Annotated in this window: 53 protein-coding genes (2 of these 53 cut by a window edge); 7 read left to right on the forward strand and 46 right to left on the reverse strand. The window is 48.8% G+C overall.

The window, feature by feature from the left end:
* From C3F13_16165 to C3F13_16245, 17 genes are all read right to left on the reverse strand, one after another.
* Positions 1–153 carry the start of an acyl-CoA dehydrogenase gene (locus tag C3F13_16165; GenBank protein ID PWB50485.1) on the reverse strand. 984 nt of this gene lie to the left of the window's left edge, so 153 of the gene's 1,137 nt are visible here — the first part of the coding sequence; its start codon is at positions 151–153; its stop codon lies off the left edge, out of view.
* Between the two features lie 69 nt (positions 154–222).
* Positions 223–1,422 (reverse strand): acetyl-CoA C-acyltransferase, encoded by a 1,200-nt coding sequence (locus C3F13_16170; protein ID PWB50486.1) that lies wholly within the window; start codon positions 1,420–1,422, stop codon positions 223–225.
* A 78-nt stretch (positions 1,423–1,500) separates the two neighbouring features.
* Positions 1,501–2,694, reverse strand: a complete 1,194-nt coding sequence (locus tag C3F13_16175; GenBank protein ID PWB50487.1) for a serine hydrolase — start codon at positions 2,692–2,694, stop codon at positions 1,501–1,503.
* Positions 2,695–2,712: 18 nt separating this feature from the next.
* Positions 2,713–3,432: a Fe-S protein gene (locus C3F13_16180; protein ID PWB50488.1), complete on the reverse strand. Its 720-nt coding sequence runs from the start codon at positions 3,430–3,432 to the stop codon at positions 2,713–2,715.
* A 21-nt stretch (positions 3,433–3,453) separates the two neighbouring features.
* Positions 3,454–3,897, reverse strand: a complete 444-nt coding sequence (locus C3F13_16185; GenBank protein ID PWB50489.1) for a hypothetical protein — start codon at positions 3,895–3,897, stop codon at positions 3,454–3,456.
* Positions 3,890–5,212 (reverse strand): hypothetical protein, encoded by a 1,323-nt coding sequence (locus tag C3F13_16190; protein PWB50490.1) that lies wholly within the window; start codon positions 5,210–5,212, stop codon positions 3,890–3,892. Before C3F13_16190 ends, C3F13_16185 begins: the two co-directional genes overlap by 8 nt.
* A 13-nt stretch (positions 5,213–5,225) precedes the next feature.
* Positions 5,226–6,287 carry an alpha/beta hydrolase gene (locus C3F13_16195; GenBank protein PWB50491.1) on the reverse strand — a complete coding sequence of 354 codons (1,062 nt, stop codon included), beginning with the start codon at positions 6,285–6,287 and terminating at the stop codon, positions 5,226–5,228.
* A gap of 30 nt (positions 6,288–6,317) precedes the next feature.
* A complete protein-coding gene (locus tag C3F13_16200; GenBank protein ID PWB50492.1) occupies positions 6,318–7,346 on the reverse strand; it encodes a hypothetical protein in 1,029 nt (342 codons plus the stop codon).
* 15 nt (positions 7,347–7,361) lie between these two features.
* The gene (locus C3F13_16205) at positions 7,362–8,120 is read right to left on the reverse strand and encodes a 3-oxoacyl-ACP reductase (protein ID PWB50493.1); all 759 of its coding nucleotides are present in this window, start codon (positions 8,118–8,120) and stop codon (positions 7,362–7,364) included.
* Positions 8,117–9,676, reverse strand: a complete 1,560-nt coding sequence (locus tag C3F13_16210) for a long-chain fatty acid--CoA ligase (protein PWB50494.1) — start codon at positions 9,674–9,676, stop codon at positions 8,117–8,119. The genes C3F13_16205 and C3F13_16210 overlap by 4 nt, the downstream gene beginning before the upstream one ends.
* Before the next feature lie 22 nt (positions 9,677–9,698).
* Positions 9,699–11,159: a 4-hydroxyphenylacetate 3-hydroxylase gene (locus C3F13_16215; GenBank protein ID PWB50495.1), complete on the reverse strand. Its 1,461-nt coding sequence runs from the start codon at positions 11,157–11,159 to the stop codon at positions 9,699–9,701.
* 33 nt (positions 11,160–11,192) lie between these two features.
* Positions 11,193–12,251 carry an oligopeptide ABC transporter ATP-binding protein gene (locus tag C3F13_16220; GenBank protein PWB50496.1) on the reverse strand — a complete coding sequence of 353 codons (1,059 nt, stop codon included), beginning with the start codon at positions 12,249–12,251 and terminating at the stop codon, positions 11,193–11,195.
* Positions 12,244–13,230 carry a dipeptide/oligopeptide/nickel ABC transporter ATP-binding protein gene (locus C3F13_16225; GenBank protein ID PWB50497.1) on the reverse strand — a complete coding sequence of 329 codons (987 nt, stop codon included), beginning with the start codon at positions 13,228–13,230 and terminating at the stop codon, positions 12,244–12,246. Before C3F13_16225 ends, C3F13_16220 begins: the two co-directional genes overlap by 8 nt.
* Positions 13,227–15,359 (reverse strand): hypothetical protein, encoded by a 2,133-nt coding sequence (locus C3F13_16230; protein PWB50498.1) that lies wholly within the window; start codon positions 15,357–15,359, stop codon positions 13,227–13,229. Before C3F13_16230 ends, C3F13_16225 begins: the two co-directional genes overlap by 4 nt.
* A 64-nt stretch (positions 15,360–15,423) precedes the next feature.
* The gene (locus tag C3F13_16235) at positions 15,424–17,145 is read right to left on the reverse strand and encodes a hypothetical protein (GenBank protein ID PWB50499.1); all 1,722 of its coding nucleotides are present in this window, start codon (positions 17,143–17,145) and stop codon (positions 15,424–15,426) included.
* A 125-nt stretch (positions 17,146–17,270) separates the two neighbouring features.
* Entirely contained in the window at positions 17,271–17,855 is a 585-nt protein-coding gene (locus C3F13_16240) for a hypothetical protein (protein PWB50500.1), read from the reverse strand.
* Between the two features lie 385 nt (positions 17,856–18,240).
* Positions 18,241–18,726 carry a hypothetical protein gene (locus tag C3F13_16245; protein PWB50501.1) on the reverse strand — a complete coding sequence of 162 codons (486 nt, stop codon included), beginning with the start codon at positions 18,724–18,726 and terminating at the stop codon, positions 18,241–18,243.
* Between the two features lie 528 nt (positions 18,727–19,254).
* On the opposite strand from C3F13_16245, the gene C3F13_16250 reads away from it, so the two are divergent.
* Positions 19,255–20,388, forward strand: a complete 1,134-nt coding sequence (locus C3F13_16250; protein PWB50502.1) for a mandelate racemase/muconate lactonizing enzyme family protein — start codon at positions 19,255–19,257, stop codon at positions 20,386–20,388.
* Positions 20,389–21,348: 960 nt separating this feature from the next.
* Here C3F13_16250 and C3F13_16255 read toward each other — a convergent pair.
* Together C3F13_16255 and C3F13_16260 are read right to left on the reverse strand one after the other, a co-directional pair.
* Positions 21,349–23,010: a hypothetical protein gene (locus C3F13_16255; protein PWB50503.1), complete on the reverse strand. Its 1,662-nt coding sequence runs from the start codon at positions 23,008–23,010 to the stop codon at positions 21,349–21,351.
* Between the two features lie 104 nt (positions 23,011–23,114).
* A complete protein-coding gene (locus C3F13_16260) occupies positions 23,115–23,315 on the reverse strand; it encodes a hypothetical protein (GenBank protein ID PWB50504.1) in 201 nt (66 codons plus the stop codon).
* Between the two features lie 234 nt (positions 23,316–23,549).
* On the opposite strand from C3F13_16260, the gene C3F13_16265 reads away from it, so the two are divergent.
* The gene (locus tag C3F13_16265; protein PWB50505.1) at positions 23,550–24,149 is read left to right on the forward strand and encodes an RNA polymerase subunit sigma-24; all 600 of its coding nucleotides are present in this window, start codon (positions 23,550–23,552) and stop codon (positions 24,147–24,149) included.
* Positions 24,142–26,415 (forward strand): hypothetical protein, encoded by a 2,274-nt coding sequence (locus C3F13_16270; GenBank protein ID PWB50506.1) that lies wholly within the window; start codon positions 24,142–24,144, stop codon positions 26,413–26,415. The genes C3F13_16265 and C3F13_16270 overlap by 8 nt, the downstream gene beginning before the upstream one ends.
* A gap of 237 nt (positions 26,416–26,652) precedes the next feature.
* Here C3F13_16270 and C3F13_16275 read toward each other — a convergent pair whose 3' ends face one another.
* The 22 genes from C3F13_16275 to C3F13_16380 form a co-directional block, all read right to left on the reverse strand.
* Complete coding sequence (locus tag C3F13_16275; GenBank protein PWB50507.1) at positions 26,653–27,816, reverse strand: hypothetical protein; 1,164 nt, start codon at positions 27,814–27,816, stop codon at positions 26,653–26,655.
* 76 nt (positions 27,817–27,892) lie between these two features.
* On the reverse strand, positions 27,893–28,354 hold the full coding sequence (locus tag C3F13_16280; protein PWB50508.1) for a hypothetical protein: 462 nt from the start codon (positions 28,352–28,354) through the stop codon (positions 27,893–27,895).
* Positions 28,355–28,375: 21 nt separating this feature from the next.
* On the reverse strand, positions 28,376–28,801 hold the full coding sequence (locus C3F13_16285) for a hypothetical protein (GenBank protein ID PWB50509.1): 426 nt from the start codon (positions 28,799–28,801) through the stop codon (positions 28,376–28,378).
* A 10-nt stretch (positions 28,802–28,811) separates the two neighbouring features.
* The gene (locus C3F13_16290) at positions 28,812–29,051 is read right to left on the reverse strand and encodes a hypothetical protein (GenBank protein PWB50510.1); all 240 of its coding nucleotides are present in this window, start codon (positions 29,049–29,051) and stop codon (positions 28,812–28,814) included.
* Positions 29,052–29,053: 2 nt separating this feature from the next.
* Entirely contained in the window at positions 29,054–29,395 is a 342-nt protein-coding gene (locus tag C3F13_16295) for a hypothetical protein (protein ID PWB50511.1), read from the reverse strand.
* A gap of 63 nt (positions 29,396–29,458) precedes the next feature.
* Positions 29,459–29,878 (reverse strand): single-stranded DNA-binding protein, encoded by a 420-nt coding sequence (locus C3F13_16300; protein PWB50512.1) that lies wholly within the window; start codon positions 29,876–29,878, stop codon positions 29,459–29,461.
* Between the two features lie 30 nt (positions 29,879–29,908).
* On the reverse strand, positions 29,909–31,036 hold the full coding sequence (locus C3F13_16305) for a hypothetical protein (protein PWB50513.1): 1,128 nt from the start codon (positions 31,034–31,036) through the stop codon (positions 29,909–29,911).
* Positions 31,037–31,573: 537 nt separating this feature from the next.
* On the reverse strand, positions 31,574–31,966 hold the full coding sequence (locus C3F13_16310; protein PWB50514.1) for a hypothetical protein: 393 nt from the start codon (positions 31,964–31,966) through the stop codon (positions 31,574–31,576).
* 371 nt (positions 31,967–32,337) lie between these two features.
* Complete coding sequence (locus tag C3F13_16315; GenBank protein PWB50515.1) at positions 32,338–33,360, reverse strand: hypothetical protein; 1,023 nt, start codon at positions 33,358–33,360, stop codon at positions 32,338–32,340.
* 60 nt (positions 33,361–33,420) lie between these two features.
* A complete protein-coding gene (locus C3F13_16320) occupies positions 33,421–34,215 on the reverse strand; it encodes a hypothetical protein (protein ID PWB50516.1) in 795 nt (264 codons plus the stop codon).
* Positions 34,216–34,425: 210 nt separating this feature from the next.
* The gene (locus C3F13_16325; protein ID PWB50517.1) at positions 34,426–36,048 is read right to left on the reverse strand and encodes a hypothetical protein; all 1,623 of its coding nucleotides are present in this window, start codon (positions 36,046–36,048) and stop codon (positions 34,426–34,428) included.
* A 273-nt stretch (positions 36,049–36,321) separates the two neighbouring features.
* Complete coding sequence (locus tag C3F13_16330; protein PWB50518.1) at positions 36,322–36,759, reverse strand: hypothetical protein; 438 nt, start codon at positions 36,757–36,759, stop codon at positions 36,322–36,324.
* A complete protein-coding gene (locus C3F13_16335) occupies positions 36,759–37,157 on the reverse strand; it encodes a hypothetical protein (protein ID PWB50519.1) in 399 nt (132 codons plus the stop codon). Before C3F13_16335 ends, C3F13_16330 begins: the two co-directional genes overlap by 1 nt.
* A gap of 245 nt (positions 37,158–37,402) precedes the next feature.
* Positions 37,403–37,939, reverse strand: a complete 537-nt coding sequence (locus tag C3F13_16340; GenBank protein PWB50520.1) for a hypothetical protein — start codon at positions 37,937–37,939, stop codon at positions 37,403–37,405.
* On the reverse strand, positions 37,909–39,102 hold the full coding sequence (locus tag C3F13_16345; protein ID PWB50521.1) for a hypothetical protein: 1,194 nt from the start codon (positions 39,100–39,102) through the stop codon (positions 37,909–37,911). The genes C3F13_16340 and C3F13_16345 overlap by 31 nt, the downstream gene beginning before the upstream one ends.
* Complete coding sequence (locus C3F13_16350) at positions 39,102–39,662, reverse strand: hypothetical protein (GenBank protein ID PWB50522.1); 561 nt, start codon at positions 39,660–39,662, stop codon at positions 39,102–39,104. Before C3F13_16350 ends, C3F13_16345 begins: the two co-directional genes overlap by 1 nt.
* 160 nt (positions 39,663–39,822) lie before the next feature.
* Complete coding sequence (locus C3F13_16355; GenBank protein ID PWB50523.1) at positions 39,823–40,680, reverse strand: hypothetical protein; 858 nt, start codon at positions 40,678–40,680, stop codon at positions 39,823–39,825.
* Positions 40,677–41,561, reverse strand: coding sequence for a hypothetical protein (locus tag C3F13_16360; protein PWB50524.1), 885 nt, complete (start codon positions 41,559–41,561; stop codon positions 40,677–40,679). The genes C3F13_16355 and C3F13_16360 overlap by 4 nt, the downstream gene beginning before the upstream one ends.
* A 15-nt stretch (positions 41,562–41,576) precedes the next feature.
* Positions 41,577–42,917: a CpaF family protein gene (locus C3F13_16365; GenBank protein ID PWB50525.1), complete on the reverse strand. Its 1,341-nt coding sequence runs from the start codon at positions 42,915–42,917 to the stop codon at positions 41,577–41,579.
* Between the two features lie 10 nt (positions 42,918–42,927).
* Positions 42,928–44,235, reverse strand: coding sequence for a hypothetical protein (locus C3F13_16370; GenBank protein PWB50526.1), 1,308 nt, complete (start codon positions 44,233–44,235; stop codon positions 42,928–42,930).
* The gene (locus C3F13_16375; GenBank protein PWB50527.1) at positions 44,236–45,135 is read right to left on the reverse strand and encodes a hypothetical protein; all 900 of its coding nucleotides are present in this window, start codon (positions 45,133–45,135) and stop codon (positions 44,236–44,238) included.
* Positions 45,136–45,160: 25 nt separating this feature from the next.
* On the reverse strand, positions 45,161–48,613 hold the full coding sequence (locus C3F13_16380; protein PWB50528.1) for a hypothetical protein: 3,453 nt from the start codon (positions 48,611–48,613) through the stop codon (positions 45,161–45,163).
* A 1,132-nt stretch (positions 48,614–49,745) separates the two neighbouring features.
* Here C3F13_16380 and C3F13_16385 point away from each other — a divergent pair.
* The 4 genes from C3F13_16385 (at position 49,746) to C3F13_16400 (ending at position 53,653) form a co-directional block, all read left to right on the forward strand.
* On the forward strand, positions 49,746–50,678 hold the full coding sequence (locus tag C3F13_16385) for an ABC transporter ATP-binding protein (GenBank protein ID PWB50529.1): 933 nt from the start codon (positions 49,746–49,748) through the stop codon (positions 50,676–50,678).
* Positions 50,675–51,556: an ABC transporter ATP-binding protein gene (locus C3F13_16390; protein ID PWB50530.1), complete on the forward strand. Its 882-nt coding sequence runs from the start codon at positions 50,675–50,677 to the stop codon at positions 51,554–51,556. Before C3F13_16385 ends, C3F13_16390 begins: the two co-directional genes overlap by 4 nt.
* A 12-nt stretch (positions 51,557–51,568) precedes the next feature.
* Positions 51,569–52,930, forward strand: coding sequence for a hypothetical protein (locus C3F13_16395; GenBank protein ID PWB50531.1), 1,362 nt, complete (start codon positions 51,569–51,571; stop codon positions 52,928–52,930).
* 87 nt (positions 52,931–53,017) lie between these two features.
* The gene (locus C3F13_16400; protein ID PWB50532.1) at positions 53,018–53,653 is read left to right on the forward strand and encodes a TetR family transcriptional regulator; all 636 of its coding nucleotides are present in this window, start codon (positions 53,018–53,020) and stop codon (positions 53,651–53,653) included.
* A 253-nt stretch (positions 53,654–53,906) separates the two neighbouring features.
* Here C3F13_16400 and C3F13_16405 read toward each other — a convergent pair whose 3' ends face one another.
* From C3F13_16405 to C3F13_16425, 5 genes are all read right to left on the reverse strand, one after another.
* Entirely contained in the window at positions 53,907–54,566 is a 660-nt protein-coding gene (locus C3F13_16405; GenBank protein PWB50533.1) for a cobalamin-binding protein, read from the reverse strand.
* Positions 54,529–55,722, reverse strand: coding sequence for a hypothetical protein (locus C3F13_16410; GenBank protein PWB50534.1), 1,194 nt, complete (start codon positions 55,720–55,722; stop codon positions 54,529–54,531). The genes C3F13_16405 and C3F13_16410 overlap by 38 nt, the downstream gene beginning before the upstream one ends.
* Before the next feature lie 641 nt (positions 55,723–56,363).
* Positions 56,364–56,588: a hypothetical protein gene (locus C3F13_16415; protein PWB50535.1), complete on the reverse strand. Its 225-nt coding sequence runs from the start codon at positions 56,586–56,588 to the stop codon at positions 56,364–56,366.
* 180 nt (positions 56,589–56,768) lie between these two features.
* A complete protein-coding gene (locus C3F13_16420; GenBank protein PWB50536.1) occupies positions 56,769–57,458 on the reverse strand; it encodes a hypothetical protein in 690 nt (229 codons plus the stop codon).
* On the reverse strand, positions 57,455–57,671 hold the final stretch of the coding sequence (locus tag C3F13_16425) for a hypothetical protein (GenBank protein ID PWB50537.1). Its footprint extends 1,139 nt past the window's final position; the window shows 217 of its 1,356 coding nt (coding positions 1,140–1,356); its start codon lies off the right edge, out of view — the gene reads right to left on this strand; the stop codon is at positions 57,455–57,457. Before C3F13_16425 ends, C3F13_16420 begins: the two co-directional genes overlap by 4 nt.

The raw sequence follows: 57,671 nt of genomic DNA on the forward strand, positions 1-57,671 counted from the left end.
CATCTCACCCTTGCCAAGAGCCTTAATAACCGGTTCCCAATTTCGACCCGTTTCCTCCATCTTGGCAACATGGGGGGCAATTTCGATCTCGGCGAACTCACGGGCGGCTTTCCGAAATAAATTTTGTTCCTCGGAAAAAGTGAAGTCAATCATTTTTACCTCCAATAGAATGTTTATGATGTTCTTACATGTTCAAGAATTCGTACTTATATAAACTGTATTTTATAAACCTACAGTTTTGACAATCAATGCACAACCCTGGCCACCTTCTGCGCACAGGGTAGCTAATCCATATCTACCTGATACACCTTCCTGCTTACGATGTCTCATCTCATGCACCAGGGTCACTACGATCCGGCAGCCAGATGAGCCGACTGGATGACCTAAGGCGATTGCACCACCATTGACGTTGACCTTAGCCCAATCCCAACCAAGCACCGCGCCTACCGATAGAACCTGCCCGGCGAAAGCTTCGTTGACTTCAATCAAGTCCATGTCATCGAGCTTCAACCCAGCTTTTCTCAAAGCCCTGGGAACTGCATATGCAGGAGCAATTCCCATGCGATGCGGCTCAACGCCAGCATAATCGTAAGCGACAATTTCTGCCATTGGAACATAACCCAGCTTTTCAGCCTTCTCAGCACTCATGATCAGCATCGCGCTGGCTCCATCTGAGATACTGCAGGCATTGGCGGGAGTGACCGTCCCATTATCTTTGAAGCTGGCTGGAGCTAGGCTAGCTTTTTCTATTGTCAATCCGGGATTTATCGTCTCATCCTGGTTGAGAATGATCTTTCCCTCTTTCTTCTTGAAGATTTCAACAGGAATCACCTCATCGTTAAAACGCCCATTACTGTGAGCCTGGAATGCCTTCTTATGGCTGTTTACGGCGAATTCATCCTGTTGTAGGCGGGTGAGGTTGAATTCCTCGACCAAGTTTTCAGCCGTGCGACCCATGATCTGCTCGCAATTGGGATCGGTCAATCCTTCCCATAAAGCATCTGTAAATTGTGCATGGCGAAGCTTCAATCCCCAACGAGCACCTCTCACGAGATAAGGAATATTACTCATCGACTCGACCCCACCCACCAGGTATACCTCTCCATCCCCTGTCTGGATACTACGATAAGCCTGGATGATTGTATCCATACCTGATACGCAGTTACGGGCAACCGTATAAGCAGGGAGATCAATCGGTAGACCTGATTTCAAAGCAGCGACACGGGCAATATTGGGGGCATCGCTCGATTGGAAAACACAACCAAAAATAATCTCATCGATAGTTGTTGGGTCAAGTTTAGTACGTTCCAATATACCCTTGACGACAAATTGGAGCAACGCTACTGCATCGTAATCTCGAAACATACCCCCTAGATTTCCCACAGGGGTTCGGACAGCATCAACAATGACAACTTCTTTCATGGTATGCATCTCCTCAATCTTTTATTATCAATAATCTGCAATTCCTGAAATACTTATATTAGAATCCTTTTTTCTGTCCTAGCCATCGATCATGGCTTGATACACAGCCGTTCGGAAGTCATTGGTCACTTGGTAAGTCCCGCTGGGGATATATTGCATCATCAGGATGCCTACCAGCTGCTCTCTTGGATCAACCCAGAAATGCGTATTCGCCCAGCCTCCCCAGCCATGCAACCCGACCGAGCCCATCATACCTGACTGGGCGACGTCCATCATCACACTATACCCCAGGCCAAAGCCCATACCAGGCATAGGAGTTATCCCCATGACAATGGGTAACAATGCTGCGTGCAAATGGTTGCAGGTCATGTACTCCACTATCTTGGTGCCCAACAGACGCACCCCTTCCAGCTCCCCTTTATTCAAAACGCATTGGGCAAAGCGGTAATAATCTGCCAAGGTTGACACCATGCCTGAACCACCCAGGTACAGCTTGGTCTTGAAATAATCTCCGCCGATAGCCTCATCGAGGACTGCCAAATCGCTCTCTTTCCCCTTCCCGTATAATGTCGACAACCGCTTGACTTTACTAGATGTCACCAAAAAAGCCGTATCTTTCATTCCCAGCGGTTTACACACCTTATCATTTATGAAATCAGGCAATGGAGAACCCGAAATGATTTCAATCAACCGACCAATAACATCCGTAGCCATGCTGTAAAGCCATTTAGACCCTGGTTGAAAAGCCAGGGGTAGTTCAGCTATGCGCAATACCATTTCTTCCAGGGTGATCGTTGGATCAAAAAGATTGGCCTGGTCATACAGCTTATCCACCGGCAATCTCGTGTCTGCATACCCTCCATAACTGAGCCCGGCGGTGTGATCCAACAAATCATGTATCAGAATTTCACGGTCCAGATCCAATAGACGGCCTGCCTCCCCAAGCACCTTGCATTTTTTAAACTGAGGGATATATTTACTTAGTGGATCTTCCAAGCGTACTAACCCGCGTTCGAAAAGCATCATGAGGGCAGTGCTGGTAATCGGCTTGGTCATCGAATAGATCCGGAAAATCGTGTCAATGCTTATGGGGATCTTACTGGCAATATCCTGGTAGCCACACTTATCGAAATACACTATGTTACCCTTGCGTGCTACCAGGGTGACGAAGCCGGCAATTTTCCCCTCATCCACATAACGTTGCATGAATTCAGTAATGCGGGTTAACCTCTCGCCAGAAAAACCCATTTGTTCAGGATTGGCAAGCTTCATCGAGATCCTTATCCTTTCTCATTTTCCTACCGGGCAGGCAAGCTCACAAGCACGGCAGTAACGCACATGATCTGTGCTCGGGTCGCCTGGTAAAGGCCTGACATTGGCCTCATCTTTTTTCATCTGGAGCTCGCAATACTTGCGTTCATAAAAGCCACTTCTGAACGCATTTTGTGGGCAGGCACGGTAACAAGGCTTGTCACAAGTCAAACACGGGTCAAAATCAAGCGGACTGGTCGCTTCAAGCTCAATTTCAAGGAACATAGCCCGCAGGCGAACCCTGGGACCGTATTCCCGGGAGATCAATAGATTATTCTTGCCGATAATTCCAATTCCGGCCAGTGAAGAAGCATCCTTGAGGAAAATCCCGCCTTCCTCGATCTTATATGGTAGCGAAATGGAATTGATCCCTAGCTCGTCTTTAAACCAGGCCTTTTGTTTTTTCTGGATCCTGATCAATGCCCGGTTTCCTGGGGTTCCACCCGGCTTCGGGTCCCACCAATCTAGCTCAGGTTCGCTTTTCTTATGCAGCAGGCCGAAAACCAGGATCGATCTGGCCCCTTCCGGCCATTCGGGATAACTCGTGAAATAGGAATAATAAGGATTTTGGGCGTATTTTAAATACGAAGGCGATTTCTTTAGGTCATCCACACGGGCGATGCCTGCCAGGCTCGCTCCAAACTCTTCAACTTGCTGGAGCATCTGCTCTCTGATAATTATTGATTTATTGATTGCCATGCATGTTCCTTCCTGGTCTCTTCAACCTACGATCACCCGACCATCCTCGAGAATAGCAAGCTGGTCTCCAGATTGCACAGTCTGTAAAAATTCATCACCCAATTGATCAATGGTTACAATCCGACTTCCTGCCCATAGATCAGCGATGATCAAGCCGCCTGCGGCGAGTGGATCGATGACCTGGGAGAACAATACAGCTATGGGAGCGACCCCCAGCCTAGCGGTGCGCTGCCAGACTGCCCCAGCCGAAGTAGACCCTGTTGTCTTTGGAATGCATAGGATCTTCCCGTCCAGTCGCCTCCCAAATAGCTCCAGGTTCCCAGAATCAGCACAAACCGCAGATCGTGCACCCTCGCGAAGGCAATCATAGAAACTTGCATAAGCGTTAAATCCCATACGGCCGACCAACGCCTCCCCCTGCAACATGCCGGATATAACGGCCCTGCCCTTGAAAGTTCTATCCACTTTGCCGCACTCCTGGAATTTCGCCGTTTACTATAACCCTGACAAGCTCTTCATCTGGAAAGTACCTGGCAGAGGTATAAGCCCTGAGCTTGTTAGAGTTGGTGATTACAGGTCTTCCGGTATAAAGACCGGTTTCAAAGACAGTTTCACAGCAGGTGGAGCTGAATTTTACTCCAGCCATTAAGATCCGCTGATAAGCCGCCTGATTTGCCTGGAATATTTCGATTACCTGTGGGGCCGCACACATAAGGGTATCCACCGCCAAATGATCTCTTCTCTGGCTCGCTAACCCCTTCTCAATTTGATCTGCCCACCAATAGATCTGTCTCAAGCTGAGGTGGGGGCAACCGATGTAACACTTTTCCGGTTTTGCATGTGGATCGGCCCATAAGATTGGGAAGGAGCGCACCAACCGTTCAAGCGTGGAATCATTAATGACATAGGTTTTGTAATTGTCAGGTAGTAAGCCTCGACCCTGCTCAATCGCTTCGGGTGTGATTTTCTCCGCATGATAAAGGCTCACTGCGCTATAGGTAGCCAGCATAGCCCCCATTTCCTGGAGGTAATCAGTGGTTATTTCATCCATTTCCGTTGAAAGAAAACGATCCAACCCAATCAGGTATGGGACGCCGGATAAAACCTTTAATCCGATTGCGCTCCCCAGCAGCTGGGGGTTCGGTAAACGCTGTGTTTCGATCTCAATCAACCAGTCAGCTCGTCGGCCTTCATCAGTCAGCAGACCTGCCAGGGGCGTTTTTCCAACAATATTCTGCAGCAGATCTATGATCGCCCCATTGCGGTTCGTTCGAGCACCCAATACAGAATTAGCATAGATGGCACAGGCTGATTCTGACCATGCCAGGATCATCCCTTTCTTGGGAATGTTGCTGACCTCGGGTAAATATGGGTAACACGAGTAGGCATCCCTATCTCGTAGTCCCAATCTCAGCATCAGGGTGTCGTAATGTTCCTGCCCCGATAATAATTCCAGGATGGCGTCCTCAATCTTCGGATCAAGGTCTAAATTCTCAAAATCCAATGGCGATCGCGGATCCAGGGTAAATGGATACTTTGTCTTCACACCGGCTGCTACAAGCTCTTCAAGCATTTCAACGGGTGGCGCAATACCGGCAATACACCAGGGAATCACCAGATGGCCTGGACCATTGATGTCGACCAGGCGTTCTGCCTGGAGTGCCTCTGCATACCTCACCACGGTTTCCATGACCTTCTGCATGGTGGCGCCTTGCACGCCTTGCAGAATTCCTAGCTCATCCTGCGATAGCCTGACATGGAGCTGGTCGAGGTCAATCATCCAAAATTCCTTTTCACACAATGCTCTTCAGGTATTGGTGGAAGGCTGCATTGAAATCGTTCGGCTTTTCCAGGAAGGGTATATGGGCTGCATCCTGAATGACGACTTCTTGATAAGACCCACCAGCAGCTTGATATTTTTCAAGCACGGCTCTAATCTGGTCGATCATCGGTTGGGGAGGATAAACCTCATCTCCCGGCCAGCCTGGAATATAGCCCAGCTTTCCCAGGTATCCCACATCCGATAGCGACTGATTCGATATGACCTGATCCCGCTCTCCACGGATCCAAATCAATGGGATCTTGATCCGCCCATCATAGATCTGGTTAACATCGCCCAGGTATTTGGGTGAAGTGGCATTTTGAGCGCCCCACACACCCGGTGCTATAAACGGCCAGTTGGGTGAAGAAACGAAATCTCCAGGGATGTCTTTATCGCCCAGGTGCACATTGAGGACTGAATCCAGTAGTTCTTCTTCTCTGGGTGGGATAAAACCAGGACTGAAGAGTGTACGCATACTCGCACGTGGTGAAGATGGGCTATCTAGACTGCGATCTTTTGCTCCAGCCCGTTTGATGAGTTCCATATTGCTGGTGCCACCTCCAGTGCCAGCATGATCAGCATAACAGGGAGTGCCAATTTCATCTTTCGTTCCGCTGAAGCCAAATGGGGAGCCGGGGCTCACCAGGGTAATGGATGAAATGCGCTGGGGATGATCCACCATGAGTTGCCAGACGATGAAACCACCCAGTGAACAGCCTACAATGTGGGCTTGATCAATTCCAAGATAATCAAGTAAAGCTATGGCATCATCCACCCAATCCCTAACACCCCGCGTGGCATCAATCTTCTTTTGCAGGTCTGCCTCACCATAACCCCGCTGATCTGGGGCAATGCTCCAAAATCCGGACGGAAGCGCCAGTATGGTCTGCTCCCACCAGGTAGCACAGGACCAGTTCCCGTGCAGGAACAAAACCGGAGCGCCTTTCCCTTGCCGGCTGAATAACACCCGGGTGGTGATCCTGTTTGTGGTAATGGTTTTTGCTTGAATACCTTCTAGAGTTGGAATGTTCATATTTTTTCTCCTTTTTTCTCCCAGATTAGTTTAAGAAGCTCCCCATTTTACACAGGCAGCTCCCCACACATAGCCCACCCCGGCTGCCACGATAATCATTAAATCCCCATCCTTCAACTTACCTTGTTTCTGCCCCTCAATGATGTTGATGATGCTATCTTGCTCGCCTGAATGGCCGTAAGTGTCATTGTAGACTCCTTGCGCCTCGGTCAATCCAAGCAGCAGGAGCATCTCTTTGTAGGAAGAAGGCTTAACCAAGATCATATTGAGAAAATCCAGGTCGCTGCGATTATATCCACTCTTTCTCAAGGCCTGATCGATGCAGTACAACCAGTTTTTCATGGAAACCTGGTTGAGACGCTCCTTCATCTTTTCCATGTCAAATACTTCGATCTTGAAAAGCCCTTTGGCTACTGCTTCATCCGTGGGGTGTTGCAGGGTCCCGCTGGCTGGCACGACAATATTCCTGCTCAGGCAGCCATCAGTCATCAAGTGGCTGCCCAGAATGTGATTGGATGGCCAATCCCTCTTGATCAGCATTGCACCAGCACCAGCCCCCAGGTTGAAGGCGAAGCTGGTGCGCGTATTTTTCAAGTTGACGAAATCTCCCGCCCGGTAACCACCCGCAATCAGAACGGTGTTAATATCCGGATCAGAATACATCATATTCTTGGCCAGCTTGAGAGCGCTGATGGTTGTGCAACAACGCATGTGGATATCCATCGCCCAGGCTTTTTTCGCTCCAATCTGGTATGCCAGGTCGATCCCCGCTGTCCAATTTATGTATTCTTTCCACTCCTCGGTCGTGCACAGCACCAGGTCAATCTCGTCTAGAGAAATATCGGTCTTTGATAAGCAATCCCTGGTTGCCCAGACGGCCATCTGGTTGGGCTGTTCCTCGGGTTCAGCCATGCGTTTTTCAGTAATGCCGAATTTCTCGCGGATCACCGATTCCTCAATTCCGCTCTCGTCTGCAATATCAGCAGCAGTGACAATATGATTGGGCAGATACATGCCCACACTGACAATTCCAGCTGAGAATCGGTTTTTCGCTGACATCCTAATCACCTTGCCCTAAGTACCGACCACCAGGCCACCATCCACTCTCAAGACTGCTCCAGTGATAAAGCTAGCCTCATCCGATGCCAGGAAAACATACGCATTGGCAACCTCGGAAGGCAGCCCGAAACGCCCCAGCGGCTGGTGCTTCCTAAATTCTGCCAGGATATTTTCAGGCATGCTTTGCAACATATCAGTCATAATCGATCCTGGTGCTATTGCATTAACCCGGATGCTATACCGGCCTAATTCGCGTGCCCAAACTTTGGTCATACCCACCACGCCGGCTTTGGAAGCTACATAATTGGTCTGGCCGAAGTTGCCATCCAGGCCAACCACAGAAGAAGAGTTCACGATCGAACCTGACCCCTGGCGGATCATGTACGGGGCTACCGCCTGGGTGCAATTGAATACGCCTTTTAGATTGATCGCAATGACCGCGTCAAAGGCCTCCTGTGACATCTGACTGACCAGCTGACCATCTTTGAATTTTACTAATTGGCTGTCTTTGAGAATACCAGCGTTATTGATCAGGATATCGATCCTGCCTGATTTCCTGGCAGCCTCATCCACCCATGTTTGCACTGAACTCCGGTCGGAGACATCAACAATCGAGAAAGTGCAGCCCAGTTCGCTGGCTGTTGCCTCTCCCGCTGTTTCATTGATATCACAGATGAATACGCTGGCCCCCTGTTGGACAAAGGCTTTCGCAGTTGCCTTACCAATTCCAGCAGCACCACCTGTGATCAATGCCACCTTATCTTTGAGTCTCATGGTTTTTCCTCTTGCTTGTCATTTTTAGATTTAACAAGTTTTTCGACTAACAATTTTTTATCCACCTTATTGGCGCCTGTTTTAGGCAGCTGGTTGAGAAAGATGACCGACTTTGGTACTTTGTAATGCGCCAGCCGATCTTTCATCCATTTGATCAGCCCTTCATCATTTAGTGTGCTATGTGGTTGCAGCACAACCACTGCACAACCCACTTCACCCCATTTGGAATCTGGCATAGGGATGACCGCGGCTTCCAGGATGTCCGGGTGGCTATGCAGGATGTCCTCAATTTCAGCGGGATATATATTTTCACCCCCCGATTTGATCATGTTTTTCAGCCGGCCGACGATATAGTAACAATTATCCTCATCCATTCTTGCGAGATCACCCGTATGAAGCCATCCATCCTCCAAAACAGCTTCGGTGGCCATCGGGTTTTTCCAATAACCTCCGAACACATGCGGGCCGCGCACCATCAGCTCGCCCACCTGATTAGCGCCCAATAGATTCCCACTGTCATTAACTATTTTTACGTCAACATGGAACAACGGCCGTCCCACAGATCCGATCTTATTTTTTGCCACTTCATTTGGCAACCAGAAGGTATTCGGGCCTGCTTCTGTCAGTCCATACCCCTCCTTGAATTCCACACCCTTCTTCCAAAAGGCCTCATAAACCACTCTCGGACAATTGCCACCGCCAGCCATCACCAAGCGCACCCTAGAAAGGTCCAATGACTCCCAGCGCGGGTGCTGGATCATTGCCAGCAGCATGACGGGCACACCAAAGAAAAAGGTTATTCCAAGCCCTTCGATCTGGTTGAAGATTCGATCAACATCAAATCCCTTGCATAGTATGGTCGTGCCGCCTACGTACACGATCGGCTGCATCATCACATTGATCCCACCGGTGTGGAACATCGGCATGTAATGGGGTACGATATCATCTGGCCGCAACCCCCAGCTAACCACGGTATTGATTGAGTTCCAGGTCAGTGAACGGTAATTCAGGATTGCACCCTTCGGAAGACCAGTTGTCCCACCTGTATAGCAAATAATCCACGGATCCTCCCAATCCAGCTCCACAGGTTCCGGCTGGGTCTCCGGCCACCTTCCAGCTTCCTCCAGCCAGGAGATATCACCGGTTCGTTGTGGTTGGCCAAGACAAATAAGCTTGGGTTCAGGTTTAACCCTTTGCCAGATCTGCTCGACCTGTGCTGTCCACTCAGGACCATACATCAATACTTTAGGTTCAAAATCGGTAATCAGTCTCCCAATCTCACCCGCCGTAAGGCGCCAATTAATCACCTGCAAAATTGCCCCTAACTTGTTACAGGCAAAGATCGTATCCAGATATTCCATCCGGTTCAAAGAATAAATGCAGATACGATCTCCATTTCCGATCCCGAGTGCCTGCTGGAAAAAGTTCGCCATACGATTAACCCGGTGATTCCAGAGTTGATAAGTAATTTCCAGGTTTCCATGCTCAGCATCAATGAGAGCTATCTTGTCGGGTGACAACAACTCCCTTCGATATAGCCAATCACCAAAAAACATGCATCCTCCTACTTGACCATATCTACTTTTGAGGCTCTGGAACAGCTTCTTCAATGCCCATCAAGGCTTTGGCATATTCGACATATTCCTCGAAAGGTGTGTTGAAGCGCACAATCAACCTGGCACCATCCGGCGAACCCCCTCCGTGCATACAGCCAGGCACACCTCCACCAATAGTCAACCATTCTGCTAAGCGTGCACTTCTATAACGAGTTTCAGCACTGACAGGCCCAGCTTTATAATATTTTTGGAGGATTTTTCCATATCGCTCATCGGTAAAATCCTCATAGGAAGGCATGCAGCCTGTTTCTACCATCCCACCACCGATCTCCTGCGTAAGGCGCTTGGTTTCATAAGGTAAAGTCGCTACCATGACCTTGTTCGTATGGGCAGTGAGCGGGTCGGCGAAAAAGGATCCGGAAGGATGCTGGGTGCCCAGTGCACATGCGCCAACACCCAGTCCATAGGTGACCTGGTTATTGATGGACATATCGACCAGCTTATTCATAAAGGTTTTAGATGGCAGTCCATTAGCGCGTGCCACCAATACGGATGCGCCGATCATCACGTCTCCCTGTCCGGATACACACGCACCAATACAAGCCCGGTAATTAGCGGTGAAGAATTGGATAAACTTACCAGTGTACTTGGCCTCTCCACACATAAAGACCCGTTCATTGGGGACGAAAACATCGTCAAATAATAAAAGTCCTTGCGTAATCCCTGTCCTCGGAACCTCGCCTTCAGCATACTCTCCCAGATCGCGCTGGTCACTCGGACGGGTGGCTTCAATAATGGTCAAGCCCTCGATATCACGCGGTACAACGCAGCACAACGAATAATCCTTCTCGGACTCCTGGTAAGCACCGCCCGGAAGCAAAAATATTTCATTGGAGGCTGCAACCCCACAGATCATCAGCTTTGCGCCTCGAATGATAATGCCATCGCTTCGAATTTCCTTTATCCGCAGATTTACATCCGGGTCTGCTTGCTGGGAGGGTTTCAAGCTACGGTCGCCTTTTGCATCCGTGAGTGCACCCGCGACGACCAGACCATTAGCCTGGGCAGTCAGAATCCATGCTTTCAATCGTTCATGATATTGGGTGCCATATTCGGCATCCATATCCTGGGTGATTGCCCACATCACGTTTTGGGCATTCCAGCCAACACATACCCCTCCGGTACAGCTGCCCGTTCTCCGGTAGTTCTGCCGCTTCATTTTCATATTGGAGATCAGGTCGTCCGCGCTATTCATCATCGAATTCCAGCGATGGATTTTTTCACCGGTGAAAGATGACTTCGTGGTGTAGATATCGGCTAATTGGGGTTCATCTGCTGCGTCAAAATTACGGGCGTGGCTTTCGACTGTGCGTTTTGTGGCAGGATGCTGGGTAACATCGGTGATTAATTGCCCAAATTTATAGATGTTCGGCTTCAGCTTCTTGAGCGATTCCAAATATTCGTGGCGGGTTTTCAGGGTCATTTATAACTCCTCTTTACTAATTTCAGAATTTGATCATTGTGATTGAACATATAAGCACGCAACCTGATGCTCTGAAGTCACTTTAACATAATCAGGATCGACTTCCCTACAATCATTATGTGCAACCGGACAGCGAGGATGGAAACGGCATCCGGGTGGCACATTTATAGGATTTGGGACTTCACCACTCAGGATCACCCTTTCGCGTTGCCTACGCGGGTTTGGCGCAGGTAGCACAGAAACCAATGCGCGGGTATAAGGGTGTTGGGGATTTGCCAAGACTTCCTTTGTTGGCCCTAGCTCAACAATCCTTCCCAGATACATCACTGCGATTCGGTCGGTAAATATCCCTGCGGTTGCCAGATCATGGGTCGTGTAAATAATCGTGATATTCCTTTTATTGCGCAGATCCAGCAATAAAGTTAAGAATTCGGCGCGGATGGAGACATCCAACATAGACACAGGTTCATCCGCGATCAATAGCTGTGGCTCGAGCACCAGTGCTCCGGCGATGACCACTCGTTGGCGCTGCCCGCCGGAAAGCCCATCGGGATACCTGCCCCAAAAATGATCTGCCGGGGCCAAACCGCTGGATTCCAAAGAGACCCTCACACGTTCCATCCGATCACTTTCCGAAAGCGATATTCCATGGATGTCTAGGGGTTCAGCGACGATCTCAAGTATTTTCTGCCTGGGATCCAGTGATTCATAAGGGTCCTGGAAGACCATTTGAGCACGTTTTCTGAGAAGCAGGATCTGCTCACGCTTGTTCAATTTTGCCAGATCAACATTAACGGGATCATTTAAATCGCCAATCCTTCCCTGACTCCAATATGCTATATCGATTCCATCAAAGAGGATCTTTCCTTTGCTGGGTATCTGGAGACCTAATATATTCATTCCGACAGTCGTCTTCCCTGAACCAGATTCTCCCACCAGAGCTAAAATCTCTCCCTTATCTAGGGTAAAACTCACATCATCCACGGCGTGAACTACTTTTGGTGGTTTGCGAGTCATTCGCGAAACGAGAGATTGCGAGATGGGAAAATATTTATATAAATTGATTACACTCAATAGCGTAGAGTCAGGCATTTTGAATCCCGGATTGTTTCTGGTCGAATAAATGGCAGGCAATTGAATGATGCTGAGGGAATTCAACCAGCCGAGGTGGTTCCTGGCTACACAGATCCATGACCAGGTTACAGCGCGGGCTAAAACGGCAACCAGGGGGAAGATCATCCAAGCGTGGAGGAACTCCTGGAATAGAGACAAGTTCCGCAGTGAGATTGTCAATATCTGGGAAGGCTTTCAATAATCGCTGGGTATATGGGTGTTTGGCCTCGTTATAGATTATGTCACTTGAGGCGTATTCCGCCACCTTTCCGCCGTACATCACCAGTACATCATCACATAACTCAGCCACCACACCCAGGTCATGCGTGACCAGGATCAAAGCCAGATTCAGCTCACGCTGCAGTTTCTTTAGCAGCTGGGTTATCTGGGCCTGGATCATCACATCTAGAGCGGTGGTTGGCTCATCTGCGATCAATATTTTAGGATTGCACGATAAAGCCATGGCAATAATTGCCCTCTGGCGCATCCCACCACTATACTGGTGAGGATATTGCTTAGCCCGTTCAGGGGCAATTCCAACCAAACTGAGTAGTTCGCCAGTCCTTTCACGCGCTTCCCTTTTTGTTTTTACCTGTTTATGCTTCAGTAATGCCTCAACGATCTGGCTTTCAACCGTCCTCACAGGGTTGAGCGAATTCATCGCTCCCTGAAATACCATTGAAATTTCACCCCAGCGGACCTGACGCATTTGATCTTCGCTGATTTGAAGCAGATCGGTATGATTAAACAGAACCTGACCGTCAATAATCCGCCCCTCATCGGGAAGCAACCGCATCAGTGCCAGGATGATGGTCGTCTTTCCACAACCACTTTCTCCGACGATCCCAAGCGAACAACCTGCCTCAAGCTTAAAACTAACCCTTTCAACCGCATTCAGGGCGGTATCCTCTTCGGTGAGGTAACAGATGGAGAGATTCTTGACATCCAGAATAGTCATTCAGATTTTCCCATCGCGGCAAAACCCTGGGGTTCTGGCTCACTGACTTTCAGTATGGATACCATCTTACGTGGATTGAAAAGGTGGTGGGTTTTTAACCTCGGATTGAAGACTTCTTCAAGTGCAGTCCCAATCAAAACCAATGATAAACTAACCCATACAATGGCAAAACCGGGAGGCAACAGGAACCACCATGCCTGCTGGCTGATTCCCCTTGAAAAGGCAAAGTTCAGCATCATCCCCCAGCTCACTTTTGTGGGGTCCCCAAGCCCTAGAAATGCCAAGGAAGATTCAGCGATGATGGCTGTGGAAATATCCAGGATCCCTTGGGCAAGGATTAGAGGCACCACCTGTGGCAATATATGACGGACGATAATCCGAAAATCACTACCCCCGAGAGCTCTGGCACGCAGGATATATTGGCGTTCTTTGATCGAGATAACTTGTGAGCGTACCAGTCGAGCCATGTAGGTCCAATATAGTAGCCCAATCACCAGAATGATCTTATCTAATCCACGTCCCCAAAAACTGATCACCACAAGCATGAGCGGTAGTGTTGGTATAACCATCAAGAAATCCACCAGCCGCATTGAAATTGAATCGGCATTACCACCAAAATAACCGGCTATCAAACCAACTGATGCTCCAATAATTAACGACATGAATGCGGCTGAAAAACCCACTATGAGAGAGGTTCTGGATCCGTAAATAAGCTGGGATAAGACATCCTTGCCGGCATCATCCGTTCCTAACAGATGTTCTGTATCTGGTGGAGTTAGTATATCTGTTGACTTTACCCTTATTGAAGCCATTTCTGCTAATGAATAGGGAGCGATTAATGGGGTAAAAATAGCGGTAATTATCACGAATAGTAGCATCGCTACCCCTAGCATGGCCATCGGCTTTCGTTTCAGAATTTTCCAAAAGGCTTTCATGCCACCCATAGTCGCCATTGGAAGACGCCAGACTAGCTTCAAAAGAGCACTGATCCATAAAGGCGTTTTTTTTATCCAGTTTTGGAATGATTTTGGGAAATGAGCCAGGCTTCCTATCAGATCCCGTATCCAATAGTATATACGTTTGAACAAGTTCTGATTTCTCTGCGTATAAATTGGAGTTTCAAGTTTAACACGTGGGTCAAGCCAGGTATAAACCATATCCGCCAGGAAATTTGCAGTTATGACAGCGACTGCCAGGATCAGGAATGCGCCTTGCAGAACTGGATAATCTTGTTTTCCCACTGCATCAAAAATCAACCTACCAATACCCGGCCAGGAAAAGACAGTCTCAATTTGAATCGCCCCGCCAACGATTAATGCCAGGTCGAGGGCAAGCAAAGTAACCATGGGCAGCATAGCATTTTTCATTGCATGGTCGCGTAGTATCTCAATAGTAGAGAGCCCTTTAGCTTTGGCAGCCAGGATGTAATCCTCGCTCAGCACTTCCATGACACTGCTACGCATGATCATCATGTAGGCGCTCATAAATCCAATCCCTAAAGCAATGGTGGGTAATATCAGGTGTTTAGCAACATCACCCCAATATACCAATCCATCTTGCGGCTTTAAACCCACTGTGACCATCATTCCCGTCGGCAGTTGTCCGCGCGCCAGGATCACTAGAATAATTCCAAAGAAAAAAGTTGGTATCGACCAGGTGAAAAGACCCCAAACTAAAATACTAAGGTCAATCTTGGAGCCGCGTTTGTAGGAGGCAATCACCCCTAAAATGGCACCCAAAACTATCGCAAACAACTGACCAGTAAATAAAAGCACCACAGTTTTCCATAAACGGTCAACTAAAATATATTTCACTGGTAATCGGTTGGAAAAGGAGACTCCAAGATTACATTGAGCCAGGTTGCGAACATATGCAGTAAACTGGCTGTCCAATGCGCCTTTTATATCGCCCTGCATCAGCTTTTGGGTATCCAACCAAATGGGTTTATCCAGCCCGAATTGTTCCCTGATCATTCTCATGGTTTCGGGTTTCATCCTGCCAATTCCCAACAACGCCCGGGCAGGATCCCCTGGCAATATCCTGAACAGGTAGAAATTAAACACAATGACAATCAATAATGTAATAATTGCCAGACCAAATTTTCTTAATAAGTATCTACCGCGCTGCATCGAGAATTCCAGGATGAGCCTGGTCGGTCAGGGTTTTCCTGACCGACCAGCATAATGATATTTATTATTCGACTGGTTTAGCCTGAATAATTGACCATTTACCAAACAAATAGTTGGTATCGGGACTGAAACCAGTAAAGCGATCCGTGCGATACGCCGAAATCACGCTGTTATACAGCAATACAATCCAGGGTCGCTCGTTATAGATCTTTTCCTGCATCTGCTTGACGATATTGATCCGATCCTGCTTATTTAATGCCGTTCGTGAAGAGTTATAAAGTGTATCGTAATCTGCATTGCAATAGCCGGAATCATTCCAATAACCGATCTGGCCACAAGCAAATACTGTATTAAAGAAATCTGGATCCGGATCTCCACCCCATAACCAATAGGTGAGATCGTAGTCATAATCGGTAAATACCTTGGTTAATTGCGTGTTGTAATCCACAGTCTCGATATCGATCGTAATACCTGCTTGAGCAAATCCATTCTTTATGATTTCAGCTAGACGGGCACTTGAAGCCTGGTTATCGATTAAGAATCGGTATTTCAGATCAGAGCCATCCGACCATTCCCGCACGCCATCGCCATTTGTGTCTTTATACCCTGCCTCATCTAAGGTTTGATTAGCCTTGTCTATATCAAACGAGATAGTCTGAACATCACTGTTATGCCAATCTACCAATACCGGGGCAATATAAGTGGTCGCAGGAGTGTTGTAGCCCAGGAAAACAACATCATTGATTTGTTCACGATCAGTGGCATATTCCATGGCCTTGCGTACAGCCGGATCAGCCAGGCTTTTTGGCTGGGTGCCTATCTCATAGGAGTTGACAGTCAGCTCATGAATGCCCCACCCATTCCAGATGACAACCTTTGTGTTTGGAGCAGCTTGCAATGTCTCAACAGCCGTCGCTGGAACAGTTTCGATGGCATCAATTTCACCTGCCTGATAAGCATTCACCATCGCATCTTCGTTGGCATATTGCTGGAAGATCAATTTGTCAATGGCAGGGACCGTACCCCAATAGTTTTCGTTCTTCTCCAGGATAAGATATTGATCGGGAACCCACTCTACAAATTTATATGGGCCAGTACCAATCGTCGCATTTTCTTCTGTATAATTTGCCATCGAATCATGGTCGGTAATATTCCCCCACACACTCTTTGGAACAACAAATGAATATGACAATACATAATTCATATAGCTGATGGGAGTTTCTGTGGTGATTTGTAAGGTCGTAGCATCCAGAGCTTTTACTTCTTTAAATAGACCTGACCACATATAGGCGATACTGTTGAAGCCAACCTCATTCATCCAATTTAAGCTCCAGGCTATATCCCCAGCTGTGCACGGTGTTCCATCGTGGAAGGTTATCCCTGAACGGATTTTATAAGTCCAGACCAATCCAGAACTATCATTCGACCAGCTTTCGGCCAGACCTGGGATGAAAGTGCCATTGGATCCAAACTCAACAATAGAATCATATAACAAGCGGTAAACCATCCAGCCGGTTGCTTCAACTCCGAGATTGTTTCCATCCCAGATAACAGTTGTGCCAATGCGCAATTCTACAGGAGCTGCCGGGCCGGTCGTGGCTGTGGGTTGAGCAGTTGCAGTTGGTGCGCTCGTCGATGGTGGAACTGTATTGACTGGAGGGTTTGTTATGGCTGGTGCAGAGGTGGTCACCGCTGTTTTTGTGCCCCCTGCACAGGCTGCCAGAAATGATGCAATTAAAATCATCGCAACGATGATATTGATATGCTTCCAAGTTTCTTTTTTCATCCTAATTCTCCTCTTCTTGGTTCTTTTATGGAATGATAATTTTCTTTGGATCCATTTTTAGACTGTTTTTACTCAAGGCCACCTCCTTAATGTTGTACTGACCTAACTCAGCGTTATCCGTTATTTTAAATTTTCAACAATCTCATATAATCCAACAGTGATTCAATCGAACGGTCCAGCTCTGGTTTTGACTTGTTTACCCCATACAAGACCGAGATACCCAGCATGTTAGTAAATAAGAAGTTCGCCACGCTATCCTTATCAATATCCAGAGAGAATTCTCCCTTTTGAATACCTTCATCCAATAGCTCCGTGAGAAGCTCTACAAAACCGGCAAAACCTTTGTTCACTTCTTGCATTAAGTGCGGACGTTGATCATCTAGTTCAACCGAAAGGGTGATAAAAATACATCCGCCAGGGAAGTTTTCCGAGTCAATAAGATATCGATCTCGATAGTTTTTAATAATTTGGCAAATTTTTTGGGTAGGGCTGGATAGGTTCCGCACACCAAACAGGACCTTCTCACGCCAGGTTGCCTGAGCCTCAGTGAGTACTTGAAGGAAAAGATCCTCTTTGCTCGAAAAATAATTATAAAAACCGCCCTTGGATGTATGCGCAGCGGCTATGATTTCATTTACCCCCGTGTTTAAAAAACCATTTAGCGAAAATAACTTTTGCGATTCATGGATAATCGTTTCTTTAAGGGCCATTATATTTATCCTTAGAACGCGAGAGACAGACCGGTCGGTCTTGATTTATATTATCGCAAATACTCTAATCAAAATCACGTAATAAATGTCACGTTCGTATTATGATGCGAATATTACAAGCTCAAGGAACAACTGAAGGTATGCAGTTATACATCTAGACCTGTTCCCCAATATGGATGAATGGATTTGATAATTTATGACCTACAGCAGCTGAATCACCCCATGTGATTGGTATGCTTGCATAGTTAAATCTGCGAATTATTAATTTAAATTGGGCAGGTAAACTACTAACAAACGGGTTCTTGATCAACGCGAACTGCCATAATCACAATATGGATGTGTGTTCATGGCAACATGGACCCATAAGGGTGGTTTTATCTCTGCCTCAAGTAGTGGCCTTCATGACCAATGCACAATGATTTCCCGATTCGTGACACATCATTACCTTAATGAAATGCTCGACCGTCCCGTGTAAATTCCAGGGATAGAGCACATCGCCATCCCATTTTTCATCGGGCAATGAAGCCACGATTTGCCTGAGCTTGTCGTGCGCATTCTCATATTCAGTCCAAACCTGTTCCAGAGCCCAGGCTTTTCGTAATTCAGCCGCTGGCCCGTTGTAGTCGTCATATTCTGCCTCACTGAAAATACAACAATACTCATCCCCTTTTGCATACGCTAGTAGCGAATGAGCTGCTTCCATATTCCATGCCCCAAGATGACCGAGAATATCCCGCACACGCCAGGCGTATTCATCTGTGTGGATAACGCGATCAGGATCCAGATTGGAGAGCATAGCACGGGTTTCATGGTGTGTTTTATCAAGCAGGCTCAGCATTTGTTGGCGCGTTTTTTTAGCATTCGTTTGCATAAAAACCTCCAGGAATTAATTGATCCTATAGAATATTTCTTTTATATTATATAACCTGGTATATAAAATGTATGTCATCATTCGGATATATCCCCGAACCTTACGAAGTAATCCTATGGCATCCAATATTCAAACCATATAATAAGGAAGGTTTTCGCTTCCTTTTTTATGCTCTGTGATTCAATATCCGAATCCTGCGCAAGCCAATAATACGTAGTAATTTCAGAATTACGTCCGGTAATACAACTATCATATGGCTGGTGGCCACCTGCTACGCAGATCACTTTGGGAAGATCAGCCGGTAATTGATTTAATAATGGTGGTTACTCATGTATTTATGCTATTCACAACTGACACTCCACAGATAAGTGAACATCGACATCCGATTGCTAAAGCATTTCCCAATAATTAAGAAAAACTGTGCTAGACTTAAAGAAATTCCTCCGAAAATCACCTATTTTTGGAAAAAACCTAGAAAATTGTCCAGAAGTTGAGTTCTGAAAATATACAAACTCTTTGGAGTTAAGAATGAAAATCACACAGCTGGAAATTCACATCCTGCGTGCTCCGGATTATGGCCGCCCTCATTGGGTCAGCAACTTTATTGTTCCCCGGGCAAACGAGCTTTTAGTGCGGATGCGCACAGATCAGGGCATGGAGGGTTTTGGCCTGGCAACGAACTATACCCCAATGGATGCGGTGGTGAAAGCATTTCGCACTGGAATAAGCGACATGATCATCGGCCAAGATCCTCTCGCGCCAGAACAGCTATACCAACGGTTGTTCTCGCTTACCTCACAGCGGCTCGCCAGTGAAAAGAGCTGGTCGCGTGAGGCACTCGTGCGAATTTCTTCAGCTGTTGACCTTGCCGCTTGGGATATCGTTGGTAAGGTTTCTGGGTTGCCTCTTTATCGTCTGTTTGGCGGATATCGTAACCAGGTCCCGTGCTACGTGACCTGTGCATACTACCGTGATGGCAAAGATATAGTAGAGCTGCGCGATGAAATCCAAAAGCTTAAGGAACAGGGTCACATGGGTTTTAAGGGCAAGGTAGGTGGTCTTCCTTTAGCCCAAGATATTGAACGTATGGCACTAATACGAGAAATCATTGGCGATGATCGCGACTTAATGATTGATGTCAATCGCGCCTGGGATCTGGATACAGCGATCGAGGCTGCCAAGCTACTTGAACCATTACATCCGCGCTGGCTTGAAGAACCTGTTCGCTGGGTAGATGATCGGCGTGAATTGAAGCTTCTGGCCATGCGCACACGTATTCCATTGTCCGCTGGCGAGAGTGAGCTCACCAGCTATGGCTGCCGCTCCATGATAGAAGAGCAGGCGATTCGTATTTTACAATTCGATTGTACAATGATAGGTGGATTTACAGAGGGGCGGAAACTCGCGGGACTCTGTGAGCTGAACCATGTGCAGATCGCCCCACATCATGACTGTTTCATCCATGCGCAGCTTGTCGCTTCCAGCCCGGCCGGTTGTATTGTTGAATCTTTTCCTGATCCAGAGCGAGATCCGCTTCAGGCGGAACTATTCGAGAACCCACCGAATATTGCCAACGGCTGGTTGACCCTGAACGAAACACCGGGCCTTGGCCTAATTCTGTCTGAGGCCGCGGTCAGAAAATATGGTGAGCGCATTCTCTAGATGACAAACACACTCGATGAGTAAAAAGCAACCTACAGACACGGTATGATTTGAGGTTGCCTTTGCCAAGAGAAAACAAGTGCCAACCAAAACGAGACATTTTACCTGTAGCAGAGGTAGATATCAAAGCATCTGTAATACAAGGCTTGGTGTTGATCTTATAAAAAGCGAACAGAATTAACACCCATTCGTGGATTGGCGCTTAACGTCTGATGCCATAACTTATTAATTTCACTAAGTTCTAATGCTTTGCATAGCAGTCGAATCTGCTAAAAAGGTAAGCTTCAGTTGCAGAATAATCAAGAATTATTCTTCTTTGAATGCTATAGAGCTAGACCTAATGGGGTCACCATCACCTGCCTTTAGGCGGGCCACCTGCCGTGCATTACGGCGGTGCCGCTTGCTGGCGGGACTCTAACCCGCGGCCTCTCCAGGGCGGTGGATATGATGACAGAGGAAAGGGGAAAATAGCTGTCTATCGCGTCACAGATGTCACCATATCAACATAGAACTTGCTGCGCTCCTTGCTACCTGTTTCAGCATATCTGTATCAGAATTGCACCAGCCCTGTACTCACAATATTAAGCAAAGAGAGAAAATCTGCAACTCTTCACCAAAGGAAAAATGGTCACACTCTGTTCAATTTTTATTAACATGGATTGACCATGGAAAATCGGGACATTTGTCCCTATACACTCGGGACATCTGCCCATCGACTTTCGCCCATAGATAATATACAATTGCATTAATAAAAAAAATAAACCCCTCTCCGTGCGGAGAAGGGCTTCTTTCAAGCTGCGGAGAGGGTGGGTATCCTCTCAGCGGAGCGCAAAGTCAAGCGAACTTTCCGGCTCTCGATCTGTTGAACTACCGATTTCAAAGAACAGTATTTCCCACCTTGTCGTAATCTACTACTAAAATTACTTATTACATAAAAGTGTTTGTCTTTAAGCCTGATATTCATTTTACGTACTCTTCGTCCCTTGTCAAGGTATTGTGAGACATTGAAAGGGTGATTTTGACTTCTATACCTTTATGTCTTATATCTTCTCCCATGTCATAAGTATTTACTCCTATACTCTGTTCGCCGATCCAATAGCGTCGCTCATCATCAGCGCGTAATCCATCCATCAACCTGAAGAGAACCTCGAAATCTGATTTCACCTTCACCCAGATAATTCGCTTTGATCCCACATCACAGCCGACTTCCTGGATCATGGTACGCACCAGCATCTTGCGTTCTTCGCGGGTTGCCCACTCCCAGCTATCGTGCAGATTCAGCAAAGTGCGCGCCGCGCGATTGATGTCGGCTTCAGGAACACGATTAAGAAGTCCAAGTTTTTCTTTCAGAGCGTTAACTTTTTGCCAATATTGATATTCTTCTCCTTCGTAAAGACCGCGCTCGTAGTTATCCCTCATAAGCCGTAACATGCTGCGGATCTCCTTGCGCTCGTCCTCTAGGTCGGGTTCAACCTGATCGTTGGGCATTAATTTGCGGACATCCTGCTCCCAATTGGTAGTCAATTTTATGGACTGGATTAGAGCTGCGATCTGCTTATCTAATGCTTCAGCATGGATGCTTTGACCCGAGTATGGGCAGTCGTGGTAACCCCGCAGATGTGATTCCTCACGGTAGTAGGTAGGATAGTTCTTTGGGGTTTGAATGCGAAGACGCCTGCCGCAGTAAGCGCAAACTGCCAGACTCTGCAGTAGATGAACCCGGGCGGGCTTCTGAAGGGTTTTGACCTCTACACGCCGATTGGCTCGAACAGCTCGACAGCGATCCCATAATTCCTGAGTGATGATTGGTTCATGCTGGCCTTCAGAGAACTGGGGCGGCGTGGAGCGATAACTTACGCCTTTGGGGCGCACTGTCATGCCGCGGTAGCGGATTTTACCAATATAATACGGGTTACAAAGCATGTCACGCACTGAGTCCTTGTTAAAAGAGCGGCCTTTTACACTGACGTAACCACCTTCTGTCAACCAGTCAGATATCTCCATATCTGAATACAGCCCGGTGGCATAACGTTCAAACATGGCAACCACCACAGGAGCTTTTTCTAGGTCTGGAACACCTACTTTGCGGTTAGCTTTAAGCACACTGACATATCCCCATGGGACAGCGCCATTGTGATAACCTTGCAATGAGCGCTCTAGTTTACCCTTGTTCGTCTCTTTAGATAGATTATCAGAGTAAAACTCGCCCAAGGAGCTGACCAGATGAAACAACAGCTTTCCTTCAGGTGTGCTCAGATCAAAGGGTTGCTGGACAGCCTTGAAGTTGATGTCCAGGGATTGCAGCTCGTGGACAATTTCCAGCGACCATTCTAGCCGGCGTGCCAATCGATCAACTTTATGTACGTATAGCACTTTGAATTCGCCGCTCCGAGCAGCTTCCCGCATTGCGTTGATCCCTGGACGGTATTTCTTACGATACGCAGACTGGGCTGGGTCAGAGTAAACCTTGACAATTTCCACATTATCCCGCTCAGCCTGTTCCTTGATCTGGCGTAGTTGGGCGTCTAGACTGAATGAGTCGCTTTGCATCTCAGATGAAAAGCGAATGTAGGCTGCTCCAGGGAGAGGGGAAGAGTCTTCTCTTTGTTTGTATCGGTTCATATTGTTTTATCCTTTCCATCAAAGTAGTAACCTCCGAAAATAACAGAGAAAACTATCCAAAACGATTCGTGGAACTTCCCATCCCGAAACAGCCGGGATGAAATTTAACTTGTGTTGTTGGTCTTTTGCTGAGTGAGCGCCAGGTAACGCTGGTTGATGCGTGCCAGCCATTCGATCAGGCTTTGTGGGAGCTTATCTGGTAAGGTTTGCTGCTCCTTGAATGTGGTTATATCATCTCCCAGAAGGCCATCTTTTTGTGGGTCATGGTTTTGGGGAATATTTTTACTTACACTCTCATCTGCCATGATTGCACCTCTTTCGCTAAATAGTTATGAATGTCTCTTATTCGCTTTAGGGGATAAAAGAAAACTCCGGTTCAAGCAGATTGGCTGCCAGAATCGGAGCATGTCAAATAAAATTGTTTTATTTGTGCTTAATTGGTCACTACAATCTCATTTAGAAATCCAGTCCCTTTTTGAGTTATTATCCGTTATACATAAAGAGCTCAAAACTAATCTACCCGGGAAAAAGGGAACTTTATGGTTGAGAGTACAATTTCCATGACCATGAAACGAATTCATCGACCAGAAGATAAGCAGGTTTCACAAATCATTGCAGCAGCTAGGCGCGATCCACAGAAATTCGGGGAATTGTATGCGCTTTACGCCCAGCCTGTCTATCGATATTTATATAGCCGTATCGGGAGTGTTCCAGAGGCGGAAGATGTTACCGCCCAAACCTTCTTAGCTGCTTTAGAGCACTTTCCGAAGTATCAGCACGATGGGTATTTTGCAAGCTGGTTGTTTTCCATCGCCCGCAACAAGACAATGGATTTTTTCCGCCAGCGGCGAAATGAAACTTCGCTTGATGAAACAGAGATCGTTGCTGAGGATTCCAATTTATTACAGCAAATCATTAAAACGGAAAGGATAATCGCCTTATCAAAACTCATCCGTAGTCTGTCCTTTGATGAGCAGGAACTGATTCGCTTACGCTATGTGGCCGATCTACGATTTGCAGAAATCGGGCATTTGCTCAATCAAAAAGAAGATACGGTCAAAAAAACACTCTACCGGCTGCTGGCCCGGCTAAAGGCCCAAACGGATACAGAATATCCCATGGAGAATTCTCATGTCTGATATAACTCCTACTCCTGAATTTGAAGAAGAAATTCGTGCATCGGTTTCAACTCCAATGGCACGTGAAGAATTTCTAAAAGACTTACATGCACGCATCTTGCACGAGGCAGAAATCAAGCCAAGGACTAACCGCCCTGTTTATCTACGACCTGCCTGTGTAGCGGTTTTTATCATCACTGTACTCTTGATTGGCTTCCTGGCGATTGGGCCGCAGCGGGTAATCGCAGCGGTGCGCGGGTTGCTCGGTTATATCCCTGGAGTTGGCATCGTGGAACAGGGGTCGCCTATCCGGGTGCTGGCTGAGCCAGTTACAGTCACTCGTAATGAGATATCCATCAAGGTTACCTCTGCGACCCTGAGTGCGGATAAGACACATATCGAATATCGTATCTTCGGAGTGCCTGGGTCCGCTTACCCAGATAGAGAAGACATCATGGGATGCACCAAGCCAGAATACCTGCGCCTCCCAGATGGAACACAGCTCGCCCGTAAAGGTAATGATTTCGAGCCAATACCAGATGGGGTCAATGCAGCCACCTTCGTTATGCCGTGCATCTTCAACACTTTACCGGGTAAAACGCCTGACAATTGGGAGCTCTCCTTGCGCTTTATTACTGCCCCTCCTGACTTGATTGTAATGCCGGTTATCGATCTTGTACCCTCACCACAGGCTAGTCTGATCCCAGAAACCACTGCAGTGCCAGAAGCGTCGGGCGCTACTCCCACTTCTGGGGTGAATAACCAGATAACGATCATTAAAGAGATCGAAACCAGCGAGGGTTACATTCTGGTTGGACAGTTCCCATTCCAAGGTCCGCCTGGAGAACAGGTGGAACGCGGCGACGCAGAAATCAGAGATGAGACCGGGAAAGAAGTAGCTTTTGCCCACCCCCAAGATGTTAGCCCGAACTCGCTCGGTCTTGACCCGAATGGGCCTTACTGGTTCATGCAGTTCAAGGCTGCCGGGTTGGTCTACCCCCTGAATCTCAGTTTTTCTGGCTTCACCATCCAGCAGGCGGACCCGAACGCCACTGCGGAGTTCACCTTCGATGCTGGCTCCAATCCCCAGCCCGGCCAGGAGTGGACTCCCAACCAGGACATCCAACTCGCCGGGCATACGCTCAGACTGCTCTCCATCACGGCTGAATCGCGTAATGGATACCGCTTCAGTTTCCAGGGAGATCCGAACGTGATCAGCGCTGATATACAAATCAGCGGATATACATCTACTGGCCATGGTTGGGGGCGTGGTCTAACTGACGGCGGTTTTTCCACGAGCCTCAGCTTTACCCAGTTTCCAACCGGCGTTCTTACGGTTACTCTTTCCAACCTGACCATCATCGGCGATCCGATCTCCTGGCAGGGTCAATGGTCTCCCACCTCGTTGCGCACGGATCTGCCTGCTATCCCAACTCCCCATCCCTGCCTGTGCGCGTCAGTCGATACACTGGAACAGCTCAACCCTGCTCCTGCTGAACTGACCCATGGAAAGGCGCTGTTCTATGAAAAGCTAGAAGACACTGGAACATGGGGCCTCGTCCTTTACAACCTGGATAGCAGCCAAAAACAAGTGGTGACATTGCGCGGTAATTGGGGCGCGTTATCGCCGGATGGTAAAGAAGTCGCCTACTCTGGTTTAGATAACGCAATCCATATTTTTGATGTGGATACACAAACTGACCAAATCCTTCAATATGCTTATGGATTTGATATCCATTGGTCACCGGATGCAAGACAGATTGCCTTTGTGTACTTGAATGGCAGCATCATTGACAGTGTATTTATAATGAATGCTGACGGGACAGACCTACGCCAGGTTTCCGAGCTGAGCTATGAGTCGGTAGTGGGCTGGTCTCCAGACGGCACTCTTGTGTATTTCGTCGCTCCATACACCGGCGGGGCAGCGTGGAAAGTCTATTCCTTCGAGCTTGCAAGCGGTGTTATCCATGAGCTATTCACCATAGAAAACGGCACGCCCAAGTTCCTCAACCCTACACTTTCGCCCGATGGCAAATGGATTGCATATCGCGGCCTTGATAACAGCAGCTTATACCTAGTCCGTACTGACGGAAGCGATATGCACCTTGTATTGGATAATGTCGATGTCGTAGAGATCGAATGGAGCAGTAATGGATGGCTGGCAGCAAACTTACAGGATCTGCAAGCCATTGAATCGACCATCGTTTTGGTCAAACCCGATAACTGCGAAATTTATAAGTTGCCTTTTACACTACAAGGGAATTTGGAAGGAATGTTTTTCCCATAATAACGACGCGCAGCACATTTCATAATCTGATTTCAACTAATTTATTTAATAGTTTCCTGTAATGGTTGTCTCCGGTTCTGGCATGAATCATGTCAGAACCGGAGTGTTGATTTAAAGCGATTGTTTTTCTATTTATTACATTTCCATCAGTTTCCTTCAAATTGATAACTTATTTGATTGAACAATATTACGCTATTTGCTAGACAATCTATTTAAAAAGCGATATTTGTTACTTCCCTAGAAATCCTCAGGAAAGCCGATCGTAATAACTGGCTCGCCTTCATCTCCGGGACCGACCACGATTCTTAGATTCAAGGTGTTGTGATGGGTGCAATGTGGTGGATCTTCCTCGGCCTCGAATAAGCTGACTTCGAATTGACTTTGATCAGTTTCCCCAGCTTGACGAGCAGCGAAGGATGCCAGGAAGACTACGTCCCATAAGCGACCTTTATAACTCTGACCCAGCTCTCTCTCTCGTTCATTCGGGGTGAGACGGGCATGTAAACCAGCAGTGATGGCAGTGGCGTAGCGAAAACCAGCCTCCGATGCCATTTGAGAGACATCCACAAGCACGCCATCTGCCAAAGCCTGGGAGCGAGTGTAGGAGTAGATCTCTTCCCATTCATGAATGTTATATCGAACAGACAGCTGGCGACAGCCAAGCCCAATCTCAGAAACACCACTATTGAACCCGAGGCCACGCTCTTTAAGCGAGACAAAACGACCACGGCCAATGATCAGGTGATCCAACGTGTCAATATCAAGAAGCTTACCCGCTAGAACGACTTCACGGGTCACCGCTACATCATCGGGGCTGGGTGTTGGATCTCCACTCGGGTGGTTATGCACCAGGATGATTCCCGCTGCCGTGCGCTGGATGGCAGGCTTGAATAGCTCGGCTACCCGCACCTGGGCGTAGTTCAGGCTACCCTGATAGATTTCAACGATGTCGATCACCCGGTTGCGCGTGTCCAACAGGATCACCCGCAGGTGTTCCTGCTCCAGGTCACTCATCTCGTGCTTCAGCATGGCAGCTGCATCCGCCGGGCTGTGGATCGTCGGGCGATCTTCTTCGGTGTTGAGGGTCAGGCGTAACCCCAGCTCGACAGCGGCTTTGACACGCGCCGCGTTTTGCTGCCCAATGCCGGTAATATCGGCGATCTCGTGCGCCGGAGCGCGGCGTAGATCAGAAAGCCGGCCGTTGAAATGCGCCAGCAGGGCATCGGCGGTTTCGATAGGCTGCGGTCCCCCGAGTATGGCAGCCAGCAGCTCAACGATTGTGCAGGCACCGGCGTGGTTGCTGACACGTTCAACAGGGCGCTCCCGTAAGGGGAGCAGCTTGTGCTTGGGAGTGTATTTCGTGTGACCGGACTGATCCGGTAGTAAAAGTAATTGGGACATGTTTTCCTCCGTGTAAAGCAATCGCCCGCCCTGGAAAGTACCAGAGCGGGCGGCGTGTGGGCTGATTGAGACAGGATTACCGCAAGCTTTGTACGAGGATCGGTAATCGAGCTGGTTGGAACGGTTCACCGGTCAGGACCAGGCTTTGCAGCTGGTTGATAGCTAACTGAGGCGAGATCCTACCGGCAAGCAATAGGTAGATGATCTTGGAGACTGGCTCCTGGTTTTGTTGATCGAATGGGACGGTCTTTATCAGATATGCCAAACCTTCGCATACCATCCCCAGGTTCTCCTCGATCGAGCGATCCAGCGGCGGTAGGGGGGTGATGGCATCGTTAAGACGCACACTGCGCGGATTATGACCGCAAGCCAAATGCATGTAGTAGATGTAGTCCGCGTAAGCCTCCAACGGGGAGTGGTCGATAACCAGGAATCTACCGCCCTGGTCGAGCGACCCGCACTCCCAGCAATGGAATGGCTCGCCGATCTGTACCGCGATAGGTGCTGATTCCATTTTGATTAAATTTCGTTCTTGCATCATATCCTCCATTAAAAAAAATCAGCGGCCAGCGATATTTTCGTGTTCGCTGACTGCTGAAAATTTGCGGCGAAACGCCTCTTTTATTTTTTCGGTTTTGGCTTGCAAGAAGTGGCTAAGCCCACCTTCCGTGCAAACCCAACCGAATTCGTGAGTGTATTGATTATCCCAATCCCGGTCACGGTAGGTCTCTGCGCCACAAATGGGGCAGGGAGGCAGTGACTCGGGAGCTGGCTGCCCGCCATTACGAAGGTACTCCGCGACGGCTATGATAGCCGGACAGGCAGTATCGAGCTCACACGAGCAGTGTTGAAGTTGATCCACCAGGTGAACCTGTGGCCTGACTGAAGGCCCGAAGTCCACCATATACCGGTATCCTACGACCATGATACGAATGGGACGTTTAGTAAAACCTGGTTGGGTGATTCGGATGAAATTATTTTGCATTAGTCGCTCCTTAGTAGTCGAATTCAAAATCATCTTTGGCTGGATTGCACAAATCGCATGGCTTTTCATCGTATGAACAGCCATCCCAGGGATAGACCCTGACCACGATATAGCCTTCACCATTGCATTTCGGGCAAGGTTGATCAGGTGAGGCAGGAGTATCTTCCCTATCGGATTTATCAACGCTGATTTCGGCGGGGAAATATAGTTTCAAGTAGTGGCTACGGACTGGGAGGGATTTACCAGCCATGGCTAAACCTCTGCACCACGTTGGCGCAACCAGGCTGCGATAGATTCAGAGTCAATTTCAAACGTCCGACCGATCTTCCAATGAGATACAACCTGGTGCTTGAAATCCTGGTGATGGGGATATGCTTTGAACCGTCCATAGATGAGCTGCTTCCTGGATGGTCTTTCTCCCAGCACGTCACACAGCAAGCTCATCGCCAGATCAGCCGGACCTGACCCTTCGTAACCCCATGCAAAACCAGTCGGGCTGTGTAGTAATACGTGTCGTAAGTGTCGCGATCTCCCAGATGGCAGGATGACTTTCACCTTCCCGCCGGGTTCACCGCGGTAAATCTTCTTGACCATATTGACCTCCGGATGAGTTATTTAGAGATTGCCCCAGGTGATCTCAGGGCAATCTCTCGTAGACTAGAACGGTATGTCTTCGGATGAATTCGTGACTGCGCCATTATTGGCGGGTTCAGTTCCACCTTCCCCTTCACGCCCAGACAGGAAACGTACAGTATTCGCGCTCACCTCAAAGGACGTAGCGGGAGAGCCATCCTGTCGAGTGTAAAGCCGTGGGCTGCCCGTTTCAGGGTCACAGATCAGCCGGCCTTCCACCAGCACCAGGCTGCCTTTATGCAGGTATTGATTGCAATTCTCAGCCGTTTTACCCCAGGCTGAAATGCGAAACCAGGTGGTCTCTTTTACTACTTGGCTGCTCGAGTCGGTATATTGACGATTGGCAGCCAGGTTGAAGTTGGCCACCGCCTGACCGGCAGGCGTATAGCGCATTTCCGGGTCACGCCCCAGGTGACCGGCGATGATGATCGTTTGGTATGACATGTGATTTTCCTCCGTTTCGTATATATGGAATTACTTCTTGCCGTTGAGGCTGGCGACCCAGGCTCGCAGCGTTTCGCGCGAAGCCGGGAAATCCTCATGGTGGGCAGACTTGAAGGCATTGAAGGCCTCCAATTCCGCGGCGTTGGTTGTGTCTACCGTGATTCCGTCCCGGTATTGAAGTCCCTCTGTTTGAGAGACGGATGCAACCGGTGTAGCCACTTGCCCGCTCGATTTTTCGGATCGTCCATTACCATTGGATCCGTGGCTATTCGAGGCGCCGTTTTCCAGGCCAGCAGTTCTGGCAATCTCCTTGTCGTACAGGCTGTTGCCGAACTGCTCACCCAGCTGGCGAAAGCAGCGCTTCAAGCAGTCGGTGACCGCCCCAGCGATGGCTACATCCAGGGCTTCGGGTGTATCCCCATTGAAGGTGCATCGTCCAGCGTCGGCGTGGCTGTAAGTCTTGCCATCCAATTCGACGATGATCCTGCCGGTAATGTAGGCTACACCAGCGACCTCCGTGTTTACCTTGCCGTCTTCGCCCAACACTGGCACTTTTTTCTTGAGGCGCTGGTCGTAAAACGTGACTGTTTTATCCCAACGCATGATGTGTGGCTCGCTGACTAAATCAAACGACCAGCGAAACGTGAACAGGTCGTTGGCGACTTCAATCACGTCATAGCCTTCCAGGTAGGGAACTGTCCCTTGCCCACCTGCTTGGCGGCGCTTGACACGGTTCATGTCCAACGGTTGCCTTAACTTCCAAAGTATCTGTTCGATAACTGGATCTGACGTGGGTGGATCGGGTTTTGAGATTGCTTTGTTCATGTGTTCCTCCATGTGAGTGGTTGAAAACTTTGTTTTCATGTTTTGATTTCCCAGCCCGCTTTCAGCGATCTTTTGTATCTCTACCATCCGCACTGCTTCGATGTGCTTGCAGCGAAGGCCAAAATGCTGGCAGCGACCGGTGAAATCGGGGCAGGTGCAGGCCCAGGCATCGTCATCCAGCGAGACGATGTAATGGTTGCTCTTACTGGCGACCATCCAGGTGCAGTCCGTCAGGACCATTACCTGCATATCGCCGCTCATCAGAGCAGCCTGTGCCCGGGCCATGCGCTCGTGTTGGAGCTGGTTCTCCAGGGTGGGGGGTGCTGTGATCATCGTGTATACATTTCGCTCCTTTCGTGTGAAAAAAAAGTGTGGGGATTGGTTTCCGACGTTATTCCGCCACAAGTGATGGCGGATAAACGTTTTACTGTCCGATTGCCCTTCTATAATCTCAGGGCACATCAGGGCAGCGAACCTTGACTGCCAAGCAAGTGCTTAGCCTTCAAAGTTTGCTGCTCTGAATCTATGAGGATCTGCCAGGTTGGCATAAAACCAACCTGGCAGACTATTAATCCTTTGTTAGGCATCTTATGAGCCTGGCCTTTGCGGACGACTTCCAGCGCTTCTCACGACCCACCCCCGGACTAAGGGGCAGCGGCCACCGCCTGCCAGGGCAGAGCGTTTACGCAAAGAGGCTGTTTGTAAAGGTGCGAGCTGCTTGTTAAAACAGCAAGGCCGGTGCACATCCCTCCTGGGGGAAATACACCGGCCAACGTATGAGTCACAGACTATTCAATTGTTAGCTGAACCCCCTAAACCGCACCCGATGGCGGCAGACTACCGCAAAGAAATACTTGTATACCTGAAAGACTACCGTTTAGATCCGTTCACCTGGCTCATGATGCGCCGAGCAACCACTTCGGTCGTGCCGCGTGGAGCACGCAATTCGGAGGGGTCCAGGGTCTCAGGCACCGCCAGCTCTGCGCCGCGGGCATCCTTGAGAAAATCCGCCAGGCTCTCTTCGTAATCCCGGCTCTGAATGAAACCATGCACCCGGACGTAATAATTCTTCTCGACCACCACCGGTGCGCCCAGGTTACCCTTAGGCACGCGGATGGTGACGAAATCGGCCGCGTCCTGGACTTCGTTGAGCGGCTTCTGCGGTAGGTCAGGGTCACGGTAGCAAGCCAGGCGAAAGAGCAGGTCATCAGCGTACTTCCAAGTCCTAACGATTATCCCTTCGAGAACGACATCATTGATCATTGCAGCCTCCATTGAAAAGTGGTTAAAATAAATTGGCCGGGACTATCCTCCAGCAGGAGTATCCCGGCCAACGTGTGAGCGGCGTTTGATTACGCCTTGCAGATCATAAGTTTGATGCCTGAGCCCGGTAGAGACCGTGTTGCTTTGCTCAGACTATAGTAATCATACATGTTTACAGTATCAAAGTCGATAGGCAGATGTCCCGTTAGGGGAGGGACAAGTGTCCCGATTTTCTTGACCCCAATTAATAATATTAGAAACAAAATTCGATCGTCTTGTCAAGCGACCATTAAAATAATTGATGTAGATAAATCCTAAGGTGATAAATAAACTAAAGGTTTAGCACTTGAATTGTGGTCTTCCTTGAAGAATTACCACCAACCTTCTTCGACCGTTACACCTTTCGTTTCAAATGCTTTTCTTGCCTGATCTGATATTTCGGAATTCTTAGACAGGAGCATGATTGATAAGTTTGGTAAGCCAATAAGGTGGTGAACACCAATATCTGTGATTTGTGTGGGTATCCTTATCTTTCTTAATTTGTCCATTGATGACAGGTACTTGAAACCATTGTTTGTCAGATTAACACATTCTTGCAGGGATAATACTTCCAAATTCTTGAAGGAGGCAATTACTTGGAGACTCATATCCGTAATTGAGCTTTGGGCTTCAAAAAAGCGTAAGTACTTATGGTTGGACAATAGCTTTATTCCATAGTCTGTTACATTAGGGCAAAATCGGAGTGAGAGATTCTCAAGAAAAATTAATTTTGCTATCTCGATCATCCCTTCATCGCTGATTTGGCACCAAAAACCATTAAAGAATAAAACTTTCAATGTAATTATCTGGCCGATATACCTTAGCCCATTATCAGACACCCACCCTGCTAAATAGAGGTTTTCAAGTTTCTTAAATGATGTAAGGTAACTTAACCCCTCGTCAGTTAGTTCATTGCAACCGATAAGATTAAAATTCCGTAATTTATGTAGCACCTGCAGGAGGTAGAGCCCATGGTTTGATATATCCGAGTCAACCAACCACAGTAACTCAAGGTTATTGAGATTTTTTATATACCTTACGCCTTGGTCTGCGATTCCTGTGCATGAGACGTCTACCTCAGTAATGTGTGTAAGTGATTGTATAGTCTCTAATCCTTGGTCGCTTACATAGCTCATTGCCAAGTTTAGACGTTTTATTAATTCTATATCCCTAATTTCATTAGTAAGTATAAGTAAGCTTTCATCTGTTGCGTTTTCGAATGTTATTTCATATTCTTGACCATCCAATAAGTCATGTGAACCAGGAAATTCAGCTACTCTCATCCATCTATGATCAGAGTATTTTCTAGTGGACAAAATAAACTTTTGATTTGATGACAGGGTTTTTATGCTCATATTTTCCTTCTACCCAGAATAATAGATGTCAGTATCAAGGTAACTTAGAAAGGGACCGTTCTACCTATTATTATCCGTAAGGTCCACCTGTAATTCAATTCGATGATACAAGTCTGATTCTATAAATGTGCCAGTAAACCCGAGATCTCTAACTTTAGCTTCGTGCTCAAGTCTCTGAAATATTTCGAGTCGAGGATCGAATGTTATAGAATCATATACAGTGTTAGGATCAATTGGTATTTCAATATTCTTTACATTCGGTATTGCGTATTCGCTGATGAAAAGAAGTCGTACTTCAGATTCATGAGCGAACGCATCTCGCTTTAGTAATGCAAGTTCAGCCAAGTTGATTGGGTTGTCAAATACATTCGTTCCCCGTAAAAATGCATTCGCAACTGTCTGCGTTAACTCCTGAGATGATAAATACTTAACAGATCCAATGTAACAGAATCCTGGGAAGGTTTTTGTTATTCCCAATTCTAAAGCATTGAATAACTTTCGAGGAGTTGTTCGGACGCTAACGCCCTCATCATCGGATAAAGAGTTTCTTTGTGTATCTGGATCGATCGCTACTCTAGAATACGCGCGAAGAAGCGTATCTGATTCCTTAGTCATTGACCAGCATTGTGCGTATATCCTAGTAAAAGGATAAGAAATAAACTTCTGAGTTCGCTTACCTTTTTCAGTGATGTAAATCCCTAGTAGACCCCCAACTAACTCCATCGGGTCTTCCCACACACATGGGTTAACCAGCATAATATTCTTATGATTTAGTCCGTCTTCAAAGTATTTAAGACGAAAATATCGATAAATAGATAGATCGGGATCGGGAATACGGATGTAGTTATTGATCATTGAAAAATATCAGCATATCTTTATGATAAGTGTTTGTATGGGTCACTTTATGAGTAAGCTCGATTAATCCTTGTTTTATAAATAGATACTAACTTCGCTACATTTACTATTCCTCAATGAATGAAAGCAATTATATATGGAATGTTTGATTGTAAAGTTTGTAAGATGATAGGCTGTTTGTCGCAGAACCTCAGCCGGCTTACCACAACTTTAGGGCTTTCTCAAAGTAAGGTTCGGATTATATTTAACTCTAAGCGATCCTTCTATATAATCAGCATTTTTTGTATAAAAAGGAAATAATTTACGCTTTTCCCTAGACCATTCTGCAATAAGAATCAGGTCATTACTTTGCCATGATTGCGACTTAAGGGCCCGAAGCCGGACTTGATTTCGCGATAACCTTACGGTGATATGAGATGGTCTTCTAGAAAGCCCCTTAGGGCCATATATACCGAGACACTTAACTTTCACTCGCATGAGTCTCCTTATTATTTGTTTCAGAGTAGAAAGTAGTACTACATCAGATAGTGCCTCTTTTAGGTTAAGTAAGACATAACAGAGAATCCTTGGCACTGATTGAGTGCTGTTATTTTCAATAGATACAATTTTATATTTATAGATAGGGGAAATGTAGCCGGCTTTTTCAAATCCAGCGCGTATTTGTGTTTGTAATTCTGGAAAACGTGCAGAAAAAATATTTCGAAATGTAGATAAGCTACTTTTCCAGTGTGGTGCATCATACCAAAGCAATGCGCCTTGTATAAGGTCTTTAGCACATTCCGTAAGCTCTTGACTGTTTACTATCGCTTCTGAAAGAACATTACCATTAATAGCAAGCATTGAATGAGCTGGTTGGCCAGAATCTATCTCTATAAGATACCTGTTATACGAAGGGAATAGCTTTGCAGAAACCCATGATATGTATAGACCTTCATATTGATGGGCACCCCTTGATGGATTTTTAACCTTACATACAATATTAAGTTGAAATCCAGTTCCTATAGAATGCGTTTCAAGCATGGTGACTATAGTAAGAGAAGGATGTGATGCATATCCAATAGTAAGCAGATACCTAACACCAAAAGGAAGCGTACTTGAGTTCGGAGCATTAGGTTTTTCCAAGTATTCCGCAATGAATAAAAGAATAGCAATAAGCACACCATGGGATGTATCTACGAGTTCATCAAAGAGATCCCCGAATTCGAAAGAGCTTAGCGTTTTTGTGCTCTCCGCATCCCTGTAACGGATAGCCATTATTTCAAAATCAGCACTACCATGAGCGATGGAATTTCTCACGATCGAATCAAACCCCAAGGTTATGGATGTACCAATATTCGACCCAAGGACATTCACTCTATTACTAAGTGGTGGGGTAATGTAATCCTTATGATACAGTTTTCCCAGGATATAAAGTGGAACCTTGATAAGGTGATTAAACACATGTTCCGAGTACCGCTGATATTCAGGATGCCAGATAGATTCAAACTCAGCAGCATGATCGGGGGAATCCAAACTAAGGCTGTCCTGCTTATTCCAACTCGGTGTTGGCATTAAAGCAGATGATATGGCATGGTTGAGACTTGGAGCCATTATTGTTATTGCTTCCCACGCTAAATATGGATGACTTAGTAAGAATGAAAGTAAATCGTTGACAGTATTCGAATTAAAAAAACAAAGTGGTTCGTTGGTAAACGGGTAAAGTAACAAGTGCCAATCCTTAAAACTTCCTTCGTCTACCCATTCTGAAAATATATCGATTATACGATTACGCTTACTTACCCTATATCCAGTTTCTTGGGGATGGGAATCAAAAAACTGATTTATAGTAGACATACCATCTTCCAACCTGCCTCATTTGTTTTTCACTTTAGAGCGGTTTGTATCTACAGACGTATTACTCTTTATTAATTAACCATTATACGTCTTTACGAAAATATATATTTCTAATTTATGCAAACAAAATGCTCATTTCTTCCTACTAGTAACGCAGTGATCACCAAGTATTGCAGAGGTAATATGTGAAAATCCGATTGAACAAACTATTGCATCACTTCTTGTTATTTTGGTATTAATGCCTATACTAAAAACAAACGTAAGGTCGGCATTTCAGTGTGTAAATGACTGGATCTCCGCGTATCCGCTTTCAGCGACCATCACATCCGGCACAATGCTCGGAAACAGCCGGTCAAGGTTAGCGGATACCTGAACCAACACGGTATCGTCACCCGCATCCACACTAATCCCTGTCACTATTGCGTTAACTCCATATTTTGCCAGATAGCCGTTATTCAAGCTGGCAAACTCCTGAGCATTCGCCCAGGTTTTACTCGTTGGTTGAAGATCCCCTGTTTCTTCGAACACCCTCTGGCTGATCTCCGCTGCAGCTGCTAGTGCAGCCGCATCCGCAGCTTTAGCAACCTCCGCCCGGGCGTAGAAATATCTTCCCAGTTCCATGCTAAGCGCCATGATCGGGACCAGAATAATCCCAAAAAATCCCGTCCAAAAGGTCAAAGAGTAACCATGTCGATCATTCAGGATTTTCATCACCAACCCTCCTGGCGGAACGTGGCCTCCGCCGACAATGGAAAGCTGCTCGGTAGCCCAGGCACCAGTGTTCCCAGGAAACTGGGAATGCTGCCCGAAACACGTACGGTCAATATGCTTCCCGCCACCCCACCGGGGGATAGAATTGCAACGCTGGCCTGCTTCACAATGGGATCACCGTTAATGGCGCTGCTGGCGGCGCTCATAGCGTAACATGCGCTACACTGCTGGGCCACGCTTCCCATGCGCGCCCCATGCCTGGCAGCAGCCTGGACAGCCTGCTGGCCATACACCACCATTCCTAGGTTTATCGTAGCCAGCATGACCAGGATGGCTATCGGGAAGGTGATTGCGGCTTCCAAGGTTTCAATCGCCCTACGAGCTTTCAAGAATCGCATACATACCTCCTAATAAAAAGGCTGAAAGGCAGGGCAGTCTCGTGGATAACCCTGCCTCTCAAGTTTAAATTCTGCCAGCAACATCTTGCACAACCTGGGCAATCTTCTGGCCCAGGATCTGGTACGCGCCATAAGCGACCAGGACGACGACTGCGATGATCACAGCCACCTCGGCCGTCTCGATTGCAGCAGTGTCTTTTAGAAAACGCATAGCTCTCACCTCCTTTCAGATAATATCAAGGTGTTCAACGAACGACAGTCAGATACAGCCAGGTAACCGTTCCCAAGGTAATGGCAACTGTATAGGGAATGGTCTTCTTCCTGGTCATCAAGCCTAACAATCCTTGGATGCCGCCCGCCATCACAATCGGAATGAATACCAGTCCATTCCCGAACAGGAGAACCAGAGATATGATGATCTTGGCGTCTGCACCGCCAGTAACGCCAATCTCCCACAGCGCCCAGGCAGCGAAAATAACCAGGAAGGCATAAATGCTTTCTGATGGTCCGGAAATGGACAGCGCTAATATAGTCACTATGCAAGCCATAGGTATGCGCCACTTTGGCCAGGGAAAATCTGAAATCAAGATCAAGGCAACGACCAAAATCACGACCAACCAACCACCCTGAAGCAAACGCCAGAGTGCAGATAGAACCAGCGGTGGGATGGTTAACAAGGACGGCACTTGCCTGGAACGCAGATCGAACACCACACATGCACCCAGCCAGGCCAACAAAAAGACAAGGAGTATCACCTGGGTTGGTAAGATAGAAATCTGCATGGGTTCATTACCTCAGGAATGACTTGTGTGGCGGTCAAATATGGTGGATTAAGGATCGTGCTTGGACCACCGGTTGGAGTGGGAGTTGAAGTTGGATTGGTAACCGCGGCAATAGGTGGATTGTTCAAGGCAGCACGCATTTGGGATGCAACAGTAACCCCCTCATAAATGGTCGCAATTTGAGGAGTGACTACAACAATACCCTTCGAACTATCTGACTGATAAGAAATTGTCTCTACGTGGATCCAAGAGGGAATTGGGATGACGAGTGAATTGGCATAAGATGTCATGGCGATCGTAAAAATGAAAATCGCCAGGGACCGCCTCAGCCAATGATTCGTGAGTAGCAGATAGAACAACCCGCCCAATACTAGCAGTGCCAGGCCTGCCAGGGTAATGACAGTCAAGGCTGGCATGACAACAGTTAACGCAGACAAGTTACTGATGATGATCACCCACATACTGGCAAAGAGAACACCCTGTCCAAACCGGATATAGTGCCGGCTTTTGTCTTTTATTAAAAGGATCCGGCTGATACAATCCCATTTCCGCCCGGCTCGGACCATTAGGCGGTTGAGGATGAAGTAAAAACCAGGCCTATTACGCCAACCACTTAGCTGCAGTGTGAGAAGAAATTCCTCCAGAAAGGGATTAATCCCTCCCAATGGTTTCAAACTTCTCTCGAAACTATCCCCGCTGCAGCGTCGAAGAACGGCCTCACGAGCACATTTCTGGACGTCACCCTCCGGCAATTCCTGGATGACGCTGGTCAAAGCCCCAAATAAGTCCTGGTTTTCACCAGTATTAGCGGCTAAACGTTCAAAGAAGATCACCACTTCCAAAAGCCGCATATCGGTTGAGGAAATCCGCATTTCATCACCCAGCACGCCCAAAACCACGAAAATGACCAATAGCCACTCTTGGATGAATATATGAATCAGCCAAAAAGTAGCCAGCCCTCCAAATAACATCCCTACAAGGTAAACTAACGTTCCCTTCTCAACACTGACCCTGACCAAGGTTTTCAGCGAAAACATTAACCTTTTTGGATTTGCCCAGTTTCTTCCTCTCAGATATATCGCCCGCAATAGGCGGATCACCCAGCAAACCAGGTATACCGAAGAAGCCAGGTAAGCGATCAAAGGAAACATACGAATCGCCATTACCATACTCCTGGCAACAGCCGGTAAGGAACCTGCCTTGCATAGGCATCGTAACCAGTAATAATACGCTCCTCCCTTAAAGCACGCACGATCTGGATCCCAGCCAGACTTATGAGCAAGCTCGCAGAAATAAATGTCTGGGTTGAAGAGGCTACCAACGCCCCACGCAGTACCAGCTCGCCCAGGTACATCGGATGCCGTACAATGCGATACGGGCCACACACCACCAACCCACGATCTGCGGGAGCAATTCCGAAGTGATTCCCTAACGAAATCAGCGACCAAAAAATCAAGGAATAACCCAAAAAGCCTGTGATCATCAAGGGAAGTGGCATTTCGACGGAAGAAATCGTTGCCAGAGGCAGCAAGGCAGCCAGGATCCCCAAACACAGCCCCAGCCGATCAGATTTCACAGCAGGTTTGCGCCGGGCATAGAAAACTGCCAGGATTCCATTGTGGCATGCCGCCATCCAGGCCAGCAACGACTGGTGCTCATTGGCTGCCAGGAAAGAAACCACCGCCGCAAAGGTGAAAAAAGCCAAACCCATCCGATCTCTCATAATTTTCAATCTTCCTTATCATTATGATCGGACCTTCTAGATATGCCCCCGATGTGTAGCAAGGCAAGGATCCAACCTAATGTGATCCCCACTGCAAAAGTGGACCCGGCAATCGACAATGTTTGCATCACTGACAATTCATAACCAATCATGGCAGCACCTATAAAGTATTCAGGATCGGCCACCCAATCAGGATCAGGATCACGGCGATGAAGGGCAGGAAGTAAAACAGCACCATCGGGATGACCAGCTCTGCCCCGACCTTCTCAGCGCGCTGCTCGGCTCCAGCGGCGAATTCGGCAGCAATCCGGTTGGCCATCTGGGTCATTAATTCTTGTTGCGCCGTGCCCAGGCGGACGAATTCCAATTGCACAGAGAGGCCGATCAGATCTGGCAGGTTCGAAGACTGGGCTTCCTTCTGAAGCTGGGGAAAGATCACCCGGCCCTGAGACATCTGCAGCACGCGTTGCATCCACTTCCCAACCAGGCTGCCAGTTTGGGCCGTGCGACGTAGGGCTTCTTCAATGGAAACCCCAGCGGCCATCTGGGCGGCTACGAGCTGGATATACTCGGGTAGCTGGGACTGGAAACGTCGGCGTACCCGGCGGGCTACGCTGCCCAGGAGTGTGGCTGGGACCTGCCAGCCGACTAAAGCGGCCAGTATGCTGGGGAGCAGATTGTCGTATACCAGCAGACCCAAGATAAAAACTCCCAATGCCAGTGCCAGTCGTAAAGATGTGAACTGAACTTCGTTCCAATCCGCCCACTTGCCCACCAGCTGCGCAAAATACAAGTCGGACCGGCTTCTGCGCAAGAGCGAGCCGGGCGCCCAGCGAGATGTGGGCTTATCCAGCCTGGACAGCCAACCCCGCCAGCCAAGCAGTTTTTTCCCAGCCAGCTGTTCGCTTTCGATCAAAAACTGCGCCGCTCTGCCCTTCGCCAGGCTGGGCACGAACTCCACCCATAAGAAGATCAACAGGACGGCTGTTGCAATGCCGATCAAATACACGAGAGTCATACCGCCTCCGAGACAATCGAACGGATCATGAGATACCCCACGACCATCATGCCAATCCCGGCAGAGATCACAGCTTGGACTGGGAAAACCAGGAGCGACTTCTGGATGAGCGGATCGCGGGTGAGAAAGAGAAAAACGATTAATAGCACTCCTGGGATCAGGCGGGCTGAGAGCAATGCATCACTGGCTTTAGCCACCGAGCGGTTGCGTGCTACCAGGATTTGCTGAACCCGCTGGGAGATCTGCAGGAGAACCTCGGCATACTTTCCACCCCCAGCCTCGCTGTATCCATCCAGCAGGTACGCCAGGTTGGAGAGCGAGGTGGAAGGTGAGCGGGTTGCCAGACTGCGAAAAGCCTGCTGCCGGTCCTTGCTGCGTAGCTCGGCGACAGTCAGCGAGAGCTCAGGCGACAAAGGATTAGGCGCTTCAATCTCGAGCGACTCGCCGGTCCGCTGCAGGACATCCGGGATAGAGCCGCCAGATAGGAGCCCGGCAGTAATCCGCCCAACCGCCACCGGCAAGAGCCGGTCGATCTCCCGGCCGCGGCTCTTGACTTTTTCGCTCAACCAGGAATAAGGTAAAAATGCCACAATGAATCCTAGGATCAAGGCTGGAATACCAGGGAGCAGAGGCCAGGTAATCACAGTGGCAGCTACGCCAGTTGCGACGGTGAGCAGCCGAAACGAAGCCGGCTGCAACCGCACACCACCCGCCAGGAGCTTATATTCCAGGGATTCTGGTAATAACTCGCTCAACTGCCTGGTTGTGTCTAATGAATACATCTCTGACAGGCGTCGACTGGCCTCCCCCCGCCGGATACGATGCGGCGCAAACAAGACAAATACCAACAACCCAACAAGTAGACCAATCAAAGTTATCATGCAGACCAACCTTTCCTATAAAACCGTTTCAGCCTGGAGACGAGGATGCAAATCACCCACCTTCTCCCATCGCGGCTGGACATCCGTTGGTAATTCCTCATACCGGTAGACCGGCTCGAAAGCGATATCGCTGTTTTTAAGCTCTTTTACGACGTTGGCGATAACCGTCACCCGGCGCACTTCGTGACGGATGCCGATTTGCACCAATACATCCACAGCTTCAGAAATCAAGCGAAGCGCATCTGCCGGCCGCATCCCGGTGTCTGCCCCCAAGACGGTCGTCAGACGACGAACTGCCTCACGAGGACTGTCCGCATGAAAAGTGGAAGCGCCAGAATGCCCGGTCATCATCGCCCGGAACAGGCTCAATCCAGCCTGGCCATCTCGCACCTCTCCCAAGATCAGGTAGTCGGGCGACATGCGCATGGCATCGTCCACGCCATTGGCCAGGGTATAGGATTGAATTTCAGTGCCAATGGCAGCCGGACGAGCCTCAACCGTCTGCACGGTGGGGCGGTCGATCCAAATCTCCTCTGGGTCTTCGATCTTCACGATACGCCAGGTCGGGGGCAGGAAGTTGCACAGGGCAGAGAGCAGAGTAGTCTTGCCGGTGCGCGTCCCTCCGCTGATCAGAATGCGGTAGCCCTGCTCCATGGCAGTTTGGAGGAAAGCCATCATCTCGCTGCTCATCATGCCACGTTCAAGGATCCATTCCGGCAGGACCGGCTTCTGCTCAAACAGGCGGATGTTGATGCTGGGGTTGAGCCCGGGCGGGACGATAGCCGGGTGCATGGCTTTCACCCGCCCACCACCTGGATTGTGAGGCGTTACCGGCAGTTTGGCGTTGATCGAAGGGTTGGCTTCGTTAAGGCTCTTGTTCTGCGGGCCTAGCAGGCGGTCGAGCACTCGGTTAATTTCCCCTGGATCGGGTTTCGTGTCAGGAAGCGTCTCCCACCGCACGCTATTTTTCTTCATTACCTGTACCAGACCGCTAGAATAGATACAGATTTCGGACAAATCGGTTCTGGTTGGGGGGAGTAGAAGGTCAAGGAAGCCCAGGCCCATCAGGCGCCGGCCTAGCTCTTCCGCCAGGGCGATATCGGTCTGATAACTCGAATAGGCATTGTTACGCCGGAAAGCTAATCCAACCAGCTGGTTGATCCTTTCCTGGATGCGCTGGCGGTCAGTTTCAGACGGAGACCGAAGTATACTGACCGGGAACTCACGGTTGACCTGGTCGATGACCTCGTTGGCGACTACTTCTTGCAAGCCATCATCGTGAGCACACCCAGTCGCTTGTCCCGGATCATAGAGGCTTGTCAAACCTTTGCCAAAGCCGTTTCCATTCGTAAACATCGCAGGTCCTTTAGCTGAAGCGGATGGCTGGAATACGCAGTCGGCTCTTGCTGTGATACCCGTTATTGCCGTCCTTACCCAGGGTGCTACCGGGATAGAGTGCTTCAGCCAGGTTATGCATGGCTTTAGCTAATGCCTCTACCCGGGTCACTGCGGGGACCTGGTTGTCTTGGGCCTGACAGATGGCTGGAAGGTATGGGATCACAACCGCCACTGGCGGAGCCCAACCATAGGCATTGGACAGCTCATCGTGGAATTCCCGCGGCGAGATGGGTGAACGCTCGTTGACCTGGTTGAGTACCAGAAAGATGGCTTCGCGCGGGATGCGGTGCTCGCCGATCAGCCTCTCCAGCAGCAAGACCATCGAATGGCGGGCAGCGGTCATATCCGCCAGGGTACAACGGGAGACAATGATGGCAGTATTGGCAGCTGAAATTCCCTGCAGACTCCATGGTTGCTCACCCGCTGGGAGGTCGAGCAGCACGGCAGCATAGTTGCGCGTCCAAGACGTCATCACCAACGAATAGATGCTGGCGGGATCGGACCGATCCGAGGTTGAGAAAACCGCTGCCTTCTGGTAATCGACCGAGTTTTCCGGCGCAACGATCACGTCCAGACCTTCCCGGCTCTGGATGGAGGCTGCAAACCCGTCGCCAGGCCGAGCGAAGAACTCCATGGAATTGGGCACGTAACGCAGCCGAAAATGAGAAACGACGGTGGGCGGTAAATCAAAGGACATTAAAAGGGTGTTCACACTCCGGCGTAATTTGAGCTCGTAGGCCAAACTTTCAGCGATGGTCGAGCGCCCGGTTCCGCCAGTGGCCGACAGAAATGCGATCACACGCGTACCCAAAATCGCTGTAGCCGTACGGGAGAGGTAGGCCTGCTGAAGCGGAGCGGCAGCCGCCAGGCGGGCGCGCTCGTTCATGGCAGCAGCAAACCCGGCCTGGGCAATCTCTCCCCAATTTACCGGGGCAATGTACACGCCGCGCACCACTGACGATTTCTCATAAGTCGCGCGCAGATCTCGCAACGCCTGCGGCAACACCAGGATCGCCACACCCTGCCAGACCTGCATCTCGGCTAGTCTCTGGATCAGGGCATCTGGTCCTGGGGCAATATCCACTTGCAACACCACTAGGGCAGGCCGCATCTGTGATAAGTTTTGCTCGAAGATCGCCCATTGGGTTGCAATGGAGCTGATCGAGAACCTTGGGTCGGCGAGGAATGGCGCCTGCATCTGGCGAAAGACTTCTTCATTCCCTGACCCAGCCAGCATGACGGTCACTTTGGGGTTAGTTACGGCAGGGGTATCCATTTACCTGTCTCCGCTGTTTTGGTTCATGGCATCATAGAGGTCAGCCAGGTTGAGGGTCAGGATATCCTGCTCCTGGAAGCCTTTAGCCGATTCAAGCGTCAGGTACAGGCTACCGTACCTGCTCAGGGCAACCACTAGAGTGGAGGGGTTAACCATGAAGCCGGGAACGACTTCGATCGGGGTAGAAGGCACATCCAGCACCACCACACTTCCATCTTGCGCAGCCGAGACGGTACGGGCACTGGCGAAGAGCTGATCTTGAGCCGAGCTGGAGGGAAGCTCTTCGTAGCGAAAGGATTGTGGCACCATAAGCACCTTCAGACCGCTGATGGCGATGCGCGCCAGGGGAGCTTCGGGAGGCATAGGCGTCGGCGTGGGGGTGGGAGTGGGGGCTGGTAGGCCGGAAGGCAATGCGGTTGGCTCGATCTGGAATGGAGCATTCACCAGGGAAGCGGGAACAGCAATGTTGTGCAGCACATCCGGGGACAGCATCCCGATCAGGGTCACCTTTTGCCCCTCGCGCAGCAGCCCAGCAATACCTGAACCCAGGTCGACCTTGACGGCAATCGCCAGGTGATCCGGCTGCAGGCTAGCGGGAATGCCGGCTTGGGAAGTGTCGCCCAGCACCGACGTGGTGATGTAATCGCCTGGTGCGCGGCCCACCGCAAGGATTTTATTTTGTAAATCCTCGATGCGAGTAAAAGCATCCGCTGGTTTGGCCTGCGCCGGAATCGTACGCAGCTCTAATAAATCTGCAGTCAAGGGTGTGCCTGGAGCAATGGCCACTTTGGCCACTACAACGGTTGTCGGATTGATCACCCCATTGAGGAGAACGATGACCATCACGCCAATGACTACAGCTAAACCGATTGCAATCCAGGGAGAACGTCTTTTTTCCATAACACAACCTCCATTAGAGAAATTTTCAATAAGCGCCTAACTTTTCCAGAATTTCATGGTCGGATGGCTCGCTGCCTGGCACCATCAAAGGGTGTACCAATATCGGCTCCAGCTCAGCCACATCCTCGCTGTAACCCAGCTTGGCGATCGCCATCTGGCGGGGAATGCGCGCAAGGTAGCGCTTGTATTCCGTGTTGACCACCCCCTTCTCGCTGCGCCCGATGTGGGCCATAACCAGGTCACGATCGTGGGGATGCTTGGTTTGAAAGAAGAAAGCGTTGTTGCAGGAGGACAGGATCCCGGGCGGAATGGCGCTGACCGTCTGGGCGAGCAGGTGCAGGAAAATCTGGTATTTACGCCCATCCCGCCAGAAGGTCTCAAATACCTCGCTGACCTGCTCATTGTTACCCGCAGAAGCGTTGTTATCTGCGGCTGCCCCGCTCACCCCATTGAGCACTTTGTTGGCCTCCTCGAAGAAGATCTGCATGGGTGGGAATTTGGCCCCGGCCAGGCTCTCGCGCCTTCTCACGACGCTGTCGAAATACAACACGCTGGATAGCAGCGCCAGCAGCGCTGCTTTGGGATACTCGTCCATCTCAGCTCCACCCTCCACGATCAGTAGACCCCAAGGATCGTCCTTTGGACCCAATAATCCTAAGTCTTCGACCGGCAGACTTTCGGGACCCGCCCCGTATTGCCAGGCCATCTGGCCCTCGGCGAACTGTTCCACCCGCAGCAACACCCCTTCCAGGCTGGCCCGGCTGGCCTGGTCGCCCTTGGGCAGCGCCGCATAGAAGTTCTTCAACCGCTCCACCCACATGCGCACGTCGGCCTGCTGGCTGCGGTAGACCGCCAGTGCCTGCAATTCGCCTGGCTGGAGATCAATCAATGGTTGGCCAGTTGAAATTGTTCCTGGTGCATGGTTGTGCTCCCGCCACTCCTGGACCACCTCGACTTCTACGCTGTTCTGCAGGTGACCCCAGGTGGGATGATTGAATACCTCCGGATCGCTGGTCAAGACGCCCAGGTTGATATACACCTGGGTCAGGGCGCGGCGTAAGAATCCGAGCTGGCGGGGACCCATCCGCCCGGCATTGGCGAAGAGCTCGCTGATTAGTGTACGATAGCGGCCGGGATAAGACCGACGTGGTACCTTGAGAATATTCCAGCGCAGCGGGCGGGGCGCACCAGCATAAAGCTGGCGGATGTCTACCCTACCCTCCAACCCGGACCAGTTCAGCGCTCGCCGCCAACCCTGGCCAAAATCCAGCACCACGGAACGAAAATGCCACTGGCGGGTGGTTTCATAGGCTAGTCGCTCAGCTGCCACGCTTTTTCCAAAGCCAGTGTCCCCACAGAAGGCAGTGTGAAAGTGGCGCTCGAAGCTAAGCTTGAGTGGAGTATGGGTCAGCTGCCCGGTTTCGCTGCTCCACTGCCATCCGAGCACTACATCGCCGTGCATATCAGGACGAAAAGCAAAGTCGGGAGTGGACTCCTGCACGGTCAGGGCAGAGCCCTGCTCGAACATACCGGGAGCGGTATAGGCAGCTAATTGCAGCATGGTCAGGAGGGTGGAATCCATGTATCCACTTAGCACTTCAGGGACAGTCTCTACCCGAGTAGAAGGCGTGAAGGCCTGGGCGTGCTTACCGATGTACTCGCTTTCCCCGGCAGTCAAGTCGCGGGTCTGCACTCCGGTGATCACGTCCTCCGTGCCATGGAATGCTTCTGGGATCAATCCCATAAGTGCCTGTTTGCCCTGTTTGGTGCGCGCCATGGCGTACACGTCTGTGTAATAAGCCCCTTCTTTACTGGCAAGGTTGAGCAGGCCTTGTTGCTGGCGCAGGATTTGGGTCACCAGGATGGCGGGGTCGAACTGCCACTGGTAGCTGTTATGTGCCGAGATGGAAGGTGCAATTCCGACCGTCAGCCCGGTGGAAGCCGCCTGGCCAATCGCCTGGGCGGTGGAGGTTGAATTCATCTGACTTTCGCCAGCACTGGAGGTGTCAGCCTGACCCTTGGTGTCTGCCTGGCTGGTGGTATCGGCCTGCGAGGTGGTATGACTGCCGAAAGTGCCAGAAGCTTCCGAATGGGTGGTAGCTGTCATGTTGGCCACAGATACACCTTGGCTAACGGTATCGGCCTGGCTGTCCGTCACAGCATGGCTCTGAGTTTCAGAATGCCCCGACATGTCTGACTCCGAAGACATGCTGGAAACACCATCTGCTGAACCCCAGCCCGCGTTTGCGCCAATCCCCACTCCAGCCGGCTGGATCCCGCCGCGCAGACCCCAATCAAAGCTATCCGAGTGGCTAGCCCCCTCTCCTTGTGAGCTGACATGCCCGGAGCTTTCGGTCGAAGCAGCGCCGTTAGTGACCGCCTGGCCAACCGTATGGGCTGCACCCTGTGAGACGGATTGTCCGGCAGAGTGAGAAATCGACTCACTTTCTGTATGCGACCAGCCGCTGGTGTCTGCCGAGCCGGTGGTGTGAGCGCTGCCGTCCGTGTGCGCCTGGCTATCGGTGTGAGCCTGCCCGGTGCTATGAGCTGCGCCCTGGCTCTCCCCAAAACCCTGGCTAGCAGACTGCGCCATCAAACCTGAGAGCAGCGCCGGCAAGCTGACCCCAAAGCTGACTCCCCGCACCCCGTTTTGCCAGGCGGCCCAGGTGGAGGTGTTTTCGGCCAAGCCGGCAAGCATCTCGGTGATCGCTCCCAGGCTGACCGGGGAAGTAAGGACAAGAAAAAGGAATTCTTCCTTCAGATCGCTCATGCCGCGGAACAGGATTTCGTTCTGCTGCAGGGTGTACTGCTGGGCGGCGGGACCTGCTTCGACCAGCGGGTTGTGAACAATGCCTCCACTGCCGCCGCGGGCATTCTCACGCGGGTCAGTGTGGCCTACGGTGAGCAATACGTGGTGCATGTCATGGAAGCTCAGGAAGATCCATTCCGCCAGCCGGACTGTCAGAGCCTGCAGGCGGACCTGGCGGTAAGCGCCACTCATGACCCCTTTGAGCGCTGCCAGGCTGTGCCGGGACTGGGCACAGGCCTCTTCCAGCGTAGGCGCAAAGGCGGACACGCCGTAACATTGAACGATCCCAACCGGGGACTGGCTGTTGTCGAAGATGCCGGCCGCCAGGTACAGAAAGCTGACTTTCGAGCCGTACAGCCCGCGCAGCACCGTGCGCATCTTCTGCAGCAACCCTGGATCAGAACGCGCTTCCAGCGGCAGGAAGGTGAGTTGCAACAACCGCACGACGCGAAACCCGGCGAATTCTTGGCCTCCTTCGACCTCGCTCAGTCGGTACCACAGGTAGTCCAGCTCGTCCTGGCCGTCGATAAAACACACTCCCGATTGCTCCACCTCCAGGTCAGCTGGGATATCCAGAGTATCTGCCTGCTTGGGCTTCAGCCAACCCGACCAGCCGGGTAGCCAATCGTTAATTTTAGAGAGGTGTTGAAGAAAGCCTTGATTATTCATAAACTGACTTGGGATAAATCAATCCATGACCTCATTTATTGTGGTGAAAACTTCCCTGAACAATGTCAATAAGGCTGCTATGCCTTTGATCCAGGTCGGGTTGTTCCTCGAGTCCGATCGATTTTTGACCGGAAACACGCCGTAATATTCCTTGGTGGATAAAGATCATGTGATACGTGTATATTGATTTTAGAAAAATTGGGATGGGAAGACGAGAGGCATCTATCCCGTTAAAGTGGGGCGATTATCCCGTTGTGTGAGGGATATTTGTCCCGCAAATCTCGCTGCACTTACTCAGTCATTTATTCTTCTATTTATAATCCAAGAAAATTCGGTCTATATACTTGATTAGATACGCCGACTTGCCTGACGGTTATAGGCTTCCTTGACTGTAGTCATACTTCCGCGGTTATCATGTTCTCACATGGTATCCGCCAGTGATCGTCGCATGCATGCTGGGTCACTCGATCTCAATCCTACTTCCGAATTATGCACATTTTATCCCGACAATGCAGGACCAGGCAGCCCAGCTGATGGATGACATTATTACCCTGATCCCAATCGAGTTTCACAATATATCCAGCTGATTTCTGACCTTTATCGGGATTGATCAAGAGAACGGTTTCGTTTACGAATAATATTGGTGACTCACCGCCAGGAAACAGCGATCAATTGGGGTCGTTTCTGCAAGTGGATAGTTTTCAGGAGTAAAGCACGCGAACATAACTGACTAAAAGCTACTCGCTCACGTCTGAGAAAGTTGACTTGATTTTCCTAACTAAATTGACCCGCTCTCCTTGACCAGAATAATGCATAAAGCGATTTATTAATGCGATCGTGTCACAAACCGGATATACAAATGTCAAATCCTATAGAATAATCATCGTTTTAATGATTACTGTTCATTTATCCACAAAATCTGTTTTTTTGCCTATTGACCTCTTTTTGTAAATGCCTATAATCAAATTAGATAATCAACACGTTATTTATAAATCAGCATAGTGTTGTTTAGTAATTTTGGAAAGCTCACCTATAAATGAGCTTTTTTGTTCGAGCACTATCCTGGAAAAGCTCCATTTTTTTTCCGCGACTTTTTAATAAGTTACCTTAATCTAATATAAAGGAACCACATATGTCAGTAATTAAAATCGACCACTTGACGAAGGACTATGGAAACAATCGTGGCGTTTTTGATGTTTCATTTGAAGTTGAAAAAGGCTCCGTATATGGCTTTGTTGGACCGAATGGTGCTGGTAAAACAACAACAATTCGACATATCATGGGTTTCTCTAAACCGCAAAAAGGAATGACATCTGTTAATGGCATCGATAGTTGGGAAAACCAAAGCGAAATTCAAAAGAATCTTGGTTATCTGCCGGGTGAAATTGCACTGCCGGAATCACTAACAGGGAGTCAATTCTTAAAGATGATGGCAGAGCTAAGAGATATAAAGGATATGAGCTATACCGATCATCTGCTTGATATATTTGAGCTAAATCCATCAGGCAGTCTAAAAAGAATGGCACTTGGTCAAAAAAGGAAGCTAGCAATAGTTACGGCATTCATCCATGACCCAGATATTTTGGTTTTGGACGAACCGACTAGTGGACTAGATCCAATTATGCAGGATTTATTCATAAAATTCATTCTTACAGAGAAGGATAGAGGCAAGACCATTCTAATGTCTAGCCATATTTTTGCTGAGATTGATGCAACTTGCGACAAGATTTCAATGATTAAGGATGGAAAGATTGTATCGACCTTTGTTGCAGATGAATTGAGACATAATCAGAACAAGGTACTCAAATTAGAATTTGCATCAAATAATGAGTATCAGAAATTTATAGAAGATTTAGACGTTACAAAGAATTTAAATATTGTTTCCTTACGTGAATATCAGAATCAGGTCAAAATTGAAGTAGAAGATAACAAAATCAATGACCTTTTCAAGATCATATCAAATTATGAGCTGAAGTTTTTATCCGAAATCAAATTTACCTTGGAAGACTACTTTTTGAGATTTTATGAGAGTAAAAGTGGTAGCGAGGAGGTAAAAAGTCAATGACTATGATTGAAATTAATCATCTCACAAAAGATTATGGTGATGGGAGAGGTATATTTGGTATAGATTTGAGTGTTGATAAAGGTGAAGTTTTTGGATTTGTAGGAATTAATGGAGCAGGCAAAACAACAACAATCAGACATTTAATGGGATTTTTAAAACCGGAAAATGGATACTGTAAAATAAACGGCCTGGATTGCTGGAGTGATGCTTCTGAAGTGATGAGAATGGTAGGTTATATCCCAGGAGAAATTGCTTTTCCAGATGCATCTACTGGAAATGAGTTTTTAAAGAAACAAGCTGAACTATTAAATATAACCGATATGTCATTTACTGAAAGAATCATCAAAAAATTACAACTTGATCCTACTGCTAATTTAAAGAGAATGTCTAAAGGAATGAAGCAAAAGACCGCCGTAGTCGCTGCGCTGATGGCGGATCACGAAGTACTCATTTTTGACGAACCAACTACGGGGTTCGATCCTCTGATGCGGTTGGTATTTGTTGAAATATTACTTGAGGAGAAGAAAAAAGGCAAAACAATCTTCATGTCCAGTCACATGTTCGATGAGGTAGAAGATACGTGCGATAAGGTTGCCTTAATCAAGGACGGGAAAATAGTGGACATTAAGGCTACCAAAGAAATCAAGCATAGTAGTAGGAAGTCTTATACGATTGAATTCAATCATCATGAAGATTTTATAAGATTTTTAAAGGAAAATTTCAACTTTGAGTCATCGAAGGAAAGCCAAAGTAATGTGACGATCAATATTGAAGATGAGAAAATAAACGAACTTACCAAGAGATTGGTTGGCTACGATATTAAGTATTTCAAGGAAAATAAATATACTCTTGATAAGTACTTCAGAAGCATTTATTAAAGGGAATAAAAGATGTTAAATAAAACCATATTCAGACACACATTAAAGTCGAATCTGAAGATTTGGGCAGTCATTACATTTGTACTTATTTTGATGAATACAGTTCTAATAGGGGTATTTAATCCAAGTACAATTGCCAGCCTGACAGACCTAGTAAAAGGCACAGCACTTACCAACATTTTAGGCAATGCATCATTCATGGGGATGCTGTCTCAGACATTTTATTCTTTACAGGGTGTCATCCTTCTGCTTATTTACGTTATCGTCACTGCTGGTAGTTTAGTTGTAAGTCAGGTTGACAGCGGCTCTATGGCGTATATTTTAGCTACACCTATTAAACGAATGACCTTTGTCAGGACGCAAGCTGCATATTTGTTTTTAGCTCTTTTCACAATGATTTCGATTGTCACACTTACAGGGCTGGTGGCTATCCAGGTATTTCATGGCGGCGTGCTGAGCGGTAGTTACACCGAAGATATTGCTGCAATCAGCAAAAAACTAAACATCAATAAGGATGAATTGAACAGCAATTTATCCCTTATTCTAGAAAACGAAGAAGCGGTGAAAATTGGAGCCAATGAAAGAAAAGTAGATTCAGTCACATATGAAATGTATATAAAATTGAAAATGAATGAAAATGCTTACACCAAAGCGGCTGAAATTATGGGTGTAGACTCCAGTGAAATTGCAAACAGCCCTTCTATCATTGCTTCTAACCCAGCCGCACTTGAAAGCGCAGCCAAAATAATGGGTATGGATAAAGATACGTATAAGACGTATCTGGAAACCGTTGAATTACAACTGCCCAAAATAAAGGCTCTACAGGGCAGCTTTATTAAAGGTGTCTCAGCCGCAGCGGAAGTAATGGGCATCGAGAGTAGTGAAGTTCTAGCGGATTTAAGCCTGTTAGAGAGTAATCCGAACGCAGTAAATGCAGCAGTTTCCGCATCCGGTTTACCCAAAGATATGTTCTTTACCCTCGTTGATAATCAAATTAGCAGCAAACTTTTAGGGGAAGATAAAGGGATTCTTTTTGATATTAACACCTACATCATGTTAAACCTGGGGTTATTTTTACTGATGTTTGCAACTAGCGGAATATCATTCATGTTTTCATCCCTATTTAATTTATCAAAGAATTACATGGCATTAGGGGCAGGCATTCCATTAGCATTTTACTTATTCAAGATGATGGATCAGGTGAGTGATAGTCTGGATGTGATCAAGTATTTTACTTTGAATACCTTATTTGACACAAAAACCATATTAAATGGAAGTGGATATGGTTTAAGTTTCTTCGCCTTGTTTATTGTTGGAATTACGTTATATACGCTCGGTATGACTTTTTTCACGAGAAGAGATTTGCCGCTTTAATTGACATGATCATTATTACAATGTGTTTTTTCCCTTTGCCAGCAATATTTCCTGATGCGTCGTGAGATGGCTTGAGATAGCGCAGCGATGAAGGGAGAAACGATCGTGACTGAAAACCATTCCGTTGACCGGCGCATCGCGCGTACCAGGCTTGCCATTCGCGACGCGCTAGTCGCTTTGATCAAAGGAAAAGGATTTGATGCTTTAACCGTGAAGGATATTGTGGATCGGGCCAATATCAACCGGGGTACATTTTACCTGCACTACAATGACAAATTAGACCTGCTCGAGCAGACCGAGACTGAAATTCTCCAAGATTTACAGCATATCTTCCTACAAGCCAATTCGATTCATGTTGAGGATTTCAACGGAACTGATCAACTTCAGGGACTGGTTGTCACCCTGCTAGAATATGTGAAAGAACGGGCAGAACTGATGCATGCCATCCTTGGTTTACAAGGTGATTATTCATTCATCACCAGGGTACGCAGGTTGATGGAACAAAATTTGAAACTGGGTGCTTTGTCAGGATTAAAAACGGAGAATTTTTCCGTCCCGCAGGAATACCTGATTGCCTACCTGCTCCATGCACACCTGGGCGTGCTGCAATCTTGGCTGGTGTCAGGGTGCAAGGAATCACCCCAGGAAATGGTGCGTATTCTATTCCGGTTATCATTTGATGGGCCAATTCGCGCTACCGGTTATGGTGCCAACAAATCGTAACCTGTTCTCAAATTGTTTGACCCGCTCCCCTTTCAACTAACGATCATTATGGCAATATAAAAATGGCGCACAAGTTTGCTTTAACATAAAAAGTCCGCCCCCAGATTTGGGGTCGGGTGTCGTTATTAGGGGGTTATTTCCCACAGATATGGGGTGGGCAAGGGAGGTCACCACCACCCGCAAATCAGGCCGTACAATTTCGCGTATCAACTGGGTCGCCACTTGCTCAAGATCTTTACTCATATACTCCTGTTTACAGTAGTGAGTGCACCAGGGTCACTGCCTGAGCCGCGTCATTCCCGTAGGTGTCGGCTCCAATATCCTCGGCATACTTCTTGGAGACAGGTCCACCCCCGATGATTACCTTCACCTTATCCCTCAGCTCCTGATTCTTCAACTCCTTGATCACGTCCTCCATGCCCAGCATGGTGGTCGTCAGCAGCGCTGACATGCCCAGCACCTGAGGTCGGTAGTCACGGACCGCCTTGATAAAAGCCTCTGTCGAAACATCCGTGCCGATATCCACCACAGTGAAGCCGGCGCTCTGCAGCATAAAGCCCACCAGGTTCTTGCCGATGTCATGCACATCTCCATGCACCGTGCCAAGCACGATCGTGCCTTGCGAGATTCGGTCGCCTGCCGAGAGGCGGGGAGCCAGGATGGCCATGCCGGCTTTGAACGCATCGGCCGCACCAATCAACTCCGGCAGAAAGTACTCGCCCGCTTCAAAGTGGTCCCCGCAGCTCTTCAGGCCTGCCATCATCGCCTCCAGCAGCTCCTTGGGGCTTTCGCCAGCAGCCAGGGCCGCGTTGAGCATATCCTCAATGTCGTACAGGTTGCCTTCTTCCACACCCTTGACGATTGCTGTATTCATCCTAGTACCTCCCGTACTTTTCCACGAGCTGGAAAACATAGTTAGCCTTTTCAACGCTGGCTCCCGGTGGCACTGAAGCAATTGAGACCATCAGGTTCACCCGGGTTTGTGCCGCCATCCTGCAGATGCGCTGCACCGTGGCATCCAGCTGGCTCTCAGTGGCATCGCGCAGGTACTTGCCATGCACCATATACATGTAGCTCTGCTTATGCTTTTTGGCCATCTCTAGCATGGGTTGGTCATACTCTGGCAAGGTGATGCCCTCCGGCGTCTGCGGGAAGATGTAATTGCTGAACACTCCAAACCCCTTGCTGAGCACCGGGTCTTCCATATTCTGCGCGGTCTCTTGGGGCGTGGGTACTTGATAGCCGAGGCCCACCTTCTTCCCCAGCGCCTCCCATGCTCGTACCCGATAGGGGTGCACGTATTTAAAATAGTCATCCCGGCTCATGATCGGCTTGGCTGCGTACTGGTCGACCAATGCTGAGCCCATCAGAGATAACCCGTTCTCCTCCGCCAGCTGGAAGAAGCGGATGGACAGTTTTGTGGTCAACTCCATGATGGCTGGATAGACATCGGGATTCCCAAAGCGCCTGATCTTGTCTCTGGTCGCCTGATCCTTAGCTTGCGTGTAATCCTTGTAGAGGCGTAGGTCTGTGGGCAGCTCCCGGTCACCGCGCAGCAGCATAGCCAGGTCCCAGGGTCCATCCATCATCACCATGACGAGCGCATCCGGGTAACGGCGTTGCGCTTCCTTGTTGATGTCAAAGACCATCTTCAGGTAGCCAGAGGCCTGCTGGGGTATCTCAATCTTATCGATATCCTCCTGTTTCTTGATGGGATAATCGATCGGGTAGGGCACGCGCCGCTTCTCAATCTTGAACACTGTGCCGAACTCAGCGGGTCCTACACACATCAGCCCCAGCCAATAGGGCACTGCCACCACGTCAGCATGGATACGCTGGCGAACAAGTCCAAACAGCTCCAGGTTGGCATCCACGCTCTTCGACAGCATCTCATAGTCGAACTTGGGGTCGATCAAATCTGGCTCGATATTGGTGGCGGCGAGGAATGTGGCTGCCCGGTCAGCCAGCGTGACAGCTGAAACCATGAACCGCTCCATACCCGTCAACGTGCCCAGGTGTAGCTTGTGTTTCGCCAGGGCTTTGCCCATCGTTACCATCATGTTTGCCATATCGTCCTCCTATTTATTTTATTTATGTTTCTACGGCGGTCGCTGTTGCTAATTATATAACCAAGAATCACACCGCGGGGCTTTTACCTGGACAATATCAGGTGGTAGTGGCGCATGTTGAGATGAGCGGTGCTTGCGTAAGCTGCCGGATCAGGGGTACCTAATCCCCGATTGAGCTCACATTTAAAAGCGAATAGTAATATTAAGGCTAGGCCGATATTTTTCACTAGGGTATCTTTGGATCAGTAAAATGGCGCACAAATGGCGCACAAGTTTGCTTCAACATAAAAAGGCTACCCCACATATGGGGTCGGAGGTCATTTTTCGTTTTTTTTCCACATTTAGGGGTGGGTAAAGGGGCTCGAACTTCCCAATCATGGAACGGATGGGACTTCGCTCATCCACTTGATCCATCGAAATGTGCTGACCATTGAACCATAGACACCATGATGATATACCTTTTTTAGATAGTGGGCTACTAATCACATTCAGCCCCATCTAGCAGCCAGTCGTTAATTTTTAAAAGTGTTGAAGAAAGCTTTGATTATTCTTGAGCTGATTAGGAATACATCAAAACATGACATCGTTTCTAGGAATTTCAGGCGCGCCCATGCCGCGCCTGAAGCTGTTTTTCAAGAGACTTACTCGTGTTCCTGCATGGGAGGCGGGGAAGCTCGTTTTCCGGGATGGATGTTGATCGTGAGCGAAGACCGGCGGCTTTCTTCCAGGTGTTGGAAGAAGCGCTCGACGTTTTCCAGGGTCTTCAGCGAGGTGAAGATACCCATGGCCAGCGTCAATACTGCTGCCACGCCCATGATCCCAACCACGACCGGCAAAGCCAGCTTTCCAAGCGTGTAGATGTCCATTCTTCCTCCGTGTAGTAAATATGCCAACGTGTGGGGATTGGTTTCCAACGTACGGTTGTCTATCCGACGTTGGTGTCGCTCGCGGCATCCGGAGGAGGCGCAGAGCAACACATACCAAGAAGGAAATGTCTCCACTTCTCATCCAGGCATGTGCAGCCCTGCTGGAGCGACGGATATTCTTCATCTCGACACTCGCATTCTCAGAGCACGCAGCATGTCCTGCGCGCTGGCCAGGGGATTGACGATGGACATCGGGTTGATAAAGACCTGCTGCACCAGCATCGAAAAATAACCCAGCGGTACTACCAGCCACAAAGCCCACAACAGGATGGTGGTCACGTTGCCGCGTGTGCTGGCGATTAGCGTAGCGGCGCTCTCCGAGGAGCCGACCAAGGCTGCCCACTGCTCCGCTGTGAGATGGCTGGTATACCCAAGGTAGATGCGACTGCCGATGACTGCCAGGGCATACATGGCAATGCCGGCCTTGACGTACCACAGCAAGTTGAAACGCTGTGAAGATAATGTCAGCACTGCCATCAACCCAGCTGCCCACATGGCGGTTCCGATCCAGGGCACCGGCGCAGCCATGCTCCATTGGGCGATCAACCAGGCGATCAGCACAATCCCGGTCATGATTTGGGCGGTGCGAGGTGTCGGCCCGTTGGATGCGAGTTCCTCATGCCGGGAGGGCCGGAAGCCGGCTCTGGCCTGGACCTGGACATCAGGCAGCAGAATGATCGACAGGGCGCAAGCCAGGCTGACCAGGGCTGCCGAGTGCGCCGCCAGCCAGTACAGGATGACCAGCACGCCGTTTGCCAGGTAAATAGGCAGGTCGGTCAGCAGGACGCCAAGCTGGTCCAGCATGGTCATGGGACGCCTGCCGGCAGCAAGGTGACCAGGGTGACGTAGATCTGGGCCGTGTTTTGGACAAATAGCATCCTGGGTTGGGTGATCGGGATGGTGACGCCCTTCCAGGTGAAGCTCGTCCCGGCTGTGTATACATACATTCTCAGGTCGAAGGTGCCTGGGTCAGCGAAAGGAACGTTGGTGATAAGGACCTCGGCTGAACAGACTTGGTCATCA

It is taken from the genome of Anaerolineales bacterium, assembly GCA_003105035.1.
Lineage (GTDB): Bacteria > Chloroflexota > Anaerolineae > Anaerolineales > UBA4823 > FEB-25.

Excerpts from the sequence above, each read along its gene's own strand:
- C3F13_16170 (PWB50486.1), bottom strand. The coding sequence starts at position 1,422 with ATGAAAGAAGTTGTCATTGTTGATGCTGTCCGAACCCCTGTGGGAAAT.
- C3F13_16175 (PWB50487.1), bottom strand. The coding sequence starts at position 2,694 with ATGAAGCTTGCCAATCCTGAACAAATGGGTTTTTCTGGCGAGAGGTTA.
- C3F13_16180 (PWB50488.1), bottom strand. The coding sequence starts at position 3,432 with ATGGCAATCAATAAATCAATAATTATCAGAGAGCAGATGCTCCAGCAA.
- C3F13_16190 (PWB50490.1), bottom strand. The coding sequence starts at position 5,212 with ATGATTGACCTCGACCAGCTCCATGTCAGGCTATCGCAGGATGAGCTA.
- C3F13_16195 (PWB50491.1), bottom strand. The coding sequence starts at position 6,287 with ATGAACATTCCAACTCTAGAAGGTATTCAAGCAAAAACCATTACCACA.
- C3F13_16200 (PWB50492.1), bottom strand. The coding sequence starts at position 7,346 with ATGTCAGCGAAAAACCGATTCTCAGCTGGAATTGTCAGTGTGGGCATG.
- C3F13_16205 (PWB50493.1), bottom strand. The coding sequence starts at position 8,120 with ATGAGACTCAAAGATAAGGTGGCATTGATCACAGGTGGTGCTGCTGGA.
- C3F13_16210 (PWB50494.1), bottom strand. The coding sequence starts at position 9,676 with ATGTTTTTTGGTGATTGGCTATATCGAAGGGAGTTGTTGTCACCCGAC.
- C3F13_16215 (PWB50495.1), bottom strand. The coding sequence starts at position 11,159 with ATGACCCTGAAAACCCGCCACGAATATTTGGAATCGCTCAAGAAGCTG.
- C3F13_16220 (PWB50496.1), bottom strand. The coding sequence starts at position 12,251 with ATGCCTGACTCTACGCTATTGAGTGTAATCAATTTATATAAATATTTT.
- C3F13_16225 (PWB50497.1), bottom strand. The coding sequence starts at position 13,230 with ATGACTATTCTGGATGTCAAGAATCTCTCCATCTGTTACCTCACCGAA.
- C3F13_16230 (PWB50498.1), bottom strand. The coding sequence starts at position 15,359 with ATGCAGCGCGGTAGATACTTATTAAGAAAATTTGGTCTGGCAATTATT.
- C3F13_16235 (PWB50499.1), bottom strand. The coding sequence starts at position 17,145 with ATGAAAAAAGAAACTTGGAAGCATATCAATATCATCGTTGCGATGATT.
- C3F13_16240 (PWB50500.1), bottom strand. The coding sequence starts at position 17,855 with ATGGCCCTTAAAGAAACGATTATCCATGAATCGCAAAAGTTATTTTCG.
- C3F13_16245 (PWB50501.1), bottom strand. The coding sequence starts at position 18,726 with ATGCAAACGAATGCTAAAAAAACGCGCCAACAAATGCTGAGCCTGCTT.
- C3F13_16250 (PWB50502.1), top strand. The coding sequence starts at position 19,255 with ATGAAAATCACACAGCTGGAAATTCACATCCTGCGTGCTCCGGATTAT.
- C3F13_16255 (PWB50503.1), bottom strand. The coding sequence starts at position 23,010 with ATGAACCGATACAAACAAAGAGAAGACTCTTCCCCTCTCCCTGGAGCA.
- C3F13_16260 (PWB50504.1), bottom strand. The coding sequence starts at position 23,315 with ATGGCAGATGAGAGTGTAAGTAAAAATATTCCCCAAAACCATGACCCA.
- C3F13_16265 (PWB50505.1), top strand. The coding sequence starts at position 23,550 with ATGGTTGAGAGTACAATTTCCATGACCATGAAACGAATTCATCGACCA.
- C3F13_16270 (PWB50506.1), top strand. The coding sequence starts at position 24,142 with ATGTCTGATATAACTCCTACTCCTGAATTTGAAGAAGAAATTCGTGCA.
- C3F13_16275 (PWB50507.1), bottom strand. The coding sequence starts at position 27,816 with ATGTCCCAATTACTTTTACTACCGGATCAGTCCGGTCACACGAAATAC.
- C3F13_16280 (PWB50508.1), bottom strand. The coding sequence starts at position 28,354 with ATGCAAGAACGAAATTTAATCAAAATGGAATCAGCACCTATCGCGGTA.
- C3F13_16285 (PWB50509.1), bottom strand. The coding sequence starts at position 28,801 with ATGCAAAATAATTTCATCCGAATCACCCAACCAGGTTTTACTAAACGT.
- C3F13_16290 (PWB50510.1), bottom strand. The coding sequence starts at position 29,051 with ATGGCTGGTAAATCCCTCCCAGTCCGTAGCCACTACTTGAAACTATAT.
- C3F13_16295 (PWB50511.1), bottom strand. The coding sequence starts at position 29,395 with ATGGTCAAGAAGATTTACCGCGGTGAACCCGGCGGGAAGGTGAAAGTC.
- C3F13_16300 (PWB50512.1), bottom strand. The coding sequence starts at position 29,878 with ATGTCATACCAAACGATCATCATCGCCGGTCACCTGGGGCGTGACCCG.
- C3F13_16305 (PWB50513.1), bottom strand. The coding sequence starts at position 31,036 with ATGATCACAGCACCCCCCACCCTGGAGAACCAGCTCCAACACGAGCGC.
- C3F13_16310 (PWB50514.1), bottom strand. The coding sequence starts at position 31,966 with ATGATCAATGATGTCGTTCTCGAAGGGATAATCGTTAGGACTTGGAAG.
- C3F13_16315 (PWB50515.1), bottom strand. The coding sequence starts at position 33,360 with ATGAGCATAAAAACCCTGTCATCAAATCAAAAGTTTATTTTGTCCACT.
- C3F13_16320 (PWB50516.1), bottom strand. The coding sequence starts at position 34,215 with ATGATCAATAACTACATCCGTATTCCCGATCCCGATCTATCTATTTAT.
- C3F13_16325 (PWB50517.1), bottom strand. The coding sequence starts at position 36,048 with ATGTCTACTATAAATCAGTTTTTTGATTCCCATCCCCAAGAAACTGGA.
- C3F13_16330 (PWB50518.1), bottom strand. The coding sequence starts at position 36,759 with ATGAAAATCCTGAATGATCGACATGGTTACTCTTTGACCTTTTGGACG.
- C3F13_16335 (PWB50519.1), bottom strand. The coding sequence starts at position 37,157 with ATGCGATTCTTGAAAGCTCGTAGGGCGATTGAAACCTTGGAAGCCGCA.
- C3F13_16340 (PWB50520.1), bottom strand. The coding sequence starts at position 37,939 with ATGCAGATTTCTATCTTACCAACCCAGGTGATACTCCTTGTCTTTTTG.
- C3F13_16345 (PWB50521.1), bottom strand. The coding sequence starts at position 39,102 with ATGGCGATTCGTATGTTTCCTTTGATCGCTTACCTGGCTTCTTCGGTA.
- C3F13_16350 (PWB50522.1), bottom strand. The coding sequence starts at position 39,662 with ATGAGAGATCGGATGGGTTTGGCTTTTTTCACCTTTGCGGCGGTGGTT.
- C3F13_16355 (PWB50523.1), bottom strand. The coding sequence starts at position 40,680 with ATGACTCTCGTGTATTTGATCGGCATTGCAACAGCCGTCCTGTTGATC.
- C3F13_16360 (PWB50524.1), bottom strand. The coding sequence starts at position 41,561 with ATGATAACTTTGATTGGTCTACTTGTTGGGTTGTTGGTATTTGTCTTG.
- C3F13_16365 (PWB50525.1), bottom strand. The coding sequence starts at position 42,917 with ATGTTTACGAATGGAAACGGCTTTGGCAAAGGTTTGACAAGCCTCTAT.
- C3F13_16370 (PWB50526.1), bottom strand. The coding sequence starts at position 44,235 with ATGGATACCCCTGCCGTAACTAACCCCAAAGTGACCGTCATGCTGGCT.
- C3F13_16375 (PWB50527.1), bottom strand. The coding sequence starts at position 45,135 with ATGGAAAAAAGACGTTCTCCCTGGATTGCAATCGGTTTAGCTGTAGTC.
- C3F13_16380 (PWB50528.1), bottom strand. The coding sequence starts at position 48,613 with ATGAATAATCAAGGCTTTCTTCAACACCTCTCTAAAATTAACGATTGG.
- C3F13_16385 (PWB50529.1), top strand. The coding sequence starts at position 49,746 with ATGTCAGTAATTAAAATCGACCACTTGACGAAGGACTATGGAAACAAT.
- C3F13_16390 (PWB50530.1), top strand. The coding sequence starts at position 50,675 with ATGACTATGATTGAAATTAATCATCTCACAAAAGATTATGGTGATGGG.
- C3F13_16395 (PWB50531.1), top strand. The coding sequence starts at position 51,569 with ATGTTAAATAAAACCATATTCAGACACACATTAAAGTCGAATCTGAAG.
- C3F13_16400 (PWB50532.1), top strand. The coding sequence starts at position 53,018 with ATGAAGGGAGAAACGATCGTGACTGAAAACCATTCCGTTGACCGGCGC.
- C3F13_16405 (PWB50533.1), bottom strand. The coding sequence starts at position 54,566 with ATGTTTTCCAGCTCGTGGAAAAGTACGGGAGGTACTAGGATGAATACA.
- C3F13_16410 (PWB50534.1), bottom strand. The coding sequence starts at position 55,722 with ATGGCAAACATGATGGTAACGATGGGCAAAGCCCTGGCGAAACACAAG.
- C3F13_16415 (PWB50535.1), bottom strand. The coding sequence starts at position 56,588 with ATGGACATCTACACGCTTGGAAAGCTGGCTTTGCCGGTCGTGGTTGGG.
- C3F13_16420 (PWB50536.1), bottom strand. The coding sequence starts at position 57,458 with ATGACCATGCTGGACCAGCTTGGCGTCCTGCTGACCGACCTGCCTATT.